Genomic DNA, 57,671 nt, shown 5'->3' on the forward strand with positions numbered 1-57,671 from the left:
GATCCCATCCCGAACTCAGAAGTGAAACGATGTATCGCCGATGGTAGTGTGGGGTTTCCCCATGTGAGAGTAGGTCATCGTCAAGATTAAATTCCGAAACCCCATCTGCTCGCGCAGATGGGGTTTTGTCGTTTCAGTGGGCAAATAACAGAACCCCAGCCATCAAACGAAAAGCACGCTCAGACCGAAACCGAAGCTGGCCGTGTGTTTAGAGCAGATCAGCCAAACAACTTCTGCACATTGCTCATTGCGTCATCTGCGAAGCCTTGCAGGAATGTCTGAAACTCCATGGCGCTGGCAGCATTTCCCTTACCCGGCTCGGCAATGATGGTCCAGGTCGCGACACAGCTACCTTCACCAGCGGGCAGAACAGTCATTGAAGCCCACAGATTTCCAACGCCCAGATTGTTATAGATCGTGGTCCACGTCATGGAATACGCTTTTTCATTACGCGAGTTGAGCTGCTCGACCACTTCCAGCCCTCCCTCTTTGAAGCGCTTGTGCCGGATCGAACCAACACCGCTACCAATCACTTCAATGCTGTCCAGGGCCGGAATGAATTTCGTGAATCCTCCGAAGTCACCAACGACTTGCCATACCTTGTCCGCTCGCGCTGCGACCTGAACTGACGACACCACAGGTGTGCCTGTCGGATTGGCGATCAGCGTGTCGGGTTTCAATGCGTCGATTTTGTTGATTGCGTTCATGTCGTTCTCCATTACGTACGTGGGTGTTGCGGTTAGATGAAGTCGATTTCTTTCAGGTAGTCGCAGCCTTTGCGCAGCAGTGCCGGGGTTTTCTGCGGATAGCGTTCGCCCATTCGCTGCACGCCGGCGAGAGCGTTTTGATAGGCGATCATTGAGATGTCACCGATGTCCTCTTCGAAACCGTCGAGATAGAAGCCGAGCACGCCGAACAGCGCGTTCTGGCTGTCGACCCGATTGAGCTGGGTCTGCCAGTGCGCCACGCTGACCATCTCGAATTCGCGACCCGCTTCCCGAAACGCATCGACGTAGCCGCTCCAACTCAAAGGTTCAGGGTTGTGGAGATTGAATACAGCGCGAGCAGGCTGATAACGGCTGCTATGGAAGCTGATGAAGCGGGCGAGGAAGTCGACGGGCATCAGGTCGAAGGTCATCGAGAAATCAGGTACTTGTCCCAATTGCATCGAGCCTTTGAGCATGAGCATCAGGCGGTTCTTGTGAGGCTGGCAGACGCCGGTCACGCTGTTAAATGCGATATTGCCGGGCCGGTAGATGTTGACCCAGACGCCTTGTTCGCGCGCCTTCTGAAGAACACGTTCCGCGACCCATTTGGAGAGGTTGTAGCCGTTCTTGATGTAGATCGGCGGTGTGTCAGCAGCAGGCGCCTCCAGCACGCTGCCATCGGCGTCAACGGCACTCGACGCTGACAGCGTTGAGACGAAGTTGAACACCTTCTTACTGCGTCCTTCGCACAACCGCAGGCATTCAAAGATTGGCGTGACGTTGTCCTTGGCCAACGTTTCGTAATCCTGCACGTGGTTGACGTTGGCCGCGTTGTGCACCAGCGCGCCGAAGTCGCGGTCGAGCCGTTCGTACACCTCATCGCTCAATCCCAACTGCGGTTGGGTAATGTCGGCGGCATAGACACGTACCCGGTTCAGGTCCAGATGCTCCAGTCGATTTTCACGCAAGGATTCGACGAATCGATCCTGGGCCGTCGACCCATTGCCCTCGCGTACCAGACACGCCACCTCCGTCGCGCCCCATGCCAGCAGTGCCTCGACGATGTGCACGCCAAGAAAGCCGTTGGCGCCGGTGACGATGACCTTGTGCACATCTCCGAGCTTGCCCACGGGTAACACCGGCAGATCCAGTGGCGTCATTGCATCCTTGATCGCCTGCGGGCTGACGGTCCAGGAGGAGGCACCGTCGTTGTCGATCAACGAGGCCAGAGTGATCAGGGTCGGGGCTTCGATGAAGCGGTTGATGGGAATGCTCCGCCCAAACTGCTCGCGGATGCCCAACAACATCTGCGACAGCAAAATCGAGTGTCCTCCGAGATTGAAGAAGCTCTCTTCGGTAGAAATATCCCCCGGCGGCAGCTCCAGCAGATCAGCCCACAATGTCAGCAAGAGGCGTTCGTTCTCGGTTTCAGGTTGGCGACGTGGCACCTGCTCGATCATGTTCACTGGCAATTGCAGCAACGCTTTGCGATCGACCTTGCCGTTGTTGGCGAACGGCATGTTCGCCAGTTCGGTATACGCCGCAGGTCGCATGTAATCGGGCAGCAAACGTTCTACATGGGTTTTCAACAGGGCGCGTGCAGCGTCGGGTTCGGGGCCATGGGGCTGGGCCAGAAACGCCAGGATTCGACGTTGCTCATCGACGACCACCGCGACTTGGCGATACAGCTGGCTGTCGCGCAAACAACGCTCGATCTCTTCAGGCTCGACGCGGAAACCCCGAATCTTCACCTGATTGTCACGGCGCCCGGCCAGCTCGATACCCGCGTCGGTCCATTTACCCATGTCGCCGGTGCGATAGGCGCGAAGGGTTTTTCCGTCACCCAGTGGAATCTGCACGTAACGCTCGGCCGTCAGAGTCGAGTTGTGGATATAACCCAACGCCACGCCAGGCCCGACAATGTAAAGCTCTCCCGCCGTCTGCTCGGCTACAGGCTGCATCTGCTCATCGAGAATCAGCAACTGGCTGTTGGCGATCGGGCGTCCGAGGTTGCGATTGCTGCTGCCTGGCTGAAATTGTCCGGCGGTGATCAGCACTGTTGCCTCGGTGGGGCCGTACAGGTTGTGGAACTGACACTGCGCAGCCAGACGCTTGATGACATAGGGTTCGCAGACATCACCCCCGGTGCACAAGTGTTCAAGGTTTAGCGGTTTTTCAAGAGGGAGAATGCTCAGCAGTGCGGGCGGCAGAAAGGCGTGGCTCAGGTTCTGATCCAGCAGCTCCACCAACTGCAGTGGGTCACGTCGCTGATCCTCACTGGCAACCACCAGTTCAGCGCCGCTGAGCAGGGTGGGGAAGATATCGATCACCGAGGAGTCGAAGCTTAAGGTCGAGAACTGCAACACCCGACTGCGCTCGGACAGGCTGACATATTCGGCGTACCAAGCCGTGAAGTGGCTCAGGTTGCGCTGACTGAGCATCACGCCCTTCGGATGCCCGGTAGTGCCCGAGGTGTACAGCGCCATGCAGGGCGCATCAGGGGCGACCGTCTGGCGCATCAGCGATTGAGGCGAGTCAGTGACATCTATCTGGCTGATGTCCAGCCCCGGCACACACTGTCCGGCAAGCGGGTGCTGGCCGTCATGCAGCAACAGCACCGCTTTGGCGTTCTCCAGGATGTACTGCTGACGCGGAGTGGGCTGGCTGGGGTCAAGCGGCAGATAGACCGCCCCATATCCCAGAATCGCCAGAATCCCGGCAAACAACGCTGCTGATTTAGGCAGACAGATGCCGATCACCGGTGGCTCGTTGTCTGACGAACCCAGCAAAAGCGGTTGCATCAGTGCCTGGATGGCGACGCTGTGAGCGCGCAGGGTGTCGTAGCTGATGTGTTCGCCGTCGATGCTCAACGCTCGGCGGTCAGCGAACGTGGCGAAAGCGCGGTCCAGCCGAGCTACCAAAGGCTGTTGCGCAATCCCGAGCAGGTGCGGCTGTGCCGTGCGATTGAAGCGATGCTCGAAGGCCAGCCGATCTAGCGCGTGCAAGCCCTCCTGCCATTCGCTTTGGGGCGGTTCGACCCGTTCATCTCGCTCGAAATGTTCGGCATCACGGGAGAAACGACTGACCAATAGCGCCACATGATCGGTCAGCGTCGCCACTGCACGGTCGCGTAGCATGCGCCCATTACCAGAGGGCTCGGTGGGCACGGTATCTCGCACGATCAGGCGCTGCGCAACGGCCGACCCGTACCAGCAGAGCAATTCGACCTGCGGCAATCCGGATTGCACATCGGGAGTCAGCCCCGCACGTAGCCCCAGATGCACGCTTGTCTTGAACGCTTGTAGGCGCGCGCTCGCCAGATCCAGCGTTCCATCCTCAATGAGCATCGATGAGCCCGTCAGCTCACTGTCTTCCAGAGCCTGAGCATCAATGAGTCGATGAAGCAGGTGGCCATGGCTATCGAGTTCCACGGCCAGCTCGTCAAGGGCCTGACTGTGGCCGATGAGCACAATTTCCAGACGTTTCATTGCACTCCCCCTACCGGCAAGTAGTCGGCCAGAGCGTGTTGCACGCAGGGCGAATCAAGCATTGAACTGGTCTTGAAGAAACGCACGATGTTGCCCACCAGCGGGTGATGGCGATTGATCGGGAAGCTCATCGCTTGGGTTTCGTCCCGAAGGGCTTGCTTGACTGGCTCGGACACCGGCAGATGCTCGATCAACACGAAATCAAAGGATTTCTGAATGTCGTTGGTTAAATATTGAGCAATGAACACCGGCATGATCTGTGCGATGGTCTGGCGGTCTTCTTCGGGCGCGGCATTCCAGTAGATGCGCACCAGGCGCGCCCAGAATCCGGAATGCCGGCCTTCGTCGAGCAAGTGATCGGCCATCAGCCCCTTGATCGATTGCTTGACCGTGTCGTCCTTGGCGAACGCCGCGACATCATTGGTCACGGTGTTCTCGGCGATGGCCACGCAGATCAGTTCTACGGCGCTGCGCAGAGGGTCAGGCGCGAGGGCCAGTGCAGCGGGAATCGCCCGGCTCAATTCGATTTCCAGCGGCAGATGGATCGGCTGAATACCGGTCAGGGCGATGGTCTGCTGCATGAAGTCCATGGCGACCAGCGCGTGGTAGTCCTCATCGACCACCACGGTCATGGCGTCGTACCGACAGGCGAACGGGAAGCGGATCGCGAAGTTGTCCTTGGCGATACTGCGAGCGGTCTTGTCGACGATTTCTGTCTCGAAGATCACCACGTCGTTGATGAACTTGTACAGGCTCTGGATAAGCGCGAAGTCGCGCAGGTGCGGGCATTCGCGGGTGAAGGTGTCGCTGAGCACCAACGGTTGGCGACTCAGGGGATAGATGAGTTTTTCGTCGTTTTCGACGATGCGGCGCGGGCGGGTGCGGATCGTCGCACGGCCTTCCCAGGCATCGGCAAAGGATAAATAGTCTTCGGCTTTCATGATGTCGTCCTTGTGTGGGCTGAAGGGGAGTCGAGGTGCTGCGACAGGCTCATGCACTGACCTCCAACGCCGGTTCGCGCATGCTGACGCGCAGGGCATCCCACAGCGCGATGCGGCTTTCCACGGCGGCGATGGCGGCTTCGTAGACTTGTTGCTCGCGTTGTTCGTCGCCATCGACCAGGCGGGCGAGCAGCGATTCCGCAGCGGGACCGTGGTCTTCCGAATCAACTTCAATGTGGCGTTCCAGGTAGTAGCGGAAGGTCGGCGCCTGGTTGGCCGTGATGCCCCAATCGTCGAGGATGCGTTGGAACATCTGCGGGATGACGCTTTCACGGCCATGCAGGAAGGCAGCGGCGACGCTGTGAGCGGGCGCATTGAGGGCGATGTCGAGGGTGTCCCGCACGAAGCCTGCTTCGGCGCTGCCTGCGTTAACGCGGTTCAGCGCCGCTTCGTACGGAACCCCATCTTTTTGCAGCTCGACGAAGCGTTCAATGCGCGTCGTGCTGGCGCCGACTTCGCGCATGGCATCCAGATACAGCTCGAAGTGGCTGTAGTGGCCATGATCGAGTCGATCGTCTGATTCCTCGCCCAGCACGATCTCGTTGATCAGGCGAGCGGCCTTCGGGTCTTTGGGCGGCAGCCACGGAAGCCGGGTACAGGTCAGCTCCTGTTGCAGTCGCTTGGTGAGTGACATGAAGTCCCAGACCGCGAAAACATGAGCCTCCATGAAACGTCGCAATACATCCAGAGAATCAATTTCAGAAAATATCGGGTGAGCACTTAGTTCTGATTTCTTGCGGTTCAATAGTTGTTTTTGAATGTTCATGATGACGTCCTTGAAATGTGTGAGTTCGAACGCTTTGTTTTAGACGTGGTGCGAAACTGCACCGGTGTGGTCGGTGTTTGTTTCACGCATAGTTGAAAAACAGGCAAACACGGGCCGTGAACAAAACGTCGTCCAAAAGTGAAGCGCGTTGGGGTCAGCCGCCCTGGCTGCGGGGGCTGTTCGCTTTGTTACCCTTGAGAATCGATGCCTTTGGCGTCGTTCAAGTGGCGACGAGAAAACGTTAAAGCACTTTTTAATTCGGGCGCAAATACTTTTTAATAATATTTATTTGCACTAAAAATGGAGCGTGATGTGGCCTGATAAAACATGCGCTCAATGTTTTATTTGGATGCAAGCAACCCTTCCAGCTCAATAGAGTCAGAATCGATAATAATGAACGAATGCCTCGTTCAGCGTTGCTCTTACACTGAATAATCGGTTGGGAAGAATTTTGTGGGCGACGTTGATAGAAGTCCGTCATTACGTCTCCGCCCTGTGCACAACTCCTTTCGTTGCTCCATGAGAATCGCGTTTACGAAACCGACTGTAGGCGTGTTCTTGAGCCGAGTTTGCCTGAAACACAGCAAAGTGCTGCGTTAACGCAGAGAGAATTACGAGCGTGAGGAGAGGAGGGTTATGCAGGCAGGAAGGGCGTGAACACGATCACGCCCCCAGCAATCCCAGGTGTGTATTGATGATGTGCAGCAGGCGGTGGCGTTGTGATTTGAGAAAGTCATGACGGCCACAGACTTCGATGAGCTCGAATTCGCGGCGGGTGAAGGCTCGCCAGTTCATCATGCTGACGGCGGTATCGACCGGATCATCGCTGCCGTAGAGGGCGGTCAACGGAATATTTAGCCCGCCGTCGGGACAATGCGACCACAATTCCGAAAGCTTTAGGTCGCTGCGCATCACCGGTTCAAAGAGGCGCATGAGCTTTTTGTCGTGCAGGATCGTGTCTGGCGCTACGCCGAGCTTGATCAACGCGTCGATGAAGTCGTTTTTGGGGAGCGTGTGCAGATAGGGCTCAGGCTGCTGGCTGTCAGGACTGCGGCAGCCGGAAATGAACAGGTGGCGTGTCAGGTCCGGGTAATGTGCCTGGGCCAGTCGGGCCATCTCGTACGCGACACGGCCACCGAAGCTGTGGCCATAAAAGGCATGGGGCTTGGTCAGGTAAGGTTCTAACGCAAGAAAGGCGTCTTCAAGCAAGGGCGCCCATTGATCGTACGGCGTTTCCTTGAGACGGCTGCCGTGCCCCGGCAGACGGAGGGTGACCAGTTCGATGTGATCCGCCAGGCCCTCCGACCAGTCACGAAACTGCTCTGGATCGCCGCCCGCATGGGGAAAGCAGATCAGGCGTGTTTTGATGGGTTGCCCGGAATTGACAACCATCAGCCATTTGTTTTTCTCGGCGTACACTCAGGTTTCCCCAAGCCTGCAAGCGCGGGCTACTGATAACCGTGGGGCCGGGTCCTTCGGCGCTGGCATCGCACATTACGATGCTCGATCAGCCCCATGCCTCGTCTGCTCGCTCGCCGCGAACACAGGCAGGGGTGCGAATGCTGGACCGTGCACAGTCGCTATCCACGGTCTTTGAACCCTCACGGAGCGAGGGCGCGCTTCCTTGACGCCGTGGCGGAGTTGGCGACTTCCGCTGGACGGCTTTTCAGATATCCGTTGATGGCTTCGACGCCACGGTTCAAGTGGTGGGCGAGGGCGCTGACGGTCGACTCGATGGCGCCAGCCTCAGCCATCTGCAACAGTTCCAGGTGGTCGTGCTGGGACAGCTTGCCCAGCCCCATGTACTTGAGGTTGAAACGCAGAAAACGTTCTTCCTCGTTCAGCCCGTCCTCGACCAGCTTGAGTAGGCGTTTATTGGACGCACGGGAATAGAGCGTCATGTGGAACATTCGGTTGAGCGTGCCGATCCGCGTGTAGTCGGTTTCAACCTCAAGCTGTTCGATGAAATCCCGGGCAGTTGCAATGTCCTGGGCGGTGAGGAGCGGGATCGACTGCCGCAGGGCTTCAGACTCCAACAAAATGCGCAGCGCGTAGGCGTCAGTCGCGTCCTCATTGATCAGTGGTGCAACGACGGCGCCTTTATGGGTTTCGACGCGCAGTAGCGATTGAGCCTCAAGCTGGCGCAACGCTTCGCGTACAGGCATACGGCTGACACCGAACAGTGTGGCCAGCTCCTGCTGGCGCAAGGCGATCCCGGCTGGCAAGCGGCCATCGAGAATCGCGCTACGCAGTTTCTCTTCAATAACGGCGCGCGCCATGTGCGCGGGCGGTTGTTCATTCCCTAGAATTTCTCGGAGAAACTGCTCTTTCTCTGTCCTGCGCATCGTTATTTCTTCTTCACTGATCGGGCATTGGATCCAATGGAACACTAGAGGCCGTGTCTGGCATTGTCAAACTTTGCAAAGTCTTTGACTCGCCCGAGGCGGCCCGCATTCTACAAGGGTTTCTGACATTCATGTGCGTACGGTGATCTATCCTGACATCGACACGGGGCGTCGGAAAACGGTCGCCTGGACAAGGCATTTCCACGCGCATGCCGGCAGTCGATCGAAGTCGTTGAATCGCAAGGCCATGATCGCCAGATGCCATTATTTTCCTCGGTTGGAGGCTCGACAGCGAGTACCTCCGGTCGATCCCATGGACTGACTGCCTTGGCGATCCGATTCGTCCTCGACCGCCCTGTACGCACGCTTTGTCAGATTCTGCTGACGGGTGTCGTGTTGGCGAGTCTGGCGAGTACCGACTGGGATTTCTCGCTGATCACCCGTCGAGCGACTGCGCTGTATGGCGCTTCGGTGGAGGGGCGTCACCGGGTCGATGAGTGGCGGGCGATGCTCAATGGGCGCAGGCCTGCCACCGACCTGGAGCTGCTGCAGCGAGTCAACCTCTTCTTCAATCGGGATCTGCATTACGTCGAAGACATCGATTTATGGCGCGTCGACGATTATTGGGCCACGCCTGTCGAGGCGCTGTGGAAGGGCGCTGGCGACTGTGAGGATTTCGCCATCGCCAAGTATTTCAGCCTGCGGCAATGGGGTATGCCCGCCGACAAGCTGCTGATCACGTACGTCAAGGTCCTCAACCCCGAGCGCCCGCATATGGTGCTCACGTATTACCCGGACGAGGATGGCGAGCCGATCGTGCTCGACAGCCTCACCGACAGCCTGGAACCGGCCGACGCACGCAAGGACCTGCTGCCGGTGTATGCCTTCAACGGTGAGGGCGTTTGGTTGCCGGATGCCACGGACGCCACCATAGGGAGCAACAGTATCGCGGGGGATATCAAACAGCTGTCCCGCTGGCAGGACGTGTTGAACAAGATGAAAGCCGAAGGTTTTCCGGTCGAGGGCAATACGCCCTGATCCATTCGACAGAACAAGGAATCGCCCATGACCCTGTTCAAACAGCTGTTGCTTGCCATCTGCGTGTTCATGCTTGTCGCTTTCAGTGGCGGCTTCATGGTCAGCCTGGAAAGCTCCCGCGACCAATACGTGAACCAACTGCGCTCCCACGCACAAGACGCAGCCACGGCGCTGGCGCTGTCCCTGACGCCGTCGGTGGATGACCCGACGATGATGGACCTGGTGGTCAGCTCGATCTTCGACAGCGGCTATTACGCGCGGATTCGTGTGGTAAACCCTGCAACGGGCAAAGTCATCGTCGAGCGTAACGCGGTGCCTGCAGCGACCGCGCCGGACTGGTTCATCAAACTGATCGCCTTGCAGCCCGCAGGAGCCAGCGCGATTGTCAGCCGTGGCTGGCGGCCTGCGGCCCGGGTTGAAGTGGTCAGCCATCCCATGTTCGCCATCGGCAAGCTATGGCAGTCCGCGCTGGGCAATCTAGGCTGGTTGTTGCTGTGCGGGGCCGTGAGTTTTCTGTTGGGGGCGTGGCTGCTGCGGCGTCAGCTCAGGCCGCTGGATTATCTGGTCGAGCAGTCTCAGGCCATTGGCCGCCGCGAATTTCTCAGCGTGCCGCAACTGCCAATGACGCCTGAGCTGCGCAGGGTGGTGCAGGCCATGAACCAGATGGTCGACAAGCTCAAGGCGCTGTTTCTCGAACAGGCCGAGCGCACCGAAAAACTGCGCATGGAATCCTACGAAGACAGCCTGACGGGGCTCGCCAATCGCCGCTATTTCGACATGCGTTTGCACGCGCACGTCAGTCAGGTCGAGGACGCACGCTCGGGCTATCTGCTGCTGATGCGGGTCAACGACCTGACAGGGCTCAACGAACGCTTGGGTAGCCAGAAAGCCGATGCGCTGCTGGTGGCCGTCAGCGATGTGCTGGTGCGCCAGTGTTTCAATCACGCCGAAGCGCGGCATCTGATCAGCCGGATTCGCGGGGGCGAGTTTGCCGTGCTGGCGCCGGGGCTGGTGAAGGAAGAAGCGCTGCAATTGGCCTATGAACTGGAAACGGCGTTGTGCAGCCTGCGTGGCACCGGCGCGTCGGACGTTAGCCCCGCTGCGTATATCGGTTTGGCACCGTACAGCCCTGGCGATTCAGCGCAGACCTTGCTGGGCCTTGGTGATCAGGCGCTTTCCCAAGCCGAAACCCAGACCGACCGCATCTGGTATTGCATCGAACACAGCGCGGTCGGAAGCCTGGAAGATGATCATCACGCGTGGTACGAACTGTTGGATCAAGCCCTGACCGAACGCCGTTTTCAGCTGTTTTTCCAGCCGGTGATGGACGCCCGCGACGTGAGCCGCGTGCTGCATTTCAAGGTGTTGTCGCGGGTGATCGACGACGAATCGCAGACCCTGCCCGCGGGGCGATTCCTGCCGTGGATCGAGCGCTTCGGCTGGTCGGCGCGGCACGACCGGGTGATGCTCGAAACGGTCTTCGACCAGCTCCCTCGACATGACCTGAAGCTGGCGCTGAACCTGTCCGCTGCGACGCTTTCCGACGCGGGCGCGTTGAACGAGGTCATGGACCTGCTCAAGCGCCACGCGCATCTGGCCCCTCGATTGATCCTGGAAATCGGTGAGGAGCAGGTGCCTGATCAGCAGACCCTTGAAGCACTGACTCGCCGTCTCAAGGATTTAGGCTATTCGTTGGCGCTGCAGCACTTCGGTGGTCGGTTCAGCATGATTGGCAACCTGTCGAGTTTGGGATTGGCCTACCTGAAAATCGAAGGCAGCTACATTCGGGCCATTGATCAGGAGCGGCACAAACGGTTGTTCATCGAGGCGATTCAACGGGCGGCGCACAGCATCGATCTGCCGCTGATTGCCGAGCGGGTGGAGACGGAAGGGGAGTTTGTCGTGCTGCGGGAGATGGGGATTAAGGGGGTGCAGGGGCAGTTGTTTGGTGATCCTGCGCCTTGGGAATGAGGCGCCCGACCAGAGCTCGCCTAACAACCTGTAGGAGCGAATTCATTCGCGAGTGGCCTGTTCAGTCGACATGAATGCGTCGCCTGAACACCTTTTCGTCGGGATGCCGCCCAGAATGAATGTGCTCCCACAGGGATTCAGAAAGCCGGAGGAGTTACAGATACCGACCCGTCACGAAGTGCTGCACATCATTGAACCCCGGCGTCGAAGCATGACCCGGCGTGACCAGCGAATCGATGAACGCCTCATCTTCCGCCGTGATCTTCACGCTCAGCGCTTTGGTGTAGCTGTCCCACTGTTCTTCGGTGCGCGGGCCGACGATGGCCGAGGTCACTGCCTGGTTGTTCAGCACCCAGGCAATGGCGAACTCCACCAGGCCGACGCCCTTATCCTTGGTGTACTGCTGCAATTTCTGCGCGATGTGCAGCGACTCGGTGCGCCACTCCGTCTCCAGAATGCGCTTGTCCTGACGGCCTGCGCGGCTGCTGCTATCCGGTGTGACATCCGGCGCGTATTTGCCGCTGAGCACGCCGCGCGCCAAGGGGCTGTAAGGCACGACGCCCAGACCGTAGAACTTGGCGGCGGTGATCTGCTCAAGCTCCGCCTGACGGTTGACGATGTTGTACAGCGGCTGGCTGATCACGGGTCTGTCGACGCCCAGACGCTCGGCGACGTTGACCACTTCAGCGATGCGCCAACCCCGGAAGTTGGACACGCCCCAGTAACGGATCTTGCCCTCGCGAATAAGGTCGCCAATGGCGGAAACCGTCACTTCCAGCGGGGTGCTGTGGTCTTCTTTGTGCAGGTAATGAATGTCGATGTAATCGGTGTCGAGACGGCGCAGGCTGGATTCGATTTCATTGAAAATGTGCTTGCGGTTCAGACCGCTGGTGTTCGGCGCGCTGTTGCCCGAGCTGCTGCCTACCTTGGTGGCCAGCACCCATTCGCTGCGGCGGGAGGCAATGGCTTCGCCGACGATTTCTTCGGAGCGTCCGGCGTTGTAGACGTTAGCGGTGTCGATGAAATTCACGCCTTCATCCCAGGCCTTGTCGATGATGCGCAGCGACTCTTCGGTGCTGGTCTGCACGCCGAACATCATGGAGCCCAGCGTCAGTGTCGAAACCTTGAGGCCGGATTGGCCAAGAATGCGGTGGTTCATTGCTCGATATCCTTTTCGTCAGGGAAGTGGAAATCAGGACAGTCTGAGGCAGCTCGCAAGAGGTTGCGCATAGGCCATTCAGACCGACAGCTCTAGGCCGGACATACTCGCCTGTTTGTGGCGGATTTGAAAAGTGACAATTTTTAAAGCCCAGGGTGGACTCAATGACGCGCTGCCGACGACCGGCTTGCCGCTCCTGCAACAGGGTCGCGGTGGACGTGATGCCAGCGTCATACAGCGGCATCGGCGTTCATGAGCCGCGCATTGCGGCCGGCTAAAAAGCACAGCGTTCCACCCACCGCTGTCAGCCCCGCCAGCACGTAAAACATCGTTGGTGCAGGCGAGTTGATCAATAAATAACCACAGATCACCGGGCTCATCGCGCCACCGAAGGCCGCGAGGTTTTGTGCGCCCAGGTAGCTGCCCCGCAGGTGTTCCGGGGCGATGGTGTCGACGAACAGGTACTCGGCCGGGTAGATGATCATCTCGCCCAGCGTGAACACGAACATTGCCGCACACCACGCCACCGTCGTCTGGGCGAAGCTGAAGCCGAACAGTCCGACGGCGAACAGCGCAGTGCCGAGGCAAATCCAGTACGGCAGCTGTTCGCGCTTGAGAAAACGGCCGATCTGGTACTGCATCAAGATCACCGTGATCGCGTTGCAGGCCAACACCGCAGAGAGGATTTTCAGGGCCTGCGCCGGGGTGTGGGTGACCAGCAGAAACTGCGAGAGGTACAGCGTGTAGCGGCCGTGAACGATGGTGCTGAGCAGGCTGCCGCCGGTGAACAGGATCAGCGTACGGTCGCTCTTCAGCGTGGCGAGGGTGTCGAGAAAACTGCGTGGCTGGTTTTGATTGTCCGCCACGGTCGGCGGGATGCCGATCATCAGAAACATGCTGCCGAAGGCGATGGCGCTGGCAATCAGAAACGGCGCCAAAGGCAGTTGCCCGGCAATCAGCACGCCAAGCATGGGGCCGGTGGCATAGCCGATGTTGGTCAAGGTGTAGCGCAACGAAAACACCTTGGCGCGCTGACCGATGGGGAGGTTTTCGCTGATGATCGCTTTGGAGCCGATAAGGAACAGCGCCGAGGCGGTTTCGGTGATCACCAGGGTCAGGGTGGTCAGGTAAACGTTCTGGGCGAAGGTCAGCAGCGTGAAGCCGATGGCACTGGAGAGCATCGCCAGAATCAGCAGCTTGCGCTTTTCCAGCCGATCGATGATGTACCCGCCGTACAGCCCCAGCAGCGTCGCGAGGAACACCGCGATGCCCATCAACAGCCCGACGTCCTGCTGATTCAACCCCAGCTTGGTGCTCAGGAACAACGTGAGTAGCGGGCTGGTCATCGCGCGGCTCATGACGATGGTCAGCGAACAGACCATCAGGCGACGGATGACGAGGGAATAGGTGGCCATTGTTGTTTTTATGTCCTTATGAAAACCTTGGCGCAGGTCTCGCGGGCAACGCAATCCCCTGTGGGAGCCGGCTTGCTGCGGGCTCCTACAGGGTTAGATCTGCCCCGGTTTACTGCCCCTGATCCATCCCGACCTTGGTCACTGCACCCTGTTCCAGCTCCCACTTCTTCAGGATCTTGCCGTAGGTGCCGTCATCGACCATCGCTTGCATCGCTTCGGCAATCGCCTTCGCCAGCTCAGGATTGGACTTGTTCACGCCCAGACCGGTGAACTGCTTGGAGATCGCCAGGCCGATAGGCTTGTAGGTGTCCTTCTCCTGCGACATCAGGTAAGGAATGGTTTCGCTGCCTTGCATGGCGGCGTCCAGACGACCCTGACGCAGTTGCGCACGAGCATCGGCCGAGCCTTCGGAACCGCTGACGACGATGGCCGGTTTGCCTTTGGCCTCGCAGTTTTCCTTGCTCCACGCCGCGATTTCCGCAGGCCAGGTGGTGCGACGGCTGGTGCCGACTTTCTTGCCGCACAGGTCTTCAGGCTGATTCAGCTCGGTGTTTTTGGTGAGTGTGTACAGCTGCGGGCCGCTGGTGAAGTAATCGATGAAAGTCACCGACTTCTGGCGTTCGGCGGTATCGGTCATGCCCGACAGAATGATGTCGAAGCGCTTGGTCACCAGGCCGCTGACCATCTGTTCGAAAGCCGTTTCCTGCCATTTGATTTTCACGCCAAGACGCTCGGCCAGCGCGTTGCCGAGGTCCACGTCGAGACCGGTGAGCGTGTTGGTGCTGGTGTCCTTGAAGTCCATCGGCGGGTAGTTCGGCACGATGGCGGCGGTGATTTCGCCTTTTTCCTTGAGACTGGCGGGCACGTCAGCAAAGACCGCGGAGGAGGCCATCAGGCCTGCGAGCAACGTCGGGAGGATCATTTTTTTCATGGTCGTTCTCGTTTGTTCTGGTTTAGGTGCGAACGGCAGAAATGAAGCTTTGGGTTCTTGGGTTTTGTGGGCTTATTAGAATGTCTTCCGGGCTGCCGGCCTCCACAATCTGGCCCCCGTCCATGAACACCATGCGGTTGGAGACTTCGCGAGCGAAGCCCAGCTCATGGGTCACGACGATCATGGTCATGCCGCTGTGCGCCAGGTCGCGCATCACCGACAACACTTCGCCCACCAGCTCCGGGTCGAGGGCGGAAGTGGGCTCGTCGAACAGCATCAGCTTGGGCCGCATCGCCAGCGCGCGAGCGATTGCCACGCGCTGTTGTTGGCCGCCGGACAGTTCGACGGGATAGGAATGGCGCTTGTCCGCAAGGCCGACGCGGGCCAGCAGTTCGACGGCCTCTTCGTTGGCTTCCTTGGGCGAACGCTTGAGCACCTGGATCGGGCCTTCGATCACGTTCTGCAACGCGGTCATGTGCGGGAACAGGTTGAAACGCTGGAACACCATGCCGGTGCTCAGGCGCTGACGGGCGATCTGCGCGTCGTTCAGCTCATGCAGCTTATTGCCGACGATGCGATAACCGACCAGTTCGCCATCGACCCACAGGCCGCCCTTGTCGATCTTTTCCAGCTGATTGACGCAACGCAGCAGCGTGCTCTTGCCCGAGCCCGAAGGCCCGATGATGCACAGCACCTCGCCTTGCTCGACCTCGATGCTGACGTCTTTCAAGGCATGGAACTGGTCGTAATATTTGTTCAGGCCGACGGCTTTGACGATGCTTCTCATGGCGATTCTCCAGGGCCTGACTTACGAGCGCTTGCCGGCGCCGCGCGCGAAGCGCAGCTCCAGACGGCTCTGACCGAACGACAGCACTGTGACCACCACCAGGTACCAGATACCGGCGACGATCAGCAGCTCCATGACGCGGGCGTTGGCGTAGTAAATGTTCTGAGCGTTGTGCAGCAACTCGGAGTATTGGATGACGCTGGCCAGGCTGGTCATCTTCACCATGCCGATGAATTCGTTGCCCACCGGCGGAATGATCACGCGCATCGCCTGGGGCAGAATCACCCGACGCAGCGCCTGCAAACGCGGCATGCCGATGGATTTCGCGGCCTCGTACTGGCCGGTGTCCACCGACAGCAGACCCGCGCGCACTACCTCGGCGGTGTATGCGCCCTGATTGATGCTCAGACCCAGCAGCGCGGCCACGAAAGGCGTCATCAGGCTCACGGTATCGAGCTGAAACAGGCCGGGAATGCCGATGACCGGGAAGATCAGCGCCAGGTTGAACCACAGCAGCAATTGCAGAATCAGCGGCGTGCCGCGAAACAGCCAGGTGTAGGTGATCGCGACGTAACGCAAAATCGGGTTGGCGGACATGCGCATGATCGCGGTGATCACGCCGATCACCACACCGAGCGCCATCGCCAACACTGACATGATGATGGTGTTGAGCAGCCCCCAAAGAATCGCTTCGGAGGTCAGAAACTGGCCGATGTAGCTCCACTCGATCTGACCGTTGGCGAACGCCCGGGCAAGACCCGCCAGGGCAATGACGATCAGCGTGGCGAAGAAAATGCGCCCGTAGTAGCGACGCGGGACGTGTTCGTACTGAGTGATGTCGAACTCGTTTTCGGCCTTTTTGCGCTCGGCTTGCAGACGTTCTGCCGGATTCTGGTTCATGGTGTCTCTCCGAAGCTGTTCAAGCCGCGCATGTTCGATTTCAGCGAGTGCACTTCAGGCGGATTGGCGAGTGTTCGGGCACGCATCCGAGGCTGGGTATTCGCTGAGAGTGAGGGGCAGTGTCGCGTTAAAAGTCCTGATCGAAGTGTCAGGTTTTATTCTCTGATTGCAGCGACCGGGTCACCGATCAGGGCGTCGTGCAGATGGTTGCCAATCGCCATTTTCTGTGTTCATTATTATCAATCGGGCATGTTTTTGTTGTGGGTCAAAGCCTGTTGAATATGACGGGCGAGGTAAATAAGCATTATGGAAACTCCACTTTCCACTTCTGGAAACGTGCCGCCCAAACCGGGGATTCGTCCCCCTTTATCGCTCAGTGGAATGGACTTCAAGCTCCTGCGGGTTTTTCAGGCTGTTGTCGAGGCAGGCGGCTTCAGTGCCGCGCAAAACGAGCTGAACGTGGGGCTTGCAGCCATCAGCAAGCAAATTTCCGACCTTGAAATTCGTATCGGCATGCGCCTTTGCACACGCGGGCGTGAAGGTTTTCACCTGACCGAAGAAGGCAAGCTGGTCTATCAGGCGGCCATCGAACTATTTGCCTCGGTGGACACTTTTCGCGACCGGATTAGTTCGGCACAAAATGAACTGATCGGCGACCTGAGTATTGGCGTTATCGACAACACGATGTCCGACCAAAGTTCGCCGTTAATTGCAGCGCTTCGAACAATGCACGATGACGCGCCCAAAGTAAGACTGCGCCTCCATGCCTCACAACTCGACGAAATAGAGCGGGGCGTGGTCGAAGGGCGATTGAGCGTCGGCCTCGTGCCGGTGTATCAGCGCCGCGAAGAGTTTGATTATTTTGAGCTGTATGGAGAATTGTCCCACGCGTATTGCGCGGTCGGGCATCCGCTGTTCAACGTCGATGACCGAGAACTGGACATCGACAGCCTGCGTCATTCCCAGGTGGTGAACCACCGCTATGCCATTCACCGCGACAAGGCCAGTTTCGTCAATGACGACAGCCAATCGGCGTCGGCCTCTCAGGTCGAAGCGGTCGCGATGCTGATCCTCACCGGGCGCTTCGTCGGTTTCCTGCCCGAACACTTTGCGCGCAACCTGATCCGCGACGGCCAGCTCCGCGCACTGCGTCCTGACCTCATTCACCTGCGCACCCCCTTCAACCTCATCCTCCGCCAAAACGCCCCGAGAAGCCCGCTGGTCAAGGCGTTTGCGCAGGCGTTGGGGGTGGATTTGAAGCGGGTGATTTAAGGCGCTGGCTGACACACCCGAGATTCAAAAGCGTATGCCTTAACGGCGATACCCCGGCAGCCCCCAATCTTCCAACGGAAACTCTGCTAGCGACCCCAGTATCAGGTCCGCATGGGCGTATTGCGCCACTGGCATGTGCGAATCCGGGACGGCCACCGCGTACATCCCGGCTGTCTTGGCAGCGGTCACGCCAAACGGCGAATCTTCGAACACCAGGCAGTCTTTCGGATCGACACCCAAGAGCCGCGCAGCCGTCAGGAAAATATCCGGCGCCGGTTTGGCGGCCTTTACGTCCTGATGGTCAGCGGTCACCACATGGCGGAACAGCTCGAACCACGCGCCATGATTATCCGTCTTCACCTTGAAATAGTGCAGCGACGAACTGGTGCCCACGGCAATCGGAATATTGTGCTCGGCGAGATGACGCACCAGTGCTTCGGCACCCGGCATCGGCGTTGCGTGAGGGAAGCGCTCGTCGAGCATTGGCTGGCGAACCGTAAGAAATTCTTCAGCGGACATCGGCAGTTGAAGGGCGTTGATCACGTATTCGGCAAAATCCTGCGAGCCACGACCGATGGAGTGCTGCTTCACCGCCCAGTCGAACGTCTTGCCGTGCCATTTGGCGATAGTGTCAGTGACTTCGGTGTAGATGCCCTCGGTGTCCAGCAACAGGCCATCCATGTCGAAAATCACGGCCTTGATCGGCCCCTTCGGCGTTTGCACGTTGCTCATTTCATCGATCCCGTTTGCAGAGTGACGCCCAGCCTAACGCCTCGGCAAAGGCCGTGGCTAGGCGCAACGGCTGCAAAATGACCTCGTCAGGTGCTACTCTCGCCGGGCTCTGGGCAGCGCAAGGTGCTGCTCGGCGCCCCTGTTGTGGCGCCGGAACCCTCCGGGGTCAGGGACGACATCACCTCTCTTCAAGAACGGACATCTTCGAGTCGACACATGAAAAAATCAGTCAACATTGCCGTAGGCGTGGTCATAGTCGCAGGCGCTCTCATCACCGCTGGCGCTTGGTACACGGGCACCCGCCTCGAAGGCGTGCTCGGCGATGCCGTTCAGCAGGGCAACCAACAGATCCAGACCGCCTTGGCGGGCCACGAAGGCAGCGCGAGTGTGCAGCTGCTGTCGCTGGATCGGCATTTTTTCACCAGCACCGCCCATTACAAGTTCACGATCCAGAATCCCAGGCTCAATGAAGGCGCGCCCATCGAGTTGCTGTTTGTGGATAACATCGAACACGGGCCGTTTCCGTGGAGCCGCGTGAAGTCGTTGAACCTGGTGCCGGTCATGGCTGCCAGCAACACCGAACTGGAAAAGAACGTCTTCTCCGAGAAATGGTTCGCCATGACCAACGGCCAACCGCCGCTGACCGCCCATTTCAGCATGGGTTACGACCGCGCAGGGCAGGGCCGGATCGACTTCCTGCCGTTCCAGTTCGACGATCAGAACGGCTCGTTCAAATTCTCCGGTTTCACCCTGAACGCGTCGGGCACCGCCGACGGCGAAAAGCTCGAAGCCAACGGCGTGCTGGGTAGCCTGGACGTGACCGCGACCTCCGAAGAGGGCCCGGTTCACTTGACCCTCAACGACATGACCTTCAACACGGGCGGCACCAAAGGCAAGTCCGGCTTCTATCTGGGTCACAGCGACGCGAAGGTGTCCTCGGCCACGTTCCAGGCCGCTGGCCAGCCGCCGATCCAGTTCAAGGATTTCGTCAACACCAGCCTGTTGCAGGAAGTCGAAGGCAGCCTGAACGCGCAAGTGAGCTACGACATCGGCAACATCAGCGTCGCGGGCAAAGCCATCGGCTCGTCGCAGATGCTGTGGAAATTCGCCAACTTCGACATCGCCTCCACCAAGAACCTGCTGCAGATCTACAAGGACAAAATCCAGCCGCAAGCCCAGGCGGCTGCGGCGATGGGCGAGTCCTACACCCCGCAATTGAGCGCGGCGGATCAGGCGCTGGTGCAAGCGGAAGTCGGCAAAATGCTGGCCGCCAAACCCCACATCGAGCTGGAAAAACTGTCGTTGAAGACGGCCAGTGGCGAGAGCCATTTCAGCCTGACGATGGATTTGGGGAATCCGACGTCCTTCGACCAGCCAGGCGCTGCGTTGCTCAAACAACTGCTGACCCAGGCCGACGCCAAGCTGGTGCTGTCCAAACCAATGATCCGTGACCTCGCTTCGCTGCAAGCGCAGTCGGCCGGCCTGACTGACCCGGCCGCCATCGCGCAACAGGCGCAGGGCGCCGCTGAAACGGTGGGCGGCATGGCGATCATGCTGCAAGTGGGCAAGGTCGAGGGCGACAACATCGTGTCCAACCTGCACTACGCCGACGACGTCGTAGACTTCAATGGCGAAAAAATGACCGCTCAACAATTCGCCGCCGCGATGATGGGCAAGGTGGTGATGTTCAATCGCGGGTATTGATTTCTCGTTGCCTGACAGGCCGCTTTCGCGGCCGTCGCACAGCTCCGGCAGCTCCCACAGGTTAAGCGTCGACCGCCTTTTCCGGGGCCGACTCACATCCCGGATTTGATGCCGGCCGCAATGCTTCGGCGTGCATCAAATTCTGTGGGAGACGCCGGAGGTACGACGGCAGCGAAGCGATAGTTCAGTCGCCGAATGGATAACTGACGCTACAGCGCACGCGAACTTGTAAATGCTGGGTAAGCACCGCCCCTCGGTCGCGTCTCCAGCAACTGCGACAGCAACTGATCGATGAACAGAGCGCCGGAATCCACGCGGGTGTCCACCACATATTCCGGCTCAATCGGCGGCTCGTACGGGCTGTCGATTCCGGTGAAATTGCGGATCTTGCCCTCGCGCACCGCCCGATACAGTCCTTTGGCATCCCGACGTATGCACTCGCGCAACGGCGTGCTGACGTGCACCTCAATGAACTGCCCCTCGGCGAAATGACTTCGGCAGGCATCGCGGTCTTCGCGATAAGGTGAAATCGCCGACACGATCACGATCAAGCCCGCGTCCACCATCAGCCTGGCGACCTCACCGATACGACGGACATTTTCCCGCCGGCTCTCCTCGCTCATGCCCAGGTCCTGACACAGCCCCCGACGCAACCGATCGCCGTCGAGCAAGTAACTGTGCAGCCCGTGCGCCACCAGCGTCTGGTCCAGATGATTGCCCAGCGTGGTTTTCCCCGCGCCCGACAGCCCGGTGAACCAGATGCAACACGCGCGTTGATGCTTGAGCGACTCACGCTCCAGTTGCCCGACCGCCAGCGGCGCATCAAGGATCATCGGGCGAGCCTCGTAACGGACATCAGTCATAGGAAAACAACTCATAGTCGCGGGCATACACCTCTCGGATACGCTTGCGCGAGGCATCGGAACACAAACCGTTCGTTCGATAGTGAGCACCGGGCGAGCGATTGAGATGGCGCAGCGGGACGCTGATTCCGAGGTGTTCGCACAGCGCAGTGAAATCCGACTCCAGATGCTCCTGCCGCCCGATGAAATCCACCGCAATCTGCCCCATGCTGTTTTGCAGAAAATGATATTGCGGCGCGAAGTGTATTTGCTTCGACACATTCTCTGCGTGCAACCAGCCATCGACGAACGTATCGAACCGCGAATAACGGCTGACCAGTTCGAAAGCCGCTCTGTCTCGCGGCTGCGGGTTTTGCAATAAGTAACGATAAGCCGACAATGCTCTATGTAATGGATCACGTACAAAGCCAAACTTGAAATACTGCTCATAACGCTCTTTGAACTGCTTCTCGTACCAGTACAACGGCAAATGCCCGGTGGGTGTGTCGCCAAAAATCGACATCGCCACACTGCTGCCCGCGCACTTGGGCACGTGAATGAAAATGCACTCGAAATGGTCGAAGGCCTCGGGAAACCGGGCCTTGCGCGACAGCGTCTTGTTCACCACCTGACGGTCCACGACGGAGAGCCGCTCCAACAAAAACTCGCGCTGGGTCTTTGGAAATAACTTCCACAATAAATGGTTCATAGGGAGTGACCTGTAGCTGGGGATGAAGCAATGTTCAGACTACAGGCAGTTAAAAACGGGCGGGGTGAACTTTGCAAATACTTTACGCAGACGCGGGTGTCGTCGAATCAATGTATCCATTGCTCTATAAGTGGATACATTGCCGAAATAAAAAATGAAAGAACTGCTGTAACTGCGCGATTTTAAACAGGGTGTTTAGTACGGTTTTGAAACAGGGGAATCAAGGGGCAGACTGCGCACGCTAATACTGATCCAACCCTCACGATTCAGCCCATCCCCAGCATCCGCTTCAAGCGTTGCAGAAATGCCTCGCACGCGACGTCCTCCCGGTCGAACGACTGCTCCTCAGTCCGGAGGCCCCGCTCGCTGTAGAAAATCTTCCATACCCCGCCCTCTTCGATCAGGCACAGCGCTTCATCGCGGACATCGCCGATAGCGTAACTGTCCGCGGGGGCGTTCAGGGCTTTCATCTGTTGGCCCAACTCAAGGCGATCCACATTTGCCTCCTTTTTTGACTTCTCTCAAATGTCCGGAGTCGAGGTACGACTGGACTGACTTCTCAAGCTCAAACTGCCGTCCGTAACCCAACTCGCCGAACCACGGCGCGATCTTGCTGGAGGATACGTTAGGAATCGGCTTCATGACTTCATAAACCGTGTAGGGCTTGAGGTTCGTGCCCGGCGGCAGTGCGCGCATGGTGTAAGGAATGCCCACCGGCGACGTGAATGTCCCGCCCGGATAGCCGTAACGGTCGATGATCGTGCCCGGTTGCAGCGTGATGTTGTCGATAGGACCCAGAGCGCCGCGGTTTGGCGGCCAGTAGGGGACGAGCGCAGTGCTAAGGCCCAGCGGGTCAATGTACGTGATGGGGTTCGGGGCATAGGCATAGAGGTTGAAACCACCCTGAAGGCCAATCGGGTCCTTGGTCGTGAAGCGCCCGATGTCCGGGTCATAAAACCGAAAAGTGTTGTAGTGCAGGCCCGTTTCACGATCCAGGTATTGCCCCTGAAACCGCAGATTCTGCTCTTCCAGAAAATGCGCCTCACGGACCTCTTCAACGGTGTTGCCCCAGGTTCGATAGCGGGCGCGCCAGAGGGTCGTGCCATCCGGCTCCAGAAGCTGTTGCGGCGAACCGTTGAGATCGTTCTGGTAGTAACGAATGCGTTGTTGAGCGCCTGTGCCGTCGACGCGCGCCAACGGCTCTTGGCCGTTGTCAGCGTAGACATACAGGCTGCTCAGCCCGTGCTTGTGTTCTTGCAGCAGGCGCAAGCCGTCCCAGACAAACCGCGTTTCTCCCAGCAGGGTGCCATGGGCGTTTCGCTCGACCTTGGCGATGCGCCGCCCCAATGGGTCGTACTGCATGTGCACAACCGTTTCACGCACACCGTCGCGCGTGCGGACCTCTGTCAATCGATGCTCGGCGTCGTAGCTGAAACGCTGCACCCGCGCTGAGCCGCTGCGTTTTTCGACCATTCGGCCAAAGGCGTCGTAGCGATAACGCTTGTCCTGATAGGTGAGCAGTTTGTTATGCAGCACGTGGCGACTGCCCGATTGCGTGGCATCGAGCAGGTTGGCGGCCGGGTCATACGCAAAGATTTCATGCTGGCCTTGAACGACGCCCTGACTGGCCAGGATGCGGCCCGTGGCGTCGTAATGCAGTAATTGGCGATGATCCTGACCGGCCTGACGTTCGGTCTCGCCCACCAGGTTGTTGCCGGGGTCGTACTCGAAATGCTGCTGGTCCGGCGCGGGTAATTGCGCGGGCTGATCGCTGCGCCGACGCAGGCGGGTGTGCAGACGCCCGGTGCGGTCGTAGCGTTGATACATCGTGCTCTGGCCTTGGGTGCGCAGCACTTCGCGATGCAAGCGGTCGCGCTCGAAGTCGCTGATGACGACGCCGTCCAGGTTGATCTGGTGCAGGTGGCCGCTGCCGTAGTGCAGGCGATTCAACCAGCGGCCATCGGGCAATTGCGTTTGCGCCAGATTTCCCAGTTCATCGTAAACGTGGGTCAGAGAGCCCGCGCCACTCTGCTCTTGCAGCAGCTGTCCTGAAGCGTTGTAGGCAAAGTTGAGGGACTGTCGCACGCCATCAGTGCCCGTGAAGCTGGCCGAACACATCTGGTCGCGCGCGTTGTACTGGTATTCGGTGCGACCGTCGTCAGTCACCTTCGCGATCAGCCGCCCCACCGAATCCCGCTCAAGCGCATGCACGATGGGCGCAGGCGGAGTGTCGGGCACCAATGCCAGGCCCTCCCCAAACGGGGCGGGCCAATAGGCGATCTGCGTGACGTTACCCAATGCGTCGTAGCGGTAGCGACGGGCGCTGCCGTCCAGATCGAGCTGCTCGGTCAGACGGTCATTGGCGTCCCAGGTGAAGCGATAATGTTCGCCGTTCTCGTTGGTCAGAACGTTCAGCCGACCAAACGCGTCGTGCTCAAAGTCGAGCCGCCGACCCTGTGCATCGACACGTCGGCGAATGGTGCCGCGTCTGTCGTAGTGGTACTGGCTCAGATGCCCAGCCGGGTCGAGATAGCCGATGAGCTGGCCGCTGGCACTGCGTTGGTATTGCTGAGTGCGGCCGTCCGCGAGTGTGCAGTGGTTCAGATGCCCCTGAGCGTCGTAGGTCAGTTGCGTTCGCTCGCCGAGGGCGTCGGTGATGCTGATCAACTGTCCACGTGCGTCGTACTGATAGCGGGTCGGGTAGCCGGAGCAGTCGATGAGTTCGAGCAATTGCCCGAAGTCGTTCCAGCGCAGCGTCTTGCTCCTGCCGCTGGCATCGATGATCTCGACCACCCTCCCGAGCGCGTCGTGTCGATAACGGGTCGCGTGCCCCGAAGGGTCGACTTCCTCTGTCCGGTTGCCGCGCTGATCGTAGCGGTAACGCCATGTGCTGCCCGCGCTGTCGGTTTCGGCCAGCGGCAACGCCCAGTGTTCCAGCCATACCGTCGACTCCCTGCGCCCTAGCGGATCAAGGGTGGAGCAAAGGTTTCCGGCCTCGTCATAGCCGTACTCCCACTGGCCGTTCTGCGGATCAGTGGCGCTCAACAACTGGCGTTCGTCGTTCCATTCGAAGCGCCAGAGGTGGCCCAGGTTGTCGCGGTATTCAGTGATTTGATGCTGTGCGTTCCAGCAGCGCGTGCTGACCCGGTTCAGGTTGTCGGTGATGCGCGTCACGCCCGCTGCCACGTCGTAATCGAAGCGGTACTCATCGCCCTGATCCGTCCAGTGATGCGCCACTCGCCACTCGCCGTCTACGCATGCCCACTGGTAGAAGCAGCGCAGACCGGCCGCGAGTTGGTGCTCGCACATGCGCAAGCCTTCGTCGTAAGCGAAACGGCGTAGCGCAGTGCCCGACGCATTGCGAACCTCGATCAGTTGACCGCGCGCGTCGTAGTCGTAGGACGCCAGCAGTTCCCGCGCTTCGTGGGGGATCGCCCGCTCAATACGCGCGACGCGGCGAGGGTGAGTCGCTGAATAACCCAGCACCAGACGAGGCTGCTCGAACGTGTCGCGCAGTTGGGTCAGGCGTCCAGCATCGTCATAGTCGAGGTAAATGCGGTTGTCGTTGCGGTCGCCCAGTTGCGTCAATCGAAGACGGGCCGGGGTCGCGGGCGTTGGCTCAAACAGTCGATACAGGCCGTCCTCGCTTTCGATCAACAGCTGGCCGTTGCCGTGGCGCCTCATGCTCAATCCTTCACCGGCGCTGAATACCGCGCCACCCAATGGGATCAAGCCCATGTCGATGCGTCGGCCTTGCTCGTCGGTGTAAATCAGGCACTGGCCGCCATCGGGATGAGGCTCAAGCTCGACGCTGACCTCAAAGCGAACGTTCCAGCCCATGCCGAACAGCCCGTCGATTCGTTCGTCTCGGCTGTTGTAAACGCGTTGCCAGTGGATGGGCAGCAAGGCAGGCAGGACGGCGTCCAGCTCGTCTTCGCCACCCAGCACTTTGGCGCCAGTGGCGGCGTGAACCGGGTTTGGCGCGCCGCTGCTGGCGCGAGTCAGGGCGCTGACGGCCATGCTGGTGACAAACGATGTTGCACCGGCAAGCAGCATGCACGGCAGATTGCTGACAAATTTGCCCTTGCCGCCCTTGAGCATCATCAACGCCGCGATGGCCAGGCTAATACCCGGCGTCTTGCCGCTGCGAATTTCCCGCACCACCACCTTGCCGCCGCCAATGCGCACGTTGGGTGAGATCAATCCGGACGAAACGACAGTGGCATCACACGTGCTGCGGTCGCCACTGCGAACGGCGGGTTGCCCGTTGATGGTGACCTTGTCCGACCCTTCGGCAAGAAACTGCGGCGGCATGGGCGGGTGCCGTGTGCAAAGCACCAAGTCCAGCGGTTTGGGCACGACGCCCGGCGCGGGAACGGCCACTGTGGGGCGCCACATTTGGGCGAAGAACCCCTTGGCCATGTCCAGATAGGTGGGTTCGGTAGCGGGCTCCGCAGTCTCGGGCGTACCGCTGGCTTCAAGGTCGGACGGCACAGCACCCGCGGCGCGCGCGGCGGGAATCCCGTTGATGAAGGTGTTGGTCGATCCGGTGAGGATGTTGGCCTGTACCGTCGGCGGGAACAGGCCATTGCCGATGTCCTCGCATAACTCGCTTAACCCTTTGTCCGCCCCGGTCTTGCTCATCGCCACGCCGACCACCACGCCGACCACGACCCCCAGCACGCAAGCGCCAAGCCCGCCGGTGGCCACGGTGATGCCCGTCGCGGCCACGACCGCCGCAGTGGCGAGTGCAGTGATTGCAACGTTGGCCGCAACTTCAAGCACACCCCCGAGGATGTCCGCCATCATCGAGGTGTGGGAAAGGGCGTCGCCGAGGCGGGCTGCGTAGAGGGGGTCAGACATTTGACTGCATCAGATCCGTGCCTTGAGTTCAGATGAGCCCCATCGTTAGAACGGTAATGTTCCTTTGATGGGACTTAATTTGTTGATGTCCGCTCCCTTACCTTCCAAATACTGCAGGGCGTCTTTCAAGGTTGAAAATGTGAGGATTGTTTCATCGGCATAGTCTTCAAATACGTCATATTTGGACTCCTCTATTTTCAAGAAATAGGTGACGTAGTTCTCCTTCTCTTTCTTTATGGCGTACTGAAATAGATATTGAATTGAGTCGAGTGGGCGGACTTCGTCATATCCACGCCTCTTTCCCGAGTCGAGAGCTTTGATCAAGTGGTCCATACGATGTTCTCAGCCAGTGACATCGATGCGTACCATCGTGCCATCCGCGCGTTTGATGTTGATGTGCGGGAGCTCTCCGTGTCCTGTCCCTTTTGGATCATCGTGTCCGAACACCCGTCCGGTCGCTTTGTCAATGGGATAGTCTTTTCGATAACGAACCGTCCCGTCTTTCTTTTTGAACTGTTCCATTTTGTGTTTCTTTCTTATTCCCGTCGCATCCTGCGGGCCAATGCCACGAACTTTTTGCGCGCCGGGGAACGCTTCTGTGACCAGCTCGTGAGCCTCGGTTTTGGATTTCACACTTACGACTGTTTTTTGTGGCCCATTACGCAGCGCTTCGACTTTCCTCCCGCAAGCGGCTAAACCAAGTGGGTCGATCCATTCAACCGGATTCGGCGCATACGCATACAGATTGATCCCACCCGCCAGCCCAATCGGGTCTGGCGTGGTAAACCGGCCCACATCCGGGTCGTAGAACCTGAAGGTGTTGTAGTGCAGTCCGGTCTCGCGATCAAGGTATTGGCCCTGAAAACGCAGGTTCTGCTCTTCAATGAAATAGGGTTCGCGAACCTCTTCGGCGGTGTTGCCCCAGACCTGGTAACGCGCCTGCCAGACGATGTGGCCGTCGGTCTCGGTCAGTTGTTCGGGTAGGCCGTTGAGGTCGTTGTGGTAATAGCGGGTTTTCTGAAAGTTACCGCTGCCGTCGACCCGCGCGACAGGCTCGTGGCCGTCGTCCGCGTAGACATAAAGGCTGGTCTGGGCGTGACGGTGCTCCTGTAGCAGACGCAGGCCGTCCCACGTGAAGCGTGTTTCGCCGATCAGCAAACCCTTCGCGTTGCGTTCGCTTTTGCCGACGCGTCGACCCAGCGGGTCGTAGGTCATGCGCACCACGTGGCCATTCGGGTTGTGAACTTCGAGCAAACGGCTTTCGGCGTCGTAGACGAAGCGCTGTGTACCCAGTCGCACGCTGTGTTTTTCGATCATCCGGCCGAAGCCGTCGTAGCGATAGCGTTTGTCCTGCCAGGTCAGCAGCTTGTTATGACGGACCCATCCAGCGTTGGGAGAGGGACCGTCCAGCAGGTTGGCCGCCGCGTCGTAGGCGAAGATTTCATCACGACCGTGAGCGCTTTCCTGGGTAGCGAGAATTCGCGCCGTGGCATCGTAGTGCAGCAGTGTGCGCTGATCGCTCTGACGATTCCGTTGCAGGCGGCTGATCAGATTGTCTGCAGGATCGTATTCATAGTCTTTTGCGCTCTCGGCGGGCAATTGAACCGGCTGACCCGCGAGCCGTTGCTGGCGCGTGCGCAACCGGCCGCTACGGTCGTACTGGCTGCGGGTGTTGATTTGGCCTTGGGTGCGCAGCACCTCGCGATGCAACCGGTCACGTTCAAAGTCGCAGATGACTTCGCCGTCCAGATTGATCTGATGCAAATGACCGCTGCCGTAATGCAGACGATTGAGCCAGCGGCCATCCGGCAGCAGGGTCTGAGTGAGATTGCCCAGTTCGTCGTAATGATGCTCAAGCGCCCCGGAGGCAGAATCTTCAGTCAGCAATTGGCCAAGGGCGTCGTAAGTGAAGCCCACCCTTTGCTGCGCGCCGTCTGGATCGGTGAAAGTGATCTCGGTGAGTTGATCCCGCGCGTCGTAGCGGTAATCCGTTCGACCATCGGCGGTCGCCTTGGCAGTCAATCGTCCCGCCGCATCGCGTTCCAGCAGATGACTCATCGCGTCCGAAGCAGGAGTGTCCGCGTCCAGTGAGGGCCGTTGCTCGACTCGAACCGGATTGTTCAGCGCGTCGTAGGTGTAGCGCTTTTGGCTGCCATCCAGATCCTGCTGTGCGACCAGCCGATCCCCTGCATCCCACGCAAATCGATAGCGCTCGCCATTCTCGTTGGTCAGCGCGTCCAGCCGACCATAGCCATCGTAATGAAACTGCACCTGACGCTGATGAGCGTCGAGGCGTTGCCGCGCCCGGCCACGGCGGTCGTATTGATAACGGGTGGTATGGCCTGCGGGATCGGTGTAGCCGGTCAGTCGTCCGCTGCTGTCTCGCATGTAATGCTCGACGCGCCCTTCGGGCAGCTGGCGCTGCAGCAGCCGACCTTGAACGTCGTGCTGATACACCGTGCGCTCACCCAGCGCATCGGCGATGAAGTGCAGGTGGCCGCGACGGTCATAGCCGAACACGGTGCGGTATCCGGAGCAGTCGATGTGTTCGGTCAACTGCCCGTGTTCGTTCCAGTGCAGCCGTTTGATCTTGCCTGTGGCATCGACGATTTCCCGGACCTGTCCACGCTCGTCGTGGCGGTACTGGGTGAGCTGACCGAGCGGGTCGGTCTCGTGGGTGCAATTGCCGCGTGCATCGTAGCGGTATTGCCAGCTATGGCCCGCGGCGTCGGTCTCGGTCAACGGCAGCGACCAGTGCTCCAACCAGAGTGTTGAGGTGATGCGCCCCAACGGGTCTTGGGTTGAACAGAGATTGCCTGCCTCGTCATAGGCGTACTGCCACTGTCCGCCTTGGGGATCGGTGGCCCCCAGCAACTGACGCTCATCATTCCACGAAAATTGCCAGGTATCGCCCAGATTATTGGTGTACTCGGTGATCTGGTGCTGCGCGTTCCAATGACGAAGGCTCGCTCGGTTCAGGCCATCGGTGATCCGCGTCACGCCTGCACTCAGGTCATAGTCGAAGCGGTATTCGTCGCCTTCATCGGTCCAGTGACGCACGACGCGCCACTCACGATCATCGATCAACGCCCAGTCATAAAAACAGCACAGCCCCGTGGGCAATTGATGCTCGACCATCCGTTGGGAGCTGTCGTAGGTGAAGCGCCGCTGCACATGGCCCAATGCATCACGGACTTCGGACAGATCGCCGCGCACGTCAAATCCGTAGGTTGCCAGCGTTTCCACGGATTGATCATCGAATACCCGGTCGATGCGTTCGACGCGCCCCGGCCATTGCGCCGAATAGACCAGCGTCACCCGCACAACATCGAAGGTGTCGCGCAGCTGGATCAGCCGCCCGTCAGCGTCGTAATCCAGATAAATGCGGTTGTCATTCCGGTCGCCCCATTGCGTGAGACGCAGGCGGGCTGGGTCGGCCGACGTAGGCTCGAACAGACGATACACACCGTCTTCGCTTTCGATCAGCAACTGGCCGTTGCCATGACGCCGCACGGCCAAACCTTCGCCTGCGCTGAACGTGGCGCCGCCCAGCGGAATCGATCCCATATCAATCCGCCGTGCCTGTTCATCGATGTAAATCAACCGCTCGCCGCCGTCCGGATGCGGCTCGATCTGCACGCTGATTTCATGGGCGACACTCCAACCCGCGCCGAACAGGCTGTCACGTCGCTCATCCCGACTGCTGTAGAAGCGTTGCCATGCCAGCGGAAGGATGCCAGGCAAGATGAAATCCAGCTCTTGGGCGCCTCCCAGAACTTTCGCCCCTGTCGCCGCGTGGACGGGGTTCGGCGAGCCGGCGATAGCGTTGGTCAACGCGCCCATCGCAGAACTTACGACAAAAGAATTCACCCCGCTCATCAGCATGCACGGCAAATTGCTGAGGAATTTGCCTTTGCTGCCTTTGAGCATCATCAACGCGGTAATCGCCAAACCGATGCCCGGTGTTTTGCCGCTGCGAATCTCGCGCACCACGACTTTGCCGCCGCCGATGCGCACGTTGGGCGAGATCAGTCCCGAGGACACGACTGTGGCATCACAGGTGCTGCGATCCCCGCTGCGCACGGCGGGCTGGCCGTTGATGGTGACCTTGTCCGAGCCTTCGGCAAGAAACTGCGGAGGCATTGGCGGATGCCGAGTGCAAAGCACCAGATCCAGCGGTTTGGGAACGACACCCGGCGCGGGGACGGCCACCGTGGGACGCCACATTTGCGAGAAGAATCCTTTGGCCATGTCGAGAAAGCCCGGCTCTTCACCTTGAGCCTCCTCGGGAATTGCCTCGGCCGAACCGGTGTGGGCGAGCATCGACGGCACCGAACCTGCCGCTCGCGCTGCCGGGATGCCATTGATGAACGTGTCGGTAGAGCCTGTCGAAATCGTGGCCTGCACCGTGGGCGGGAACAGCCCGTTGCCGATGTCTTCGCATAACGAGCTCAGCCCTTTGTCGGCGCCGGTCTTGCTCATGACCACGCCCACCACCACGCCGACCACCGCCCCCAGTACGCAGGCACCGAGACCACCCGTGGCGACGGTGAGGCCTGTCGCCGCCACCACCGCAGCCGTGGCCAATGCGCCTATTGCTACGTTGGCGGCCACTTCGAGTACGCCGCCGAGAATGTCCGCCATCATCGAGGTATGTGACAGTGCGTCGCCTACCCTGGCCGCCCATAACGCGTCAGACATCCGTTTCCCTCATCCGCGGCGACCTCACTGAATGCCGTCGAACGTCAGGGACAGTTTTATCCGCGTCCAGTGTTCAGCCTCGGCTTCGCCCAGCGGCTGAGCCTTGACGTAACTCAGCGCGAGCATCTTGCGGGTGCCGGGCAGCACTAGCGCCAGTTGGTACTGATACACCTTATCCGTGGCCTTGCTGAATTGGCTGCGCAACTCCAAGGCCTCGATTTCGTGCGCCGGACCCACGCGGACGGCCTGCGGGGGCTGATAACGCAGGCCGCTGACCTGTTGCTCCAAGCGCTTGAGCTGTGCATCGAAATTGCTGTGCAATGTTTCGTCATCGGCCAGAAAGCTGCGGCTCATAATCAGGCTGGTCTCAAGCGCCGGAAACTTGAGAATGTTGATGGAGCTGTCTTGCAGCTCGGCATCTGGCAGCGCGAACTGGAATTCATTGATGCGGTAAGTCATGACAACGGCTTCTCTTTAAATAGGGTCACTGGCTGGATTTGGGTTCGGGAAACATCCCTTTGACGGCGGCATCGATGCTGCCCTTGTCACCCTGGCCATCGGGCGTTGCGCCCGGGCCACCGCCGATGTTCAAGTGCAGCTTGCCGCCGGTGTTGATCTCGGCGCTGCCTTCGGTATTGAAATTGAACTGCACGCCCGTCAGGTTGATCTGGCCGCTGGCGTTGAGCTCCAGCACGCTCTTGCCACACACCAGACGCAGGTTGTCACCGACCTCAATCAGATAACTGCGGCTGATGCTGTCGGTTTTGCTCGACCCCACCAGCAACACATCGTCCTGTTTGACGGCGCGAACCCGGTTTCGGCCAATCGTCACCTGCTCATCATTACCAATGCTTTTATGCCGGTCATGCCCCACCGAATGGCTCTCATCGACCTCGACCACGATGTCCTGATTACGCTCGGCATGGATGTACAGCTGCTCCTCGCCCTTTTTGTCTTCCATGCGGATTTCGTTGAAGTTCGCGGGCGTGCCGCTTTTGCTCGAACGGCTTTTGGTGCCGCTTTGCGTGGCGTTGGCGGGGAGGTCGTAGGGCACGGTCTGTTCGGCGTTGTAGACGCGGCCGGTGATGATCGGACGGTCGGGGTCGCCTTCCAGAAAACTGACAATGACTTCCTGGCCGATGCGCGGAATTTGCATCGAACCCCAGTTTTTACCGGCCCAGGCTTGGGACACCCGAATCCAGCAGGAGCTGTTTTCGTTGGACTGATCGTGGCGGTCCCAATAGAAGTGCACTTTCACGCGGCCAAAGGAGTCGGTGAAAATTTCTTCTTTCTCGGGGCCGACGACGAGGGCGGTCTGCGGACCTTTGACGATGGGGCGTGGAGTGGCGGGCAGAGGACGGAAACTCTGGTGCGCGTCGATGCAGGTGAGGTCGCTTTCGAATTGCAGTCCACCATTGCCCTGACCGGTTTCCAGGCTTTCCTGAGTGACCGTGTATGCAGCGCGGACAATCAGGTATTCCCGGTTCTGATCCTGACGGCTGAAACCGCTGAGGCTGAACACATGGCCGGCGCCAAGACCGCGTGCGTTGCTGTTCAGCTCGACCCGTTCGTGCAGGCTCTGAATCGCTTCGATGCGGGTGCGCGCATAGTGTTCGCCGTCCTCACTCTGCACGTAGGTGCCAGGGTAGTCGAACAGCGGATAGTCGCCCGCGCTGTGTGGACGGGGCATGGCGGAACGCACGTCAATGCGCGCGCTGGGGCGTTGGAAGTCGTAGTCGTTGAGTTCGAGAGAACCGGGCTGGACTTCCTGCGCGAGTCTCCAGCCACTGATGTGATCCCGTTCCCGATGCTGGCCATCAGGGTGGTAAAACGGCACGGATTCGTAACCGGGTGCAGGTGCATGAGCGCCGTAGGCATCGGCCAGGACCAGCACGTGACGATCCTTTTCCTGGCGGAAGAAGTAATAAATCCCTTCCTGTTCCATCAAGCGGCTGACGAAATCGAAGCTGGTTTCCCGGTACTGAACGCAGTATTCCCACTCCCGATACGGGCGGCTGAGAGCGTCTTCGAAATCTGAAAAGCCGAGGTCGCGAAACACCTGCTTGATGATCTGCGGGATCGTCAGGTGCTGAAAAATCTTGCAGTCGGACGTGCGGGTCAGCATCCACAGCCAAGGGCGCAAGCTGACTTGATAGCTGGCGAACTGGCCCGTGTCCACGCCCTGACCGCACCGCGCGACCAGCCCGTGAAAGTGACGGCTGCCGCCACCGTCCAACTGCACCGACACGCTCATGGGCTTGCCGAGCAGTTGGTTGAGGTCGATGGCCTCGTCGTGGGAGGTCAGTTGAAGCTCGTAGGTGAACAGCCGACCCAATTCGTCCGTGCCGGCCAGGCTTTTGAGCAGCAGAACATCCGGGCCGAGCGGGCTGCTGACTTGCGCCAAGCGGGTGAGTTGCGTGAATAGCATGGGTTATCTCATAAGTTCGGGAGCGGCGTTTTTTCGCGAATGAATTCGCTCCCACAGAGGCACGTGATGACCCGTGGGAGCGAACTCATTCGCGATGGCGTCGGATCAAACCCCGACATCGCTAAATTGATAATCCAGCTGGTTATCCCGCTCGCTGATCCTGACCCCCGCCATCGGCTTGCCGTCGAGCATGCGCGTCAGAAACTCGCGGCTCATGTCCGGCAGCAGGGTGTTGGTCAGAATGGTGTCGATCATTCGGCCGCCGCTTTCGGTTTCGGTGCAGCGCGAGACGATCAGGTCGACCACCGCGTCGTCGTAGTCGAATGCGACCTTGTGCGTGTTTTCCACGCGTTTCTTGATGCGGTTCAGTTGCAGGCGGGTGATCGCCTTGAGCATGGTGTCGCTCAGCGGGTAATACGGGATGGTCACCAGCCGCCCGAGCAGCGCGGGCGGGAAAATTTCCAGCAACGGCTGACGCAGAGCTTTGGCGATCTCTTCCGGATCGGGCACGTCATGCGCGTCTTTGCACAGGTGTGAAATCAGCTCGGTACCGGCGTTGGTGGTGAGCAGGATCAGGGTGTTCTTGAAGTCGATCACCCGGCCTTCGCCATCTTCCATCACGCCCTTGTCGAACACTTGAAAGAAGATTTCGTGCACATCCGGGTGAGCTTTTTCCACTTCGTCCAGCAGCACGACGCTGTACGGTTTGCGACGCACCGCCTCGGTCAGCACGCCGCCTTCGCCGTAGCCGACGTAACCGGGCGGGGCGCCTTTGAGCGTCGAGACCGTGTGAGCTTCCTGGAACTCACTCATGTTGATGGTGATGACGTTCTGCTCGCCGCCGTACATGGCGTCGGCCAGGGCGAGGGCGGTTTCGGTCTTGCCCACGCCCGACGTGCCCGCGAGCATGAACACGCCGATGGGTTTGCTCGGGTTGTCGAGGCCCGCGCGAGACGTCTGGATGCGCTTGGCGATCATCCGCAACGCGTGGTCCTGGCCGATGATGCGCTTTTTCAAGTGCTGGTCGAGGTTGAGCACGGTTTCCAGCTCGTTGCGCGCCATGCGGCCGACGGGGATGCCGGTCCAATCGGCGACCACCGAAGCGACGGCCTGATAATCGACGGTGGGGAGAATCAGCGGGTTTTCGCCTTGCAGGGCGCTGAGGCGTGATTGCAAATCAACCAGCTTTTCCCGCAGCGCGTGACTTTGCCCGGACTCAACGTCCTGATCGACGACGCCCGCGATTTCGCGCAACTCGGCGCGTGTGGCGAGCAAATCGTCCACCAGCGATTTTTCTTCGCTCCAACGGCTTTCCAGTTCTGTCAGTCGTGCGCGCTCGGTGCTGAGCAGCGCCTCGCTGTTGGTGCGGCGTGCGCCCGTGTCGATACCAATCGTATGCTCGCGCGCAATGATCTGCAGCTCGGTTTCCAGCGCTTCGATCCGGCGACGGCTGTCGTCCACCTCCGCAGGCACCGCGTGCAGGCTCACGGCAACGCGGGCGCAGGCGGTGTCCAGCAGGCTGACGGATTTGTCCGGCAACTGGCGCGCCGGAATGTAGCGGTGGGACAGCTTGACCGAGGCCTCCAGCGCTTCGTCCAGAATTTGCACCTGATGGTGTTTTTCCATCGTCGAGGCGACGCCGCGCATCATCAGCAGGGCCTTGTCTTCCGAAGGCTCGCCGACCTGCACCACCTGGAAACGTCGGGTGAGGGCGGGGTCTTTCTCAATGTGTTTTTTGTACTCGGCCCACGTCGTCGCCGCGACCGTGCGCAAGGTGCCCCGCGCCAGAGCGGGCTTCAGCAGGTTGGCGGCATCGCCCGTCCCCGCCGCGCCGCCTGCGCCCACCAGCGTATGCGCTTCGTCAATGAACAGGATGATCGGCTTCGGCGAGGCCTGAACATCTTCGATGACCTGACGCAAACGCTGTTCGAACTCGCCTTTCATGCTCGCCCCGGCTTGCAACAGGCCGACGTCAAGGCTGCGCAGTTCGACGTCCTTGAGTGCAGGCGGCACGTCACCGGCCACGATACGCAGCGCAAAGCCTTCGACCACGGCGGTTTTGCCGACGCCCGCTTCACCCGTGAGGATCGGGTTATTTTGCCGACGACGCATGAGAATGTCGACCATCTGCCGAATCTCTTCGTCGCGCCCGACGATAGGGTCGAGCTTGCCGCTACGGGCCTGTTCGGTCATGTCCACGGTGAAACGTTTGAGGGCTTCCTGTTTGCCCATCGCGCTCGGCGCGATTGCGCCGCTGGCTTCGCCGGGTGTCGAGGCGGCGTTGAAGCCGTCGTTGGCGCTGAGGGCGTTTTCCGGGGAGTCGCCGACGTACTCGTCAAAGCGCTCACTCAGGGCCTCGATTTTGATCTTGTCGAACTCACCCGACAGGCCGAGCAACGCGTGACGCAGGCTTGGCGTCTTGAGGATGCCGATCAGCAGATAGCCCGTGCGCACCTGGCTTTCACCAAACATCAGGCTGCCGTAGACCCAGCCGCGCTCGACGGCTTCTTCGACATGGGACGACAGATCGGTGATGGACGTAGACCCGCGTGGCAGGCGATCCAGCGCTTCGGTCAAGTCGCGGGCGAGGCGCGCCGGTTCGACGTTGAATTGGCGAATGATGCGGTGCAGGTCGGAATCTTGCAGTTGCAGTAACTGATGAAACCAGTGCGCCAGTTCCACGTACGGGTTGCCCCGCAGCTTGCAAAAGACCGTGGCGGCTTCGATAGCCTTGTAACCAACACTGTTGAGTTTGCCGAACAGCGCCGCGCGACTGATTTCACCCATGTTCCGTGCTCCTTGCGAATTGGTGTAGTAAAGGCGCCACGTCAGGTTGCGCGGCACTCGCCTGATCGGCGTAATGTCGGGCGAGAATCAGGTCGTCGGCGTCGTCTTTCGGCTGTCCCAGCCAGGTGTTGAACCCCAGGCGGAAGTGGCCGTTGAGTTGCAGTGTGGGAATGTGTGGTTGTTGCAGAATCAGGTTCAGGTCCCAGTCCAGCTCATGGCCCAGGTATTCAGCGACCCACGCCACCAGGTGCTTGAAGGGCTCGCCGTCGGGCAGCATGCCCATGTACTCGTCGAGCGTGAGAGGGCCGAGGCGGATGCGAAATTTATGCTGGCGATCCCAGACATGGCTGCCCAGACAGAAATCGATCCCCAACTGGTTGGCGCTGACACCCACGCGGCTCCGTTCGGGCAATTCGAGCCACTGACCCACGTACTCTTCGATCTCCACCGGCAAGCCGAAATAATCCTCAAGGATCGCTTTCAGGCCATCGGGGTAGCGGGTTTGCGCGGACAGGTGACCGCTGAAGTGCAGCTTGGCGGTGTCGGGAATCAGCCCCTGATTCAGCAGGCTCGGCATGCCTCTGCCACTGAACGCGGCGAGCCGGGCGGACCAGTAATCATCATCAGGCCGGTCATGACTGACGGTGGGTCGAGCCTCCGCCCACGCCCGATAAAACAGGCTGAGCAGGCGATGATGGAACACGTCCAGAAAGCGCTTGCTGGTGCTGTCGGCGTTATTGCGCTCGCGCTCGCGGACGTACTCGGTGAGGTGGAGCGGCAACGGGCCGTTGGGGCCGCCCAGACCGAAGAAATACTGTTCGAGCCGCGCGGGCCGTTCGTCTTCAGCAGGCGTCAGCGCCGCCAGGGTCGAAGGCGCGAAAGCGCAGTCGGGCTGTTGACCCAGTCTCAACGGGTCGTCGGCCAGTCGCACGGAATGCCCGAAGCGCGGCAGGTCCGGGGACTCGCACTCGATGCGCCGCAGCGCCTGGAAGAAATCGTACTCCCACGGCGCTTCGTGCATGTCGGTGAGCGTACTCACAATGTCGGACGCCGACCGGGCTGAGCTTTCCAGCGCATGATCTCGCCGCGCTCGCGGGTGCGAATTACCGTTTCGGTGAAGCTGTTGATGGACACGTAGCGCGCCAGGAAGCGCTGGAACACCGAGCCCATCAGAAACACGCCCGTGCCGCGAAAGGCGTTCTCGTCGAACTCCAGGGTGATTTCCAGTCCACGCCCAAACACGATGGGCCCCGGCATCGGCAGGCGTCGTGTGCAGGGCTTGCTGCTCACGTCAATCAGCCCCTCGATCTGCAATTGCAATGCCGCGTCTTGAGCGTCGCCGTAAAGACGCAACAACTCACGCAATGCCGCAGCGCCTTGGCCCCGTTCGCTGAGGGACAGGTAATTCAGCGAGAGTTGGCTGATCAGGCGCCAGGCTTTCTGATCGTGGGCGTGGCTGGCGCGAGGACGGCTCGGGCCTGCCAGGCAACGAATCGATGTTACGGGTGCACTGTCGGCAAGGGTGAAATCGGTCTTGCCGCCACCCACATTCATGAACAACGGCAGGTCGCGATTGGTGCACAACGCGCTGACGCCCAGCTGACGCAGATCATGACGATGGGGGGCCTGTTGGCTGTCCACCAGACTGACAAAGGTTTCGCTGCCGACGTAGGTTGAGCGCGTGCCGGTGCGGCGTTGTTCGCTGGATAGCACACGAGGTTCGCGACGCAGCGTGTAATAGGCTTTGTCGCGGCCATAACGCGATGGGTCGCGCACCGCGTAGAACGGCAAAAACGCTTGTTCGGGACCGGTGCCATGGCCTGTCACGCCAGTCAGCGAATGAATTTCAAAATCCATCGGGCGCGTGCGATCAGCGATCACGTGGTGTTCGTTGACCCGGTCAGACAGGTGAATTCGATCGACACGACGCGGAAAGAGGTTGATCGCCGGGGTGCAGAACGGCACGAACTGCTGAGACCCGACGCTGCCTTCAAGGCTCTGATCAAGGCGCTCGAACAGCACGATCAATTCCAGCTCTTGCCCCTCGCAACGTTGCACCGCACGAGCCAGTCCGGTGAAGTCGACAAACAGGTAGCGCTGGGGCAGAGCGAAATACTCCTGTAAAAGCCGATAGCCCTGAAACGCCTGCGCGACCACTGGCATTGCGGCTTCCCGGTCGTCGAATCCACGAGGCTTCAGCGCGTCACTTGGCAGGCGCTCGACCCACTCGCTGCCGGGCTGTCGTGCAAACACCGCGCAGGCATTGCCCAACAACTGCTCGTAAAGACGAAACGGCAATTCATCCGCGCCGTTGAGGTACAGCGGCAGGTTTTCCAGATTCAGCGAGTTGAACGGCAGTTCGGCGCCGGTCTTCAGCGTGATGCGCAACCCGGCTTTCGCCTTGGGTTCGCTGGCGGCGAGGCGGCCCAATACGGTAGCCGGGTTGCCGAAATATTCAGCGTGGCTGACCTTGAGCGGCCACAAGGTGACGGCATGGGCGCTGCGGTATTCACAGGAGGTCTGTGAATCCCGGCCCAAAGTGGCGCGCAACACGCTGTCACGGGGCAGGGTAAAGCCGCTGCTCAGCGAGCCTTCGTTGGGGTCGATCTGCATCTGCACCACCGTCATCGACGGCGTCGGTGCGAGGTAATGCGGGTAGGCGATTTCCAGCAGGTTGTGGGTGAAGGTCGGGTACTCGGCGTCGAGCTTCAGCTGCACTCGCGCCGTGAGATAGGCAAATCCTTCCAGCAGACGCTCGACATACGGGTCGGCGCAGTCCAGCCCGGACAGCGTCAGGCGCCCGGCGATCTTCGGGTATTCCTTGGCAAACTCCGCCGCACTTTCGCGTACGTGTTGCAGTTCCTGGTTGTACAGCTCCAGCAGACGCGGGTTCATGTGCGTCTCCGTTGTTCGGCTGGCACAACCTGCACATGACCGGATTCCAGATCCAGATCGGTGCGCAATAAGAGCGGCAGCGCCACCGGTTGCGCCCACAGGTCGCCTTCGATCTCGAAACTCAGGGCGTTGTGGTTCATCTGGTCGGTCAAGGTCTGGGCGCGGACACGCAAGGTGTGGCGCAGGATGCGTGGCTCAAATGTGGCGATGGCCTGATGAATCAAGCCTTCCAGAACACCGACATCAATGCTCGACGCGCTGTTGCCGGCCAGTGCAGGTAGACCGTAATTGATCACTGACGTACCGGCAGGGGTGTGCAACGTGGCATCGGCATCTAGCAACGACGTGGTATTGAGCAGCCAGGTCAGGTCTCGTAATACCGACGCCTTGAGCTGAGTGAGCGACAGCACGCGTTTGTCCGCGCTTTCCTGCAGATTGCCGGGTTCATCATCGGTGAGACGGTCGAGCAGCGAGGGCTGCAAGCGTTCGCGAGAGGTCAGGGTGTTCACCAGTCGAACTGCCCAACGAAGACTTTCTGGTCCCACCGGCGGATATTGCATTTTCTCACTTGGTGTACTGGGGCAAGTTCCACGTTGCCTTTGAAATAGCGGATGGCCTGCAGATCCGTCGTGCAGTTTGTGTCGGGAGGTGCTGCGCGATCGCTGTGCTGAACCATAAATATGTCTGCCGAAAGGTAGTTTTCGAGAACTGCCTTACCCAGAAAGTTTTGGCTGAATTGGCAAGGCCATTTCACGTCAAGGCGCAGCAACGAGTCGTCTGAGCGTGCCAAGGCGCACTGACCTTCGTCGTTGATCAGGCTGATATTCCGGCCATCGTAAGCGAGTGTGCGTATTTCCTTCTGATCTTGGGGTTTAGTGCCAGCGTACGCTGCGAAGGTCAGCAGGCTCAGAAGGATGACAGCAAGAGATTTCATCACGCGAGCTCCCAGAACCAGACGCTTTTGGATCGATGGAAGTAGTCGCTGCCCCTTGTAGCGGTAATCCCGCGGTCCCACAGATCAATGTGATCCCCGCTTGGATGTCCTTCTGCATCATTGGGCTGATAAAAGAAATCCTTGAAGAAAATGATCCCCACCTTGTTCAGGATTTTGTCGCGATCAGATGCGCCATTCGTGTAAATCGCCGGACGCCCGAGCTGGTTTTTCCACAGCCAATTGGCCAGGGACTCTGCCCCTCTGGCGTGCTCATGGGCGCATTTGGGTTCGCTGTAAGTGAATTTATTTACCTTGATCGTGTGCTCGGCATTGAGCGTAATGCTCATGCGAATCGCACACTGGTTGACCCAAGACCCATCACATGGGTCGCCAGCGGGATGATCGGCCATCAACCTTTCGTAGGCATTCCACAAATTGATAAACGACGGCTTGGCCACGGCTACGGCTTCCTGCAAAAAAAATCCATTTGAGCCACGCGCCTGCTCCGCAACGGGCAGGCGCGTGGAGACAATCACAGCTTGGTGTTGGTGCGGATGTTCCAGCCGTACTTGATCAGGCCGCCATCCTTGGTGCCGTCAGCTTTCTGAGGCTGGTAATCGACACGAACCTGAGCGAAGTTCAGCGTCAACTTCTCGGTCAGGCGATCCTCTGCACCCGAGCCACCGGTGTCGTAGCCGGTCACGATGACTTCCTCCAGCGTGATCACCAGATACTCGACCTGGCTCTCGCCACCGGCCTTGCGCACGGTCAAGGTGACCTTGTCGATGTGCTTGCCGCTGGAGCACACCATCATCAGATTCGGCGTTGCCTTGTCGATGTACTTGGTGAACGACAGGTCCCGAACGCTGACCTTGCCTGCACCACCGCCACCGCCGGTGTGCATGTTGCCGGACTGGGTCATGCCCCAACTCCAGTTCAAGACATCGATTTCGTCCTTGTGGGCCTTGTCCTGCGACTCGCCCTTGATGTCGCCAATCTTGATGAAGATATCAACAGCCATGTTTTCTCCAGTGTGGTCTTCACCACGATGTTGATGACCCGAATGCCCGGATTCGGTGGGCATTCAGGATTCGGGGTTCAATCTGTAGGCACGAATTCATTCGCGAAGCGGTCGGACGGGCGATCCATTTGCGGCGCCTGCCAGTCAGTTCCGGAATAAATTCGCTCCCACAGTGTCGAGATCGCGTTATCAGGCGCCCTTCGCCGAAGGCAGCTTGGACACCAGGCGCAGCGACACTGTCAGCCCTTCAAGCTGGTAGTGCGGGCGCAGGAAGAACTTCGAGTTGTAGTAACCCGGATTGCCCTCGACGTCCTCGACGACCACCTCGGCAGCCGCCAGCGGTTGCTGCGCCTTCGTGGTTTCGGTGGAATGCGCGGGGTCCCCATCGACGTAGTTCAAGATCCAGTTCTGCAACCAGCGCTGCATCTCGTCCTTCTCTTTGAAGGAGCCGATCTTGTCGCGCACGATGCACTTCAAGTAATGGGCGAAGCGGCAGGTGGCGAACAGGTACGGCAGGCGCGCCGCCAGATTGGCGTTGGCCGTGGCGTCCGGGTCGTCGTATTCGGCCGGTTTCTGCAACGACTGCGCGCCAATGAAGGCGGCGAAATCGGTGTTTTTCTTGTGCAGCAGCGGCATGAAACCGTTCTTCGCCAGCTCGGCTTCGCGACGGTCGGAGATCGCGATTTCGGTCGGGCACTTCATGTCCACGCCGCCATCATCGGTCGGGAACGTATGGGCAGGCAGGTTCTGCACTTCGCCGCCGGACTCGACGCCACGGATTCGCGAACACCAGCCGTAATGCTTGAACGACCGGTTGATGTTCACCGCCATCGCATAGGCTGCGTTGGCCCAGGTGTACTTGGCGCTGTCGGCACCGTCGGTGTCCTCTTCGAACGCGAAGGCTTCCACCGGATCAGTCTTGGCGCCATACGGCAGGCGAGCCAGGAAGCGCGGCATGGTCAGACCGATGTAGCGCGAGTCTTCCGATTCACGCAGCGAACGCCAGCCCGCGTATTCCGGGGTGGTGAAAATCTTGGTCAGGTCACGCGGGTTCGACAGTTCCTGCCACGACCCCATGCCCATCACGGTCGGCGAGGCCGCTGCGATGAAGGGTGCATGCATCGCCGCGCAGGTTTTCGACAGCTCGGTCAACAGCTCGACGTCCTGTGGCGATTGATCGAAATAGTAATCGCCGACCAGGCACCCGTAAGGCTCGCCGCCGAACTGGCCGTATTCTTCCTCGTACATCTTCTTGAAAACCGGGCTTTGGTCCCACGCCGTGCCCTTGAATTTTTTCAGGGTCTTGTGCAACTCCGGCTTGGAGATGTTCAGCACGCGAATCTTCAGTTGCTCATCGCTTTCGGTGTTGTTGACGAGGTAATGCAGCCCACGCCACGCGCTTTCCAACTGCTGGAATTCCGGGTGATGGATCACCTGATTCACTTGCGCGGTGAGCTTGGCGTCGATGGCGGCAATGATCGACTCGATCGACGTGATGGCGTCGTTGGAGACCAGATCGGTCTGCGCCAGTGCCTGCTCGGCAAGGGTGCGAACCGCGGTTTCAACGGCTTCCCGGGCGCGCTCGGTCTTGGGTTTGAACTCTTGCAACAACAGCGACGCGAACGCGTTGGCGTCCTCGGTCTGGGCGGCGGGGGCCTGGGTGTCACGCAGCAATTCAGTCATGGTCGTTCGTCCTGATCAGGCCTTCGGCTCGGTGTCTTGGGGCTGAGAGCCCTGGGGTTGACCGCCTTGGGGTTTTGGCGCGCTGGCCAAGGCTTGCAGCAGGGCCGGGTCCTTGATCGCCTTCATGATGATTTCTTCTGCGCCCGTCTTGCCGTCCATGTAGGTCAGCAGGTTGGCCAATTGAGTGCGAGCTTCGAGCAATTGATTCAGCGAATCGACCTTGCGTGCCACGGCGGCAGGGCTGAAGTCGTCCATGCTCTCGAACGTGATATCGAGGCTGAGGTTGCCTTCGCCGGTCAGTTCGTTCGGGACATGAAACGCGACGCGAGGCTGCATGGCCTTGAGACGCGAATCGAAGTTGTCGACATCGACTTCCAGAAACTTGCGATCCGCCACGGCGGCCAGCGGTTCGGCGGGCTTACCGGCGAGGTCCGCCATCACACCCATCACGAAAGGCAGCTGGACCTTCTTCTCGGCGCCGTACAGCTCGACGTCGTATTCGATCTGGACCCGCGGGGCGCGGTTGCGCGCAATGAATTTCTGAGAACTGGTGTTCGCCACGTTGCTCCTCCTGGTCGCTGCTGCGACGTGATTGGCGTCATCGGTCGAGGCCGGTAACGGGGTTGCGTGATCCTGGTCGGTATCGGTTCGCTGCCTGAGCGAACCGGGTTACTCGATGTCGGGCCCGCGCAGGTTTTCGAATTGGGACATGCCGTCAGGAATCAGATTGCGCACGATGGTCGCGAAGTCAGCGTGCACCAGATTTTTCGCGCGATTCAGCAACACTGGCAGCGGGCTGGAAGGCTCGCTGCGGGCGTAGTAACTCAGAATTTTGTCGAGGCTGCGGACCACGTCATCGCGGTTGTTCACATCCCCGGACATGCGCGGTGCGACGAGTTCAGCCCGTTCTGGTGACGGCTCAACGAATGCCTCGATTTCGCGTGTTTCGCGGGCATGTGTCTCGGTCACGATGCCGCCCGGCGCGTACTCGGCGAGGATGTGCAGCGCCTGCTTGAGCGGTTGCTTCAGGGCGGACAAGTCCACGCCCTGCGCCGAACCCACTTGGCTGGACACGTAATGCTCGATGGCGTCGACAGCGCTGTGGGCTTCCTGCAATGCGGAGCGCACGGCGGACAACTGCTCGGCGTCGGTGTCGCGCAGTGCGCCTGCCAATTCGTCGGCGGTGAGGTGTTCGTCTGCGAAACTCTGCAAGCCGCTGGCGTTCAGCGCAGCGCGCAGGCTGACCGAGCCGAGCGCACGTGAGCGGGTCAGCAGGCTCTCACGCAACAGCCGAACGTTGGTGTCGCAGGCGATTCCGGACAGGGCGTTGATGCGTACGGTGGGATCGTTGTCGTCGTCCGCATCGAGCTGCGGATAGAGCGTTGGCCAGTACTGTCCCAACAGGTCGTTGATCAGCGTCAGGGCGTTGGCCAGCCCCGAAAATCCGTCGAGGGCCAAGGCGCTTTGCAGGAGGAAATGGGTGATTCGCAGGTCTTTGCTGCGTTGCAGAAGTGCGATGCTGGACTGTTCCACACGTCGCCAATCAGGCGGCTCTGCCGGGTGAACGGCATCACCCATAGTGCGCTCGGGCTTGCCTTGGGCGTCGCGCTCCAACTGCAAAAAGTCCGCGTCATACTCCAGGTCTTCGCCACAGGGAGAGTTCGCGGAAACTGCAGCGAGCAACAACGGAACATCCACCAAAATCGATCTCCTTATCGGGTGCGGATAACTCTGATAGTTAACGAGGAAATTTCCTACGCTAACTACGGAACATTCTTTGTTTTATATGATCTGTGATATCACATGGACATCATTCTTGTTCAGAAAGTTGTGCATTTTTGGTGTGGAAGTTATCCGTTGTCAAGGTAAGCTATGCGCCCTCTGTGACAGTTGTGATGTATGTAACAGCCAGCAGGACTGGCGAGTCAGTCTCTGTACGACTGTCACGGATGTGTGGTTAGAATCTTGAAAAAGCCACCGTTTGACCCGTTTAAACCAGTTTTTTGAGCGTTTTTGCACGACATTCCCCTGTCAGGCGTAGACCCGCGTGTCTGTGTCTGGAGGCCCTAAGTGCAAGCAAGGAGGCACCGTGTCGCTTTGTCTGACTATCACCAGTTATCACAAGATAACCCCTGGCCAAGTTCCCGAAAAAACACTGGGAACCGGGGTGATGGCAATTGGCCGCAGTCAAGAAAATGACTGGGTACTTCCCGATCCCGAACGTCTTGTTTCTTCACGACATTGCGTCATTCAATATAAAGACGGCCGTTACTACATTACCGACAACAGCACTAATGGCGTCGAGCTCGTAAACGCGGGCGTCCGGCTCCGGCGTGGAAACAGCGAACTGCTCGAAAGCGGCGAAGTTATCCGCATTGGTGATTACGAGATTCAAGCGCGCATTGATTCAGCAATGAAAGAGCCTGAAGTGGGACTTTCAAAAGTTGACTATTCCGACAGTTTCGAAGCGTTGATGGGGCGTCAGAACAGCTCTACGCCGGTCGCGCTGGACATTTCTCCTGCCGCGCATTTTCAAGGCGGCGCGGCTCAGGACACGTTCCCCGATTTGTTCGATTTCCTGACCCCGTCCAGCGTCCCGCCAGCCACCCAGTCGGATCATGTCCCGGCGGAACGTCATGATTTTCGGCCGCCCATGCCCAACATTCCGCCCGCACCGGTCAATCCGCCCAAACAGGTTTCGGAACCTGGCGTCATTCCCGAAGACTGGGATCTTTTCGCTGACACGCCCAAGGTCCAGGCGCCTGCTCCTGTCGTGCAGCCCGATCCTGTTCCCGTTGTTTCAGTGATTCATTCGGAGCCGGTTTCCACGGTGCCAAGCCCTCCCGTGGACAACCCACATGAGTCTGCTTCCACCGTGTCAAATCCGGATCTGCTCAAGGCGTTTCTGCGCGGTGCGGGTCTCGAGCACCTGCGGATCGATTCGGCACAGACCGAGACGCAGATGGAGTCCATCGGGCGGAGTTATCGACTGATGGTTGAGGGGCTGATTGACGTGCTGCGGGCGCGCAGCAGCCTGAAGGGTGAGTTTCGCTTGCAGCAAACCATGATTCAGCCCGTGGAAAACAACCCGCTGAAATTCGCGCCCAATGCCGACGAGGCGCTGATGCTGCTGTTGCGTCACGGCAATCAGGCGTTCATGGCCCCCGATCAGGCGATTGCGGACAGTTTCAACGATCTGCGTGCCCACCAGCTTGCCGTGATGGCGGGCGTTGAGGCGGCAATCAAAGCGCTGCTCAAGCGTTTCGAACCTGCGGAGCTTGAGGCGCGGATGGGCAAACCCGGCGCCCTGTCGAACCTGTTCGGCTCACGTCAGGCCCAGCACTGGCAGCAATTCACCGAGCTTTACACACAGATTTCCCGCGAAGCCGAAGACGATTTTCAAGTGCTCTTCGGCCGTGAATTCAGCCGCGCCTACGAGGAACACAGCACGCGACTGCGCCGCTCTTGAGCGACACACCAGGAAAAACGGATAGACAGTCAGTACGTCACGAGGACGAAGGATGTTTCGAAGAGTGGTATCGGCAATGGCCATGGCGCTGTTGCTGGTTTCTTGTGCCAAAAACGCGGAACCGCCGCAGCCGGTCGACACGACCCCTGATGCTTCCACCGTCACGCTGCATTTCAGCGCTGCCTCAGGGCTGAACCCCGGTAGCAATGGGCAACCCGCGCCTGTGCGGGTGCGAATTTTCGAATTGAAAAACGCTGCCAGTTTCGGTCGTGCGGATTATTTCGCCCTGGCCGAGCGTGCTCCGAGTGCATTGGCCGCCGACCTGATCGATCAGGATGAAGTGCTGCTGCAACCGGGACAGGACTTGACTCTGGAGCGCCACCTCAACGATGCCACTCGCCAGGTCGGACTCGCCGTGGGCTATCGCGAAATCGATCAAGCCCAATGGCGCGCATTGCTGAGCGTCACGCCACGTCAGGCCAGCGAATACCAGATCCACCTTGATACCCACGCCGTCAGCGTGAGCCGCGCATCTGCCGCTCAATCTGTCCGCCCTGCCCAATAGACAATCGGAGAACCCATGGCCTGGAACAATCGTGTGGTCTGGTCGGAAGGCATGTTCATCGGAACACAGCACTTTCAGCAGCATGACCGCTACCTGGAGAATCTCATCGATGCGCGAAGCCGTCCGCTGTCGGCGGGGGCGTGGGGCTTTTCCGAGCTGTCGCTGGATCACGGACTGCTGGCGCAGGGCAAGCTGGCGATCACCTCTGCACGCGGGCTGCTTCCCGATGGCACGCCGTTCAACATTCCCCATGATGACCTGGCGCCCAGCCCGCTGAACGTCGAGGACGGTTTGCGCGATGGCGTGATTTACCTGGCCCTGCCGCTCAAGCGTGCGGGGCAGCGAGACACGGTGGACGAGGGGGAAGCACCGGGCGGGGCGCGCTTCGTCAGTCAGGTACGTGAAGTCCGCGACGACAACGCGCCATTCGAAAATCGCGCACCGGTTGCCGTTGGTGCGCGGGCCTTTCGGTTGCTCACCGAGAAGGACGGCTTGAGCGACTACGCTGCCGTTGGACTGGTGCGGATCAAGGAAAGACGCGCCGACCGCGCGCTGGTGCTGGATGACAGTTACATCCCGCCGGTCCTTGATGTGGCGGCGTCGGCCTCGCTCACGGCCTTTCACAGCGAATTGTCGGGCTTGCTGCACCAACGCGGCGAGGCATTGGCGGGACGGGTGGTCGCGTCGGGCGCGGGCGGCGCTTCGGAAATTGCCGACTTCATGCTTCTGCAACTGGTCAACCGCGCTCAACCGCTGATCAGTCACCTCAGTCAGTTGAGTCCGCTGCACCCTGAGCGTCTTTACAGCGAAATGGTGAGCCTCGCAGGGGAGTTCGCAACGTTCTCGAACGCGGGACGCAGGCCGGACGCGTTCGTGCGTTATCAGCATGACGATCTGGCGGCGAGTTTCGCGCCAGTGATAGACGCGTTGCGCGAAGCCCTCTCGATGCTGATCGACAGCAAGGCCACGCCGATCCCTATCCTCGAAAAGGCGTACGGCATTCACGTGGGCATGCTCAAGGATCGCACCTTGATCGACAACGCCAGCTTCATTCTGGTGGTGCGCGCCGACATGCCCAGCGAAACGTTGCGCGGTCGTTTCGCACAGCAGAGCAAGATCGGTTCGGTCGAACACATCCGCGATCTGGTCAACCTGCAATTGCCGGGCATCAGCCTGTTGCCGTTACCCGTGGCGCCTCGACAGATTCCGTTCCACGCAGGGTCGACCTATTACGAACTGGATCGTGGCAGCGAGCACTGGAAGCTGCTGGCACAGTCGGGCGGTTTTGCGTTTCACGTCGCCGGCGAATTTCCCGGGTTGAACCTGGCTTTCTGGGCCATCCGAGGATAACGCGCAATGCCTTCCCACGACGAACCCCTCAACCCGCCGATGCCCGGAAACGACCGCACGCAGTTCATGCCGCGTCCCGGTGGCCGCTCGCCGCAGCCTGCTGCTCAAGCGTATCCGGCGCCGCCGCCACTGTCCGTGCCCGCTGCGCCGTTGCCGTTGGGGCAGGCGCAAGGTTTGAACCCCCTTGAAGCCGCTGCCGGTCCGTTGCTGGCGCTGCTCACCCGTCTGCGCAGCACCATCGCCCACCCGGCGCCCGCGAGTCTGCGGGCACAGCTGTTGGGTTATCTGCGCCAGTTCGAAGAGCGCGCCGAGTCAGCAGGCGTCGTCCGCAATGAAGTGCTGCTTGCGCGCTACGCCCTCTGCACCGCACTGGATGAAGCCGTTCTCAGCACGCCGTGGGGCAGCACCAGCGAGTGGGGCAAACAGAGTCTGCTGATCACGGTGCACAACGAATCCTGGGGCGGTGAAAAGGTCTTCCAACTGCTGGAGCACTGCCTGCAAAGCCCCCGCGAGCGTCTGTATCTGCTGGAGCTTTTGTACCTGTGCATGTGCTTGGGATTCGAAGGCCGTTATCGGGTGATGAACGACGGTCGTAGCCAGCTGGAAGCGCTGCGTGAACGGACCAGCGCTGCGATTCGTACGGCCCGTGGGGAATTCGAGCGGGAGCTGTCGCCGCACTGGCGCGGGCTGAGTGTTATTCGTGACCGGCTCTCGCAGTTTGTGCCGCCGTGGGTCGGGTTCGCCGTGGGGTTGGCGCTGTTGCTGATGCTGCTGTTTGGCCTTCGCCTCAAGCTGGCGTCCGACGCCGAACCGGTGTTCAAGAACATTCACGCGCTGGGCGAAATTCCGGTCCAGGCCATCACGCCCGCTGTCGTCCAGCCGAAGGTCATCGAACGGCCTCGTCTTGCGGGTTTTCTGGTGGAAGACATCAAGGCTAACCGGGTCGCCGTGGAGGACGCGGTGGATCGCTCGGTTGTGACGATTCGCGGAGACGAGATTTTCTCGTCAGGCAGCGCCTCCATCGTTGACGATTTTCAGCCGCTGATGCTGCGTATCGCCGATGCCATTCGCAAAGTCAAAGGCCAGGTGCGTGTCACCGGTCACAGCGACAACCGCCCCATCGCCACCCTGCGTTTTCCCTCCAACTGGGCGCTGTCCCAGGCACGGGCCGAACAGGTCCTGCACATACTGGCGGCCAAGACCGGCCAGCCTGAACGTTTTTCTGCCGAAGGGCGTAGCGACACCGAGCCTGTGACTTCCAACGCCACGGCCGAAGGGCGCGCGAAGAATCGCCGGGTTGAAATCACTGTGTTGGCGGAGGGGGTCGAGTGAAGGCGTTTTTCGGTTTTGTGATTCGCTGGGTCGTGCCAGTGCTCGGGCTGATCGCGCTGAGCCTGATCATCTGGTTCGTCGGCCCGGTGCTGGACGTGCTGGTGCCCGAAGGTCGGCGCTGGGCGTCGATCGTTCTGCTGTTCGCCATCTGGATCGCATGGCGGGTCTTTCGCATCGTTCAGGCCCGTCGCCACGCGGCGAACGTCATGGCCAGCCTGGCCGCGGAAACCGCGCCGGACCCTGCCAGCGTCGCCACTGCGGAAGAGTTGGCCACCTTGCGTCAACGCATGGACGAAGCCCTCACGCTCCTGAAAAAAGCGCGCTTGGGCGGGGATGAACGTCGCAACCTTTACGAGCTGCCGTGGTACGTGATCATCGGGCCGCCGGGTTCGGGCAAGACCACCGCGCTGGTCAATTCCGGGCTGCATTTTCCGCTGGCCGCGCAGATGGGCGCGGGCGCGATTCGAGGCGTGGGCGGCACGCGCAATTGCGACTGGTGGTTCACCGACGAGGCCGTTCTGCTTGACACCGCAGGCCGCTACACTACGCAAGACAGCCACGCTCAAGTCGACAAAGCAGCCTGGCTGGGCTTTCTCGACCTGCTGAAAAACCAGCGCTCCCGTCGCCCCATCGACGGCGCGTTCATCGCCATCAGCCTGTCCGATCTGCTGCTGGGCAGCGAGGCCGAGCGCGCTGCCCATGCGGCGGCAATCCGGGCGCGCATTCAGGAGCTCTACAGCCAGTTGGGCGTGCGCTTCCCGATTTACGTGATGCTGACCAAGCTCGATCTGGTGCCCGGCTTCATGGAGTTCTTCGATGCGTTGAGCAAGGAAGAGCGCGCGCAGGTCTGGGGCATGACCTTCGCCCTCGACGATGACAAGCAGGCTGACGGCCCGCTGACGAACTTCCTCAGCGAATTTGCCCTGCTGGAACAGCGCCTGAATGCACGGCTGGTCGAGCGGTTGCAGCAGGAGCGCGACCCGGCACGACGGGATCTGATTTACGGTTTTCTTCAGCAATTCGGCGCGCTGAAAGACACCCTGCAAGGCTTTCTCGAAGGCGTTTTCAAGCCTAATGCGTTCGAAGACCGGGCGTTGCTGCGCGGGGTGTATTTCACCAGCGGCACACAGGAAGGCAGCCCGATCGATCGGCTGATCGGCGCCATGGCCCAGAGCATGAACCTGGACCGTCAGCATCTGGCACGCCAGACCGGCACGGGTCGCAGTTACTTCATTGAAAAACTGTTCACCGCCGTTGCCTTCGCCGAGCGCGGGTTGGTGGGTGTGAACCCGAAAGTCGAACGTCGTCGCAAATGGCTGACCCGTGGCGCGCTGGCAGCGACCGTTGCGGTGGTGTTAGTGGTCGGCACCTTGTGGGTGATCAGCTACCGCGCCAATCAGGCGTACATCGCGCAGGTCGATCAGAAAGTCGCACCTCTCGGCCAAAGCGTGCAGAGCCTGAGCCCTGCGCAGCGCGACGTATTGGCCGTGCTGCCGCTGCTCAACGCCGTGCGTCATCTGGCGGGTGACCCTCCGGGCATGGCGCAAGGTTTGGGGCTGTATCAGGGCGACATGCTGGAAGCCGAGTCCGGCAGCGTGTACCGCAAGCTGCTGATCGCGGTGTTCGCGCCGCGCCTCGTGACTCGCGTGGAAGAGCAATTGCGCAGCGGTGGCAGTTCGGACTTTCTCTATGAAGGTTTGAAGGCTTATCTGATGCTGGCTGACAGCGAGCATTACGACCCGGATTTCATCAAGGCATGGGTCGCGCTGGATTGGGATCAAAGCCTGCCTCGCGATCTGCCGCCTGATCAGCGTCAGGCACTGGGCGAGCACTTGCAGGCGTTGTTCGAACGTCATCCGCCTAATGCGCGTCTGGATCAACGGCTGATCGATGATCTACGTCGGCAATTGCAGCAACTGCCAGTGGCTCAGCGGGTCTACGACCGGGTCAAACGCCAGAAACTGCCTGACAGCGTGCCGGATTTTCGCCTGACCGACGCTGCGGGGCGTGATGCTGCACTGGTCTTCGCGCGCAAGAGCGGCAAGCCATTGGGCGAACCGCTGAGCGGCTTCTTCACGGCCAAGGGCTACCGCGAGGTGTTTCTGGCCACCAGCCTGAGCCAGGCCGGAACCCTGGCAGAAGAACAGTGGGTGTTGGGGCTGGATCGTGCCGATCAACAGAACGTCGCCAGCCTCGCCGGCGATGTCCGCCGTTTGTACTTTCAGGATTACCAGCGTCAGTGGGATGCATTGCTGGCGGACATCGATTTCGTGCCGATCACCAGCGTGGCGCAGGCGGCTGACGTGTTGCGGGTGATTTCCGGGCCCACCTCGCCGCTGAAAAAGCTGCTGGTGGCGGTAGCGAAGGAGACTGACCTGCAACAGGAAGACAAGTTACTGGCCGATCAGGGCAAGAAAGTCGAGGGCGGTGTCGATCAGCTCAAGCAACGCCTGGGCTCGATCCTGGGTCAGGAACAGGTCAGTCAGGCAGCCGCGCCTGCCGCTGTTGAAGATCCGGTGAGCGCGCACTTCGCTGAACTCAACGCATTTGTTAAGAAGGGGGAGGGTGAACCAGCAGCTGTCGATGGCCTGCTCGCGGACATGAACGCGCTGTATGTTCAGGTGAGCGCGATGGTCGGAGCCAGCGGCGATGCGTTGCTGGGCGAAGCGAAAAACTCCGCAAGCGCTGCGGCGACGCGAGTGAATCTGAACGCCGACCGGGAACCACCGGTGGTGCAGAGTCTGGTGAAGTCAGTCGTCAGCTCGACCACCAACACCATGATGGGCGGCGTGCGCAATCAGCTGAATGCGGCGTGGGTCAGCGATGTAGTGAACGTTTATCGCCAGTCCCTTAGTGGTCGTTACCCGCTGGCACCGGGCAGCGCACGTGACGCCACGCTGGACGACTTCGGTCAGTTCTTTGGCGTGGGCGGAGTGATGGACAATTACTTCCGCAAATACCTGCAGCCCTATGTCGACACTTCGGCTTCAAGCTGGCGTTGGCAACCGGGCGCCGCGCAGAAGCTGGGCATCAACGCCTCGGTCTTGCAGACCTTCCAGCGCGCAGCCGCGATTCGCGATGCCTTCTTCCGTTCCGGTGGCGTGCAGCCAGCCGTACGTTTCGAGCTGAAGCCCGTCGCGATGGACGCTTCGGTCACCCAATTCCTGCTGGACCTCGACGGGCAGCAGATCAGCTACGACCACGGTCCGAGTCGCCCCGTCGCCATGCAATGGCCGAACCCCGGCAGCATCGGCGTGGTGCGCCTGTCAATCTCGCCGCCTGCAGCCAGCGGTCGTTCCGGCATCACACTCGATGGTCCTTGGGCGTGGTTCCGTTTGCTGGAGCAATCGGACCTTGTCGCGGGTGGATCGCCCGACCGCTTCAACCTGCGGTTGCGGGTCGACAACGCCAGCATTTCCTACGAGTTGCGCGCCAACAGTGCGTTCAACCCTTTCAAAAGCCGTGTGTTGAGCGGTTTCAGCCTGCCGGAGCGGTTATGACGACGCTGGGTTTTTACGGCAAGTTGGCCAGTCGTGGCGATTTTGTCAGTCGCGGATTGCCACAAAGCTTCATCAAGCCCTGGGACGTGTGGCTGGCGTCGGGGTTGCAGGTCAGTCAGCAGCAGCTCGGCGAAGACTGGCTCAACGCTTATCTGGTCAGCCCGTTGTGGCGTTTTGCGCTGGCGGCGGGTGTGTGCGGGCCAGATGCGGTCGTCGGCGTGTTGATGCCGAGCATTGATCGGGTCGGACGGTATTTCCCGCTGACGATGGCGCAGACACTTGAACCCGACCAATCGTTGGCGGCGCTCACGGCTGCGCCAGAGGCGTGGTTTGAGCAAGTCGAAGCGCTGATGCTGGGGACGCTGGAAGAGGGCGCGGACTTCTCCGTTTTCGATGACCGCGCGTCCACGCTCGGCTTCCTGCCCACCACACACCGCGAGCCCATCAGCCGCTTTGCAGGCTTGCACTTCACCAGCGCGAACGACCCGGACAGCCGCCATCGGATGCTGGCCGAGCTGGCCTGTGAGGGCGCGAGCCTGTGGTGGGGCAAAGGGTCCGAGCGTATTGCGCCGGGATTGATGCGCTGTCAGGGCTTGCCCGATCCGGCCGAATTCGGCAGCTACCTGCTGGGACAAGGAGCGTCGATCTAGATGCCTGCATTACCCCCAAACCCTCTTTTGCGCTCTGCCAGCAAGACCCATGTCGGCATGGTGCGGCAGATCAACGAAGACGCTTTTCTCGAATTACCGGAAAACGGTCTGTGGGCCATCGCCGATGGCATGGGCGGTCACGCGGCTGGGGATTACGTCGCCAGCCTGATCGTCGACAGCTTGCGCCGTTCCCTACTCTTCACGCCGCTCTCGCTCTACTCCGACGGTATTCGTACGACCCTGGCTGAAGTGAACGCCGCCGTACGTGAAGAAACTCGCCGTCGTGGCCTGAGCATGATGGGCAGCACCGTCGTGGCGCTTTTGGTACAGGGCGATCAAGGCGTGTGCCTGTGGGCCGGTGACAGTCGGCTTTATCGCCTGCGCGACGGCGAATTGCAGGGCCTTTCCCGCGACCACAGCTACGTGCAGGACTTGCAGGACAGCGGCCTACTCAGCGAAGCGGAAGCGCGGGTCCATCCGCGCGGCAACATCATCACCCGCGCCATTGGCGTCGAGGACACGCTGGACCTGGCCATGATCAACCTCGACATCCTGCCCGGCGACACCTACCTGCTGTGCAGCGATGGCCTGAACAAAATCGTTGAAGACCACGAAATTCGCGACGTACTCGGCCACCCCGACCCTTGGCAAGTGGTTCGCAGCCTCGTGCACCTGGGACTGACCCGGGGCGCCCCCGACAACATCACGGCCATCGTCGTCAAGGCTGCCTGAAGACAAATATGGACATGCAGATTCCCGGATTCGACATAGAGGGTGAGATTGGCGAAGGCGCCATGGCCACCGTCTATCTCGCCACCCAACGCTCGCTGGAGCGCAAGGTCGCTTTGAAAATCATGGCGGCAGCGCTGGCGGCTGACGCCACGTTCTGCGAGCGTTTTTTGCGCGAAGGCAAAACCCTGGCGCGCCTGTCGCACCCGCACACGGTCACCATCCACGACATCGGTAATGTCGGCGCGCTGTATTACATGGCCATGGAATACCTGCCCAACGGCACGCTGAAAGAACGCGTTGCGGCGGGCATGAGTGCCGAACAGGGGCTGACCTACATTCGCCAGATCGCCTCGGCGCTGGGCTATGCCCACGCGCAGGGGTTGGTGCACCGCGATGTGAAGCCTGCCAACATTCTGTTCCGCGCCAATGGCTCGGCGGTGTTGTCGGACTTTGGCATCGCCAAATCGCTGGACGACCGCACACAGTTCACCCAAGCGGGTTTCGCCGTCGGCACCCCGAGTTACATGAGTCCCGAACAGGCGCGGGGGCTAGAGATCGACGGTCGCGCTGACCTCTATGCGCTGGGTGTCGTGCTTTACGAAATGCTGGTCGGAAAGCTGCCTTACAACGGCACCGATGCGCTCTCGACAGCGCTCGCGCACCTGACCGAGCCACTGCCGGAGCTGCCGATTCATCACGGGCGTTATCAGCACATCCTCACCAAGCTGCTGGCCAAGAATCGCGATGACCGGTTCTCCGACGCCGCCGAGCTGATCGCCGCGCTGGATAACCTGCCGCCTGACAACATCGACGCGACGCAGATTCGTGTCTTGCCGCTGCCGCCAGCGGACTTGCACGTCGAGCCTGCGCCGAAAACCGATTTGGCAGGCCTGACGCCTGTCTCCATCGAAATACCCGATCTGCCGCCGCAGCAGCCTGAACCACCGGTGAGACCCACGCCTGTGGGCGAAGCGTCGAGTCAGTCCGGACAGCGCAAAGGCCCCGTGCTGGCTTTGCTTGGCGTGGCGATTGCGGCAGCACTGGGATTGGGTCTTGGCGGGTATTGGTGGTTGAGTGACGGCAAGCCTGTGGTGGCTTCAACCGCAACCGCTTCAACGACGTCTGCCAATAAGCCACCTGGCGCCAGCCCGTCAAAGACGCCAACTGCATCGCCTGAAAAAACGCCCGTCACGCCCCCTGCGCAAGCCTCAGTGGTGGAGGCTGATGGTGGGGATCGCCCATTGTTGATGGCGAACAAAAAAACGCTGTTCCAGCGTGTGCTGAGCAAGCCGGGTGCGAAGTTTTCCGCAGACGCCGGGGCAATGGGCGATCCAGCGCTCCCAGCGTTTTCGGTGCTGTACGTCTATCAGCGCAAAACCGTGAATGGCAGCGAGTGGCTGCGCGTCGGTGCAAGCAGTGACGGTCATAGCGAAGGCTGGCTGCCAGCGGATCAAGTCAGCGATTGGAAGCAAAGTCTGGTGCTGAAATTCAGCGAACGTTCAGGGCGCGCTCCGGCAATGTTCATGCGTGAGCCGAAGCAACTGGAGAAGCTGCTGAATGACCCTGCAGCAGCGAAAAAACTGCTGCTGGATGCGCAGAAAAACGCCGACGCCAGCCATCAAGTGCTGGCCCTGGAACCCGCAGCGAGTGCAGTGCCGCAGAACCAGTTCTACCTGCTGCCGATCTTCGACGCTAAAGAGACCTTTGATCAGAACGGCCAGCCGGTCCAGTTGCTCAACGTCGCCTCCATTGATCCCGGCAACACCCCGCAACGCACGGCCTCGGGTGAACAGATCAAGACGGCTGCCAGCAAAGACGCCTTCCGCACCGGGGTGGTGCTGGTGGTGGACACGTCGGTGTCGATGCAGCCCTACATTGATCAGGTGCGTGACGTGGTCGCCGAGCTGCAAAACCAGATCGGCAAGCGCGGCGAGCTGGATAACGTCAGCTTCGGCCTGGTGGGCTTTCGCAATAACGTGAACAAGACGCCGGGTCTGGAATACCTCAGCAAGACGTTGGTCACGCTGGAGCAAGGCCGCGATCCGCAGCGCTTTCTGGAGCTGGCCCGGCAGGTCAAGGCCACCAACGTTTCAAGCCACTCCTTCAATGAAGATGCCTTCGCCGGGGTGATGCAGGTGGTCAATGGCATGGACTGGTCGGGGTATGGCGGACGCCTGATTCTGCTGGTCAGCGACGCCGGTTCCCTGCGCAAGAACGATCCCTACAGCAGCACGCAGATGAACGAGGCTGAAGTACGGCAGGCCGCGCTGGGCAAGCAGATCAAGATCTACGCGCTGCACCTCAAAACCGATGCGGGCAAGAAAAACCACGCTTTCGCCGAACAGCAATACCGCACGCTGACCGCCGACGCCAACCCGCAGATTGGTGATTTGTACGTGCCGGTGCCGGGCGGCGATGTGCAGAAATTCGGTGACCGCGTGGCCGAGATCGGCTCCGTCTTCGCCGATCTGGTGCATCAGGTGCGCAGCAATCAACCCCAGGTCGCGCCAACGCTTCCGGCGGCCCCGACTGTCGCCGACAAATCGGCCGCCATCGGCTACGCGATGCGCATGGACTTCCTCGGTCAGCAGACCGGCGTGCGCGCGCCGCAACTGGTCAGCGCCTGGACGGCAGACCGCGACCTCACCAACCCAACGCTTCCCGAGTTTCAGGTGTGCGTGATGCTCAGCAAATTGCAGCTCAATGACCTCCAGCAATCGCTGAAACTGATCGTCGATGCCGCGCGTAAAACCCAAAGCTCACCCAAGGACTTCTTTCAGGAAATTGCCAGCGCCAGCGCCTACATGAGCCGCGATCCGTCAGCCTTGCGCAAGGGCGGCAACCTCGCGCAGAGCGGGGTGCTGGGCGAGTATCTGGACGGCCTGCCGTATCGCAGCAAATCCCTGAGCATGACCCAGGATCTGTGGTTGTCGCTGAGCGTGGCCGAACAGGAAGATTTTATCGACGAGCTGGATTCGAAAATTCGCCTCTACG

General features: G+C 60.1%; 42 protein-coding genes and 1 rRNA gene (1 of these 43 running past the window's edge). 13 read left to right on the forward strand and 30 right to left on the reverse strand.

All coding sequences use genetic code 11. The features are described 5' to 3' along the window. A 5S ribosomal RNA gene (gene rrf / locus ACIQAL_RS29090) occupies positions 1-86 on the forward strand; the annotation flags it as partial. Between the two features lie 132 nt (positions 87-218). Here the strand turns inward: rrf and ACIQAL_RS29095 are convergent. The 6 genes from ACIQAL_RS29095 to ACIQAL_RS29120 form a co-directional block, all read right to left on the reverse strand. Further along, positions 219-707: an SRPBCC family protein gene (locus ACIQAL_RS29095; RefSeq protein ID WP_401151622.1), complete on the reverse strand. Its 489-nt coding sequence runs from the start codon at positions 705-707 to the stop codon at positions 219-221. A 32-nt stretch (positions 708-739) separates the two neighbouring features. Next, entirely contained in the window at positions 740-4,195 is a 3,456-nt protein-coding gene (locus tag ACIQAL_RS29100; RefSeq protein ID WP_401151625.1) for a non-ribosomal peptide synthetase, read from the reverse strand. Continuing rightward, positions 4,192-5,136 (reverse strand): diiron oxygenase, encoded by a 945-nt coding sequence (locus tag ACIQAL_RS29105; protein ID WP_401151627.1) that lies wholly within the window; start codon positions 5,134-5,136, stop codon positions 4,192-4,194. The genes ACIQAL_RS29100 and ACIQAL_RS29105 overlap by 4 nt, the downstream gene beginning before the upstream one ends. Positions 5,137-5,185: 49 nt before the next feature. Beyond that, positions 5,186-5,962, reverse strand: coding sequence for a DUF3050 domain-containing protein (locus ACIQAL_RS29110; protein ID WP_166595880.1), 777 nt, complete (start codon positions 5,960-5,962; stop codon positions 5,186-5,188). 663 nt (positions 5,963-6,625) lie between these two features. Then, positions 6,626-7,381 carry a thioesterase II family protein gene (locus ACIQAL_RS29115; protein ID WP_401151629.1) on the reverse strand — a complete coding sequence of 252 codons (756 nt, stop codon included), beginning with the start codon at positions 7,379-7,381 and terminating at the stop codon, positions 6,626-6,628. Positions 7,382-7,563: 182 nt separating this feature from the next. Beyond that, on the reverse strand, positions 7,564-8,307 hold the full coding sequence (locus ACIQAL_RS29120) for a GntR family transcriptional regulator (protein ID WP_401151632.1): 744 nt from the start codon (positions 8,305-8,307) through the stop codon (positions 7,564-7,566). A 327-nt stretch (positions 8,308-8,634) separates the two neighbouring features. Between ACIQAL_RS29120 and ACIQAL_RS29125 the strand changes: the two genes are divergently transcribed. Both ACIQAL_RS29125 and lapD read left to right on the forward strand, forming a co-directional pair. Further along, on the forward strand, positions 8,635-9,345 hold the full coding sequence (locus tag ACIQAL_RS29125; protein WP_401151635.1) for a transglutaminase-like cysteine peptidase: 711 nt from the start codon (positions 8,635-8,637) through the stop codon (positions 9,343-9,345). A 27-nt stretch (positions 9,346-9,372) separates the two neighbouring features. Beyond that, complete coding sequence (lapD, locus tag ACIQAL_RS29130; protein ID WP_401151638.1) at positions 9,373-11,316, forward strand: cyclic di-GMP receptor LapD; 1,944 nt, start codon at positions 9,373-9,375, stop codon at positions 11,314-11,316. A gap of 154 nt (positions 11,317-11,470) precedes the next feature. Here lapD and ACIQAL_RS29135 read toward each other — a convergent pair whose 3' ends face one another. From ACIQAL_RS29135 to ACIQAL_RS29155, 5 genes are all read right to left on the reverse strand, one after another. Beyond that, entirely contained in the window at positions 11,471-12,475 is a 1,005-nt protein-coding gene (locus ACIQAL_RS29135; RefSeq protein ID WP_401151640.1) for an aldo/keto reductase, read from the reverse strand. A 230-nt stretch (positions 12,476-12,705) separates the two neighbouring features. After that, a complete protein-coding gene (locus tag ACIQAL_RS29140) occupies positions 12,706-13,890 on the reverse strand; it encodes an MFS transporter (protein ID WP_401151643.1) in 1,185 nt (394 codons plus the stop codon). Positions 13,891-13,999: 109 nt separating this feature from the next. After that, positions 14,000-14,821: an ABC transporter substrate-binding protein gene (locus ACIQAL_RS29145; RefSeq protein WP_401151646.1), complete on the reverse strand. Its 822-nt coding sequence runs from the start codon at positions 14,819-14,821 to the stop codon at positions 14,000-14,002. Between the two features lie 22 nt (positions 14,822-14,843). After that, positions 14,844-15,608, reverse strand: coding sequence for an amino acid ABC transporter ATP-binding protein (locus ACIQAL_RS29150; protein WP_110946697.1), 765 nt, complete (start codon positions 15,606-15,608; stop codon positions 14,844-14,846). Positions 15,609-15,629: 21 nt separating this feature from the next. Next, positions 15,630-16,508 (reverse strand): amino acid ABC transporter permease, encoded by an 879-nt coding sequence (locus ACIQAL_RS29155; RefSeq protein ID WP_401151650.1) that lies wholly within the window; start codon positions 16,506-16,508, stop codon positions 15,630-15,632. 306 nt (positions 16,509-16,814) lie between these two features. Here ACIQAL_RS29155 and ACIQAL_RS29160 point away from each other — a divergent pair, with 306 nt between their 5' ends. Then, positions 16,815-17,780 carry a LysR family transcriptional regulator gene (locus ACIQAL_RS29160; RefSeq protein ID WP_401151653.1) on the forward strand — a complete coding sequence of 322 codons (966 nt, stop codon included), beginning with the start codon at positions 16,815-16,817 and terminating at the stop codon, positions 17,778-17,780. A gap of 39 nt (positions 17,781-17,819) precedes the next feature. On the opposite strand, the gene ACIQAL_RS29165 is transcribed toward ACIQAL_RS29160, so the two are convergent. Further along, the gene (locus ACIQAL_RS29165; RefSeq protein WP_401151656.1) at positions 17,820-18,512 is read right to left on the reverse strand and encodes an HAD-IA family hydrolase; all 693 of its coding nucleotides are present in this window, start codon (positions 18,510-18,512) and stop codon (positions 17,820-17,822) included. A gap of 216 nt (positions 18,513-18,728) precedes the next feature. Between ACIQAL_RS29165 and ACIQAL_RS29170 the strand changes: the two genes are divergently transcribed. Next, the gene (locus ACIQAL_RS29170; RefSeq protein WP_401151658.1) at positions 18,729-20,216 is read left to right on the forward strand and encodes a YdgA family protein; all 1,488 of its coding nucleotides are present in this window, start codon (positions 18,729-18,731) and stop codon (positions 20,214-20,216) included. A 209-nt stretch (positions 20,217-20,425) separates the two neighbouring features. Here the strand turns inward: ACIQAL_RS29170 and cysC are convergent, their stop codons facing one another. From cysC to tssA, 18 genes are all read right to left on the reverse strand, one after another. After that, a complete protein-coding gene (cysC, locus tag ACIQAL_RS29175) occupies positions 20,426-21,079 on the reverse strand; it encodes an adenylyl-sulfate kinase (RefSeq protein ID WP_401151661.1) in 654 nt (217 codons plus the stop codon). Further along, positions 21,072-21,767: a sulfotransferase family 2 domain-containing protein gene (locus ACIQAL_RS29180; RefSeq protein ID WP_401151664.1), complete on the reverse strand. Its 696-nt coding sequence runs from the start codon at positions 21,765-21,767 to the stop codon at positions 21,072-21,074. The genes cysC and ACIQAL_RS29180 overlap by 8 nt, the downstream gene beginning before the upstream one ends. Positions 21,768-22,033: 266 nt before the next feature. Beyond that, positions 22,034-22,264 carry a hypothetical protein gene (locus ACIQAL_RS29185; protein WP_401151666.1) on the reverse strand — a complete coding sequence of 77 codons (231 nt, stop codon included), beginning with the start codon at positions 22,262-22,264 and terminating at the stop codon, positions 22,034-22,036. Continuing rightward, entirely contained in the window at positions 22,251-26,630 is a 4,380-nt protein-coding gene (locus tag ACIQAL_RS29190; RefSeq protein WP_401151669.1) for an RHS repeat-associated core domain-containing protein, read from the reverse strand. The genes ACIQAL_RS29185 and ACIQAL_RS29190 overlap by 14 nt, the downstream gene beginning before the upstream one ends. A 45-nt stretch (positions 26,631-26,675) precedes the next feature. Then, complete coding sequence (locus tag ACIQAL_RS29195) at positions 26,676-26,963, reverse strand: hypothetical protein (RefSeq protein ID WP_166595864.1); 288 nt, start codon at positions 26,961-26,963, stop codon at positions 26,676-26,678. 9 nt (positions 26,964-26,972) lie between these two features. Next, the gene (locus tag ACIQAL_RS29200; RefSeq protein WP_401151672.1) at positions 26,973-31,331 is read right to left on the reverse strand and encodes an RHS repeat-associated core domain-containing protein; all 4,359 of its coding nucleotides are present in this window, start codon (positions 31,329-31,331) and stop codon (positions 26,973-26,975) included. Between the two features lie 24 nt (positions 31,332-31,355). Next, entirely contained in the window at positions 31,356-31,790 is a 435-nt protein-coding gene (locus ACIQAL_RS29205) for a DcrB-related protein (RefSeq protein ID WP_401151675.1), read from the reverse strand. 25 nt (positions 31,791-31,815) lie between these two features. Next, complete coding sequence (locus ACIQAL_RS29210) at positions 31,816-33,759, reverse strand: type VI secretion system tip protein VgrG (RefSeq protein ID WP_401151678.1); 1,944 nt, start codon at positions 33,757-33,759, stop codon at positions 31,816-31,818. Between the two features lie 105 nt (positions 33,760-33,864). Further along, complete coding sequence (gene tssH, locus ACIQAL_RS29215) at positions 33,865-36,546, reverse strand: type VI secretion system ATPase TssH (protein WP_401151680.1); 2,682 nt, start codon at positions 36,544-36,546, stop codon at positions 33,865-33,867. Further along, positions 36,539-37,618, reverse strand: coding sequence for a type VI secretion system baseplate subunit TssG (tssG, locus tag ACIQAL_RS29220; RefSeq protein ID WP_401151818.1), 1,080 nt, complete (start codon positions 37,616-37,618; stop codon positions 36,539-36,541). The genes tssH and tssG overlap by 8 nt, the downstream gene beginning before the upstream one ends. Next, positions 37,582-39,441, reverse strand: a complete 1,860-nt coding sequence (tssF, locus tag ACIQAL_RS29225; RefSeq protein ID WP_401151683.1) for a type VI secretion system baseplate subunit TssF — start codon at positions 39,439-39,441, stop codon at positions 37,582-37,584. Before tssF ends, tssG begins: the two co-directional genes overlap by 37 nt. Then, positions 39,438-39,950 (reverse strand): type VI secretion system baseplate subunit TssE, encoded by a 513-nt coding sequence (gene tssE, locus ACIQAL_RS29230; protein WP_401151686.1) that lies wholly within the window; start codon positions 39,948-39,950, stop codon positions 39,438-39,440. Before tssE ends, tssF begins: the two co-directional genes overlap by 4 nt. Continuing rightward, positions 39,947-40,375 (reverse strand): hypothetical protein, encoded by a 429-nt coding sequence (locus ACIQAL_RS29235; protein ID WP_401151688.1) that lies wholly within the window; start codon positions 40,373-40,375, stop codon positions 39,947-39,949. Before ACIQAL_RS29235 ends, tssE begins: the two co-directional genes overlap by 4 nt. After that, complete coding sequence (locus ACIQAL_RS29240) at positions 40,375-40,833, reverse strand: type VI secretion system amidase effector protein Tae4 (protein WP_401151691.1); 459 nt, start codon at positions 40,831-40,833, stop codon at positions 40,375-40,377. Before ACIQAL_RS29240 ends, ACIQAL_RS29235 begins: the two co-directional genes overlap by 1 nt. Positions 40,834-40,907: 74 nt before the next feature. Beyond that, entirely contained in the window at positions 40,908-41,396 is a 489-nt protein-coding gene (locus ACIQAL_RS29245; RefSeq protein WP_166595856.1) for a type VI secretion system tube protein Hcp, read from the reverse strand. A 189-nt stretch (positions 41,397-41,585) separates the two neighbouring features. Then, on the reverse strand, positions 41,586-43,079 hold the full coding sequence (gene tssC / locus ACIQAL_RS29250) for a type VI secretion system contractile sheath large subunit (RefSeq protein WP_166595855.1): 1,494 nt from the start codon (positions 43,077-43,079) through the stop codon (positions 41,586-41,588). Between the two features lie 15 nt (positions 43,080-43,094). Beyond that, entirely contained in the window at positions 43,095-43,640 is a 546-nt protein-coding gene (gene tssB, locus ACIQAL_RS29255) for a type VI secretion system contractile sheath small subunit (RefSeq protein WP_401151695.1), read from the reverse strand. A 108-nt stretch (positions 43,641-43,748) separates the two neighbouring features. Then, a complete protein-coding gene (gene tssA / locus ACIQAL_RS29260) occupies positions 43,749-44,777 on the reverse strand; it encodes a type VI secretion system protein TssA (protein ID WP_401151698.1) in 1,029 nt (342 codons plus the stop codon). Positions 44,778-45,168: 391 nt separating this feature from the next. On the opposite strand from tssA, the gene tagH reads away from it, so the two are divergent. The 8 genes in view from tagH to ACIQAL_RS29300 are tightly spaced (at most 52 nt apart) and all read left to right on the forward strand, a layout consistent with a single transcriptional unit that may run on beyond the window. Next, complete coding sequence (gene tagH, locus ACIQAL_RS29265) at positions 45,169-46,548, forward strand: type VI secretion system-associated FHA domain protein TagH (RefSeq protein ID WP_401151700.1); 1,380 nt, start codon at positions 45,169-45,171, stop codon at positions 46,546-46,548. 52 nt (positions 46,549-46,600) lie between these two features. Next, on the forward strand, positions 46,601-47,113 hold the full coding sequence (gene tssJ, locus ACIQAL_RS29270; protein WP_401151703.1) for a type VI secretion system lipoprotein TssJ: 513 nt from the start codon (positions 46,601-46,603) through the stop codon (positions 47,111-47,113). A gap of 15 nt (positions 47,114-47,128) precedes the next feature. Continuing rightward, on the forward strand, positions 47,129-48,463 hold the full coding sequence (gene tssK / locus ACIQAL_RS29275; RefSeq protein ID WP_401151706.1) for a type VI secretion system baseplate subunit TssK: 1,335 nt from the start codon (positions 47,129-47,131) through the stop codon (positions 48,461-48,463). A 6-nt stretch (positions 48,464-48,469) separates the two neighbouring features. Next, positions 48,470-49,795 carry a DotU family type VI secretion system protein gene (locus tag ACIQAL_RS29280; RefSeq protein ID WP_401151708.1) on the forward strand — a complete coding sequence of 442 codons (1,326 nt, stop codon included), beginning with the start codon at positions 48,470-48,472 and terminating at the stop codon, positions 49,793-49,795. Further along, a complete protein-coding gene (gene tssM, locus ACIQAL_RS29285; protein WP_401151711.1) occupies positions 49,792-53,295 on the forward strand; it encodes a type VI secretion system membrane subunit TssM in 3,504 nt (1,167 codons plus the stop codon). The genes ACIQAL_RS29280 and tssM overlap by 4 nt, the downstream gene beginning before the upstream one ends. Next, on the forward strand, positions 53,292-53,945 hold the full coding sequence (tagF, locus tag ACIQAL_RS29290) for a type VI secretion system-associated protein TagF (RefSeq protein WP_401151714.1): 654 nt from the start codon (positions 53,292-53,294) through the stop codon (positions 53,943-53,945). Before tssM ends, tagF begins: the two co-directional genes overlap by 4 nt. Then, positions 53,946-54,677: a PP2C family protein-serine/threonine phosphatase gene (locus ACIQAL_RS29295; protein WP_401151716.1), complete on the forward strand. Its 732-nt coding sequence runs from the start codon at positions 53,946-53,948 to the stop codon at positions 54,675-54,677. An 8-nt stretch (positions 54,678-54,685) separates the two neighbouring features. Beyond that, positions 54,686-57,671: the 5' portion of a protein kinase gene (locus ACIQAL_RS29300; protein WP_401151718.1), read on the forward strand. The gene runs 95 nt beyond the window's last position; 2,986 of the gene's 3,081 nt are visible here — the first part of the coding sequence; it begins with the start codon at positions 54,686-54,688; its stop codon lies off the right edge, out of view.

Origin of the sequence: Pseudomonas sp. NPDC088368 (assembly GCF_044753445.1) — a bacterium.
In the GTDB taxonomy this organism is placed as follows: Bacteria; Pseudomonadota; Gammaproteobacteria; order Pseudomonadales; family Pseudomonadaceae; genus Aquipseudomonas; species Aquipseudomonas bambusae.

Coding starts and splice junctions, on each gene's coding strand:
- ACIQAL_RS29205 (WP_401151675.1), bottom strand. CDS start 31,790: ATGACTTACCGCATCAATGAATTCCAGTTCGCGCTGCCAGATGCCGAG.
- ACIQAL_RS29295 (WP_401151716.1), top strand. CDS start 53,946: ATGCCTGCATTACCCCCAAACCCTCTTTTGCGCTCTGCCAGCAAGACC.
- ACIQAL_RS29195 (WP_166595864.1), bottom strand. CDS start 26,963: ATGGACCACTTGATCAAAGCTCTCGACTCGGGAAAGAGGCGTGGATAT.
- ACIQAL_RS29210 (WP_401151678.1), bottom strand. CDS start 33,759: ATGCTATTCACGCAACTCACCCGCTTGGCGCAAGTCAGCAGCCCGCTC.
- ACIQAL_RS29180 (WP_401151664.1), bottom strand. CDS start 21,767: ATGAACCATTTATTGTGGAAGTTATTTCCAAAGACCCAGCGCGAGTTT.
- ACIQAL_RS29135 (WP_401151640.1), bottom strand. CDS start 12,475: ATGAACCACCGCATTCTTGGCCAATCCGGCCTCAAGGTTTCGACACTG.
- ACIQAL_RS29245 (WP_166595856.1), bottom strand. CDS start 41,396: ATGGCTGTTGATATCTTCATCAAGATTGGCGACATCAAGGGCGAGTCG.
- tssK (WP_401151706.1), top strand. CDS start 47,129: ATGGCCTGGAACAATCGTGTGGTCTGGTCGGAAGGCATGTTCATCGGA.
- tssJ (WP_401151703.1), top strand. CDS start 46,601: ATGTTTCGAAGAGTGGTATCGGCAATGGCCATGGCGCTGTTGCTGGTT.
- cysC (WP_401151661.1), bottom strand. CDS start 21,079: ATGACTGATGTCCGTTACGAGGCTCGCCCGATGATCCTTGATGCGCCG.
- ACIQAL_RS29140 (WP_401151643.1), bottom strand. CDS start 13,890: ATGGCCACCTATTCCCTCGTCATCCGTCGCCTGATGGTCTGTTCGCTG.
- ACIQAL_RS29105 (WP_401151627.1), bottom strand. CDS start 5,136: ATGAAAGCCGAAGACTATTTATCCTTTGCCGATGCCTGGGAAGGCCGT.
- ACIQAL_RS29120 (WP_401151632.1), bottom strand. CDS start 8,307: ATGCGCAGGACAGAGAAAGAGCAGTTTCTCCGAGAAATTCTAGGGAAT.
- tssF (WP_401151683.1), bottom strand. CDS start 39,441: ATGAACCCGCGTCTGCTGGAGCTGTACAACCAGGAACTGCAACACGTA.
- ACIQAL_RS29280 (WP_401151708.1), top strand. CDS start 48,470: ATGCCTTCCCACGACGAACCCCTCAACCCGCCGATGCCCGGAAACGAC.
- ACIQAL_RS29110 (WP_166595880.1), bottom strand. CDS start 5,962: ATGAACATTCAAAAACAACTATTGAACCGCAAGAAATCAGAACTAAGT.
- ACIQAL_RS29170 (WP_401151658.1), top strand. CDS start 18,729: ATGAAAAAATCAGTCAACATTGCCGTAGGCGTGGTCATAGTCGCAGGC.
- ACIQAL_RS29190 (WP_401151669.1), bottom strand. CDS start 26,630: ATGTCTGACCCCCTCTACGCAGCCCGCCTCGGCGACGCCCTTTCCCAC.
- tagF (WP_401151714.1), top strand. CDS start 53,292: ATGACGACGCTGGGTTTTTACGGCAAGTTGGCCAGTCGTGGCGATTTT.
- ACIQAL_RS29150 (WP_110946697.1), bottom strand. CDS start 15,608: ATGAGAAGCATCGTCAAAGCCGTCGGCCTGAACAAATATTACGACCAG.
- tssH (WP_401151680.1), bottom strand. CDS start 36,546: ATGGGTGAAATCAGTCGCGCGGCGCTGTTCGGCAAACTCAACAGTGTT.
- ACIQAL_RS29165 (WP_401151656.1), bottom strand. CDS start 18,512: ATGAGCAACGTGCAAACGCCGAAGGGGCCGATCAAGGCCGTGATTTTC.
- ACIQAL_RS29235 (WP_401151688.1), bottom strand. CDS start 40,375: ATGAAATCTCTTGCTGTCATCCTTCTGAGCCTGCTGACCTTCGCAGCG.
- ACIQAL_RS29155 (WP_401151650.1), bottom strand. CDS start 16,508: ATGAACCAGAATCCGGCAGAACGTCTGCAAGCCGAGCGCAAAAAGGCC.
- lapD (WP_401151638.1), top strand. CDS start 9,373: ATGACCCTGTTCAAACAGCTGTTGCTTGCCATCTGCGTGTTCATGCTT.
- ACIQAL_RS29160 (WP_401151653.1), top strand. CDS start 16,815: ATGGAAACTCCACTTTCCACTTCTGGAAACGTGCCGCCCAAACCGGGG.
- ACIQAL_RS29100 (WP_401151625.1), bottom strand. CDS start 4,195: ATGAAACGTCTGGAAATTGTGCTCATCGGCCACAGTCAGGCCCTTGAC.
- ACIQAL_RS29200 (WP_401151672.1), bottom strand. CDS start 31,331: ATGTCTGACGCGTTATGGGCGGCCAGGGTAGGCGACGCACTGTCACAT.
- tssC (WP_166595855.1), bottom strand. CDS start 43,079: ATGACTGAATTGCTGCGTGACACCCAGGCCCCCGCCGCCCAGACCGAG.
- ACIQAL_RS29145 (WP_401151646.1), bottom strand. CDS start 14,821: ATGAAAAAAATGATCCTCCCGACGTTGCTCGCAGGCCTGATGGCCTCC.
- ACIQAL_RS29095 (WP_401151622.1), bottom strand. CDS start 707: ATGAACGCAATCAACAAAATCGACGCATTGAAACCCGACACGCTGATC.